Source organism: Nitrobacter vulgaris (genome assembly GCF_031453995.1).
Lineage (GTDB): Bacteria > Pseudomonadota > Alphaproteobacteria > Rhizobiales > Xanthobacteraceae > Nitrobacter > Nitrobacter vulgaris.
In genome coordinates this window covers 1-47,840 of record NZ_JAVDPZ010000031.1, presented here as the reverse complement: position 1 = coordinate 47,840, position 47,840 = coordinate 1, and the positions used below count along the sequence as shown (strand labels likewise).

Genomic DNA, 47,840 nt, shown 5'->3' with positions numbered 1-47,840 from the left:
TTCGGCTGGATGATCCGCTGGCGCAGGCTCGTGCGCGATTACGAACGTCGCATCGATGTCTCAACCGCCATGATCCATGTCGCCATGGCCGGTGTTCTCATCCGCAGAAACGCTCATCCCTGATTTTCCAAACAGGCTCTTAGCGATCGGCAAACCAAGACCCGCGCCTTGTTCTGCGGATTTGATCGAATTCGATCCCTGTCCGAACGAGGCAAGCACAATCGGGATTTCGTCTTCCGCGATCCCGGAGCCGTTGTCCTTGACACTGAGGTATTGCCCGCCTGAAGCAGTCCATCCGACCTTCAGCAATATCTCTCCGCCTTGTGGCGTGAACTTGATTGAATTCGACAACAGATTGAGCACGATCTGGCGCGTGGCGCGCTCGTCACCCCAGATGCGAGGCATATCTTGTTCGAACACGTCGTAGATTGTGATGCCGCGGTTTGAGGCCCGTAACTTCAACAGATGGTGACATTCGGTCACGACATGGACCAGAGATACGGCCTCTTCGTTGAGTTCATAACGGCCGGCCTCGATCCGCGATAGATCAAGAATCTCATTGATCAAATTCAGGAGGTGAACGCCGGAGTTATGAATGTCGGCCGAATAGGTCTTGTAAACTGCAACCGCGTGCTCGCCGAAAATTTCACTCTTCATGACCTCGGAAAATCCGAGAATGGCATTCAAGGGCGTCCGCAATTCGTGACTCATTTGAGCCAGAAACCGTGATTTTGCGACGTTGGCCGATTCCGCGCGATGCCGCGCTTCGTCCGAAATAGCCTTCGCCTGCTCAAGTTCGCCGATTAGGGCGTCCTTCTCCGCCCGCGCTTCGAGCGTCGCCAGCGTCGTGGAATGCAAACGATGCGCGAGCAGGGCGAAGAAGCCCTCCGCAGTCAGCGCCAGAATGGCAAGGATGTAGTTGTTGAAGCTGCCGGCAGTTGCGAACTTCAGCGCGATTGCCGAGGTTACGGGGGCGGTTGCGGCAAGGGCGGCAATCGGCAGACTGGCCGAGAGCATACTCGATACCGCCACGACCAGCAGCATCAGAAACATCATCAGGGTATTTGTGACCTGATCCGAGCCGGCAGGATGCACCAGAATCGTCGTCCAACACAGGCCGTATAGGAGATCGAGCAAAATGAAACGCGCGCGCCATTTGCGTGTGCTATTGGCCGATGATGGTGTCTTGAGATAATTCTTGCAGTTGTAGATGATGACTGCGTGGAGGCAGAGCATTCCGAACGTCCACGCCGCGGCGGCGGTGGGCGCTATCCAGAAGCCGAAGAGCACGCCAGTTGCAACCAAGAGCAGCATCACGACAAACGATGCCGACAGTCGTGTTTGCGCATATTGCCGGAGCAGTTCGTGATCGAACGCCGGCCGTGTTCCGCTGGTTGAAGTCAGGCGGTCGCGCGCTTCGCGGACGCGCTGCGTGGTGGCGCGGCGATGACGTGCGGACGGTACAATCGCGGGAGCGACCGGAAGCTGGACGACTTCAGGTTTATCGGCGGGAGTACTCATCAACCAGACACAAATCCTGTACGCGGCCGCGCGAGTCGTTACTGATCCATTTCTCGCGCCAAATCCTTAAAGGCGGCCTTAAAAAGCAGGATAATCCGGTTAACGGGACGTTAATTGCTTTCGACGGCGATCGACCGGGGCAGGGGGAGCGTCGTGAATCGGACAGCCGTTAACGTTCGAGTCGCGCCAGAAGGCTGGACGTGTCCCAGCGGCGGCCGCCCATCTTTTCGACTTCCGAGTAAAAGGCGTCCACAAGGCTTGTGACTGGCAGGCTTGCGCCGTTGCGACGGGCCTCGGAGATGCAGATCGAAAGGTCCTTGCGCATCCATTCGACGGCGAAGCCGAAATCGAACCTGCCTTCATTCATCGTCTTGGAACGGTTCTCCATCTGCCAGGATTGCGCAGCGCCCTTCGAGATCACGTCGACAACTGCATTGACGTCAAGTCCTGCCTTTTTGGCGAAGTGGATACCTTCCGACAATCCCTCCACGAGGCCGGCAATGCAGATCTGATTGACCATCTTGGTCAATTGACCGGCCCCCGCTGGGCCGAGCCGTTTGCACATCCTGGCATAGGCCGCGATGATCGGTTCGGCGCGAGTATAAGCGTCCTCTTCTCCGCCGCACATCACGGTAAGAAAGCCGTTTTCGGCGCCGGCCTGGCCCCCGGAGACCGGGGCGTCCACAAAGCCGAAACCGCGCCTGGTTGCTTCGGCATCAAGCTCGCGCGCCACCTGAGCGGAGGCCGTCGTATGATCGACGAAGATTGATCCTGGCTTCATTCCGGCAAAGGCACCGCCTGCGCCGATTGTGATCGCACGCAGGTCGTCGTCGTTGCCGACGCACGCCATTACGAAATCCTGACCTCCGGCGGCCGCTTCCGGCGTCGCTGCGGTTTTCCCGCCAAATTTCTCGGCCCATGCCTTGGCTTTGGTCGGTGTGCGATTGAACACGATCACCTCGTGGCCGCCCTTTGCGACGAGATGTCCTGCCATGGGGAACCCCATGACGCCGAGACCGAGAAATGCGACTTTAGCCATGACCGAGCCTTGTTCAAATCCTGAGGTTTCACTGAATTAAATTAAGAGTGATGAGCGCGTCGCGATGAACGAGTTGCGAAATCTCGCCATCATCAGCATAGCTCTTGAGATCGCAGCGGCAAAGGTCGGAAAGCCTGAAGGAGTTCGGAGGCGACGGGTATTGTGACGAACGAATTCCAACGCGATTCAAAACGCGTTAGAGTGGAATAGGACATCATTTCCGGGCCGGACAAGGGAGCGCGCGCATGAGCGTTGGGATGCTCGATCATTTCAATATCCGGACCCGCAAACTTGCCGAGACGGTACGGTTTTACGAGGAGATTCTCGGTCTGACGAACGGGGATCGACCAGATTTCGCGTTTCCGGGCGCGTGGCTCTACAGCGAGGGCAAGCCTGTGGTTCACCTCGTCGACATTGCGCCGACCTCCGAACCCCAAAAGCCGGATTCCGGTGTTGTCCATCATATCGCCTTCGCAAGCCGCGATTTCGGGGCCATGAAACAGCGCCTTCAGTCGAAAGGGTTCACGTTCAGGTCTCGCGAAGTCCCCGGCGGAGCCATTTGGCAGATTTTCGTCAGCGACCCGAACGGCGTGTTGATCGAACTCAACTATGACGCTGTGGCTGAACGGGTCTGACTTTTCCGGCCTTGACGGGATGAGGCGGGCTGCGGCCGTTCGTTCGGCCAAGGTTTGCCTTCTCGATTAGCCACGGTACAGGCGTTGACCCGGCTGCGGCGGGTAGCCATGTAGACCCTGTTTTCGAAGCAGAGAGCGCCTACTCAGGAGAGACGACTTGAATGTAACACCACAGCAAGTTCTCGACCGGCTGGCCGGTGTGCTCTCTCCCCGTGGCGTGGCGCTGACCGTCGCCGATGTGCTGTCGGAGATCGCTGTCAACGGCGACAAGGTATTTTTCTCTATCAACGTCGAGGCGCCGGAAATCAAGGTCTGGGAGGAGGTTCGCGCCAACGCCGAAGCGGCCGTGCGCGCGATTCCGGGAGTATCGGTCGCGATGGTGGCTTTGACAGCCGAACGCAAGCCGGACAGCACGACGCCAAGTTTGTCGTCGCGGCCGGTGCAAGGGATTCCGCACGTGTCGACACGTCGGTCAACACAAAATTCGGCATCAGCTTCACCGATGGCGCGACAGGCGGATATTCCCGGAGTCGCCGCCATTATTGCCGTTGCTTCCGGCAAGGGCGGTGTCGGCAAGTCGACCACCGCGCTTAATCTCGCGCTGGGCCTACGGGATCTCGGTTTGCGTGTCGGTCTGCTCGATGCCGATATCTACGGGCCATCAATTCCAAGATTGACCGGTATTCGTGAAAAGCCGCAATTGACAGACGACAAGAAGATTGTGCCCATCGGGCGGTTTGGCCTTGCCGTCATGTCGGTCGGCTTTCTGATCGAGGAAGAAAGTGCGATGATCTGGCGCGGTCCGATGGTGGCCTCGGCGATCAGGCAAATGCTCCGCGATGTGGCTTGGGGCCAGCTCGACGTTCTGGTCGTGGACATGCCGCCCGGAACCGGCGATGCTCAGCTGACGCTGGCTCAGAATGTGCCGCTCAAGGGCGCCGTCATCATTTCGACACCGCAGGATTTGTCACTGATCGACGCACGGCGCGGACTTGCCATGTTCAGAAAAGTCAACGTGCCGGTTTTCGGCATTATCGAAAACATGAGTTTCTTTCAGTGTCCACATTGCGGGGGGCGAAGCGATATCTTTGGCCATGGGGGCGCGCGACACGAGGCGGAACGGCTGGGAGTACCGTTCCTTGGCGAAATCCCGCTTCATATGTCGATTCGCGAGACTTCCGATTCCGGTTATCCGGTAGTCGAGAGCCAGTCTGAGGGTCCCCATGCGGCGATCTATCGTGCCATCGCCGAAACTATTCGTGACCGGCTCCACGACGCGGTCGCCGTAGCCCGGTGATCCGATTCTAAGATTTGCATTTCCGTCACGGCTGGAGGCTTGCAAATTTCAGAATCAAAGTACCACTAGCTACAGTTTCAAGTTTCGAGTTTGAGATTCGCTTGCGGGTTTCGCTGCAACGCGATCAGCGAGGGTCAAATTCGTGTCTTCGCTGGAATCTCAAGAACTATCGTCAAAGGGATATCTAATGAAACGTCGTGATTTTTTGAAAGGTTCGGCCGCGGGTGCCGCTGTCTCGGCCGTTGCCTCACCGGCGATTGCGCAATCGGCGCCTGAGATCAAGTGGCGTATGACGTCGAGCTTCCCCAAATCGCTCGACACGATCTATGGCACTGCCGAGGTCTTTACCAAGCAAGTTGCGGAAATGACCGACAACAAATTCCAGATCCAGGTTTTCCCGGCCGAGGAGGTCGCCCCTGGATTGCAGGCGCTCGATGCGACGGCCAACAAGACGGTCGAGATGAGTCACACCGTTTCGTATTATTATGTCGGAAAGGATCCCACCTTCGCGGTTTTCGCGTCGGTCCCGTTCGGGCTCAATGGGCGCCAGCAGAATTCCTGGCTGGTTCAGGGCGGCGGCAATGAGCTTGCAAATGAATTCTTCAAGAAGTTCGGCGTCATCGGGTTTCCTTGCGGCAACACCGGTACGCAGATGGGCGGTTGGTTCCGCAAGGAGATCAAGACCGTGGCTGATTTGTCTGGCCTGAAGATGCGGATCGGCGGCATTGCCGGTCAGGTGTTGCAGAAGGTCGGTGTGGTACCGCAGCAGCTTGCCGGGGGTAACGTTTATCCCTCGCTTGAGAAGGGTGCGATCGACGCGGCCGAATGGGTTGGCCCCTACGATGATGAAAAGCTGGGTTTTCAGAAAGTCGCCAAATATTATTACTATCCGGGTTTCTGGGAAGGTGGACCGACAATCCATGCGTTCTGCAATCTCGAGAAGTGGAACACGTTGCCAAAGACCTATCAGGCGATATTGATGAACGCGGCGGCGACGGCCAACACCTGGATGGCTACTCGCTATGACATGCAAAATCCTGCCGCCCTTAAGCGGCTCGTTGCAGGTGGCGCCCAACTTCGGCCGTTCAGTAATGATGTTCTCGACGCCTGCCTGAAAGCCACGAACGAATTGTGGGACGAGATTTCAGCGAACAACCCGGACTTCAAGAAGGCGATCGACGCGATGCAAGCTTATCGATCGGACCAGTATTTGTGGTGGCAGGTGGCCGAGTATACCTATGACACCTTCATGATCCGATCGCGGACGCGCGGCTGATCACATTCCAACATCGATCGTTGTTTCGCGTCCTATTTCGCGCGAAGGCGAGGTGTCCTTTGTCCGATATCCAGGCTCGCTTGTAATCGCTTGAGCGAGTGGAGTTCGCTACAACGCTTTCGAGCGAAGTGGATACCGGTTCGCGTGAAGAGAACGCGTCAAAACAACAATTCAGAGCTTCGCTTCTGATTTCATCAGAAGCGATAAGACTCTAGGAACGAATCCTGAAGTTGCATCTATTGTCGGTTTGTTGGTGCTGGACCCAAATCGAGCGGCGCTACATCGATAATCGGAACCTCGATCTTGATCTTGTTGAGATCGACGGCTGTCGCTTTGCCAAGCAGACTTGTCACGCTCGCGGGGACCGCGATCACAAGAACGACCATGATGATTTGCAATCCAATCCAGGGCACCGCACCCCAGTAGATGTCGGAGCTCTTTACCTCTCGTGGGGCGACGCCGCGCAGGTAGAATAGTGCAAAACCGAATGGTGGGTGAAGGAACGAGGTCTGCATATTGACGCAGATCATAACGCCGAACCAGATCAAGGCCGCGTCTGCACCGACGATAGGAGCGAGAAGTTTCTGGGCCACCGGAGCGATCATTGGCAGGATGATGAAGGCGATCTCGAAGAAATCGAGGAAAAACGCCAGGAAGAATATGAAGACGTTGATGAAGATGAGAAAGCCCCATACGCCGCCTGGCAGCGATGTCAGCAGGTGTTCCAGCCACTCGCCGCCGGATACCCCGAGAAACACCACCGAGAAACATGTCGAGCCGATCAAAATGAACGTCACCATGGTGGTGAGGCGCATCGTCGATTGATAACCCTGTTTGATGAGGTCACGCAGTCCCGGGATACGGACGGCTTCCAGACAAATCCACACGACTGCGAGATAGGTAACAGCGAACGCGATCTTGAAGACCAATCCCTCGGCCAAGAAAATTCCGACGAGCGTTCCGATGCCTCCGGTGGTCGCGCCGATGATCAGGAGTTTTCGGCCGGTACTGCTGAAATCTTTGTGGTGAATGGTCGCCAGCACGATAGCGCCGACAGCGCCCATCGCACCTGCTTCCGTCGGAGTCGCAAGGCCCAACATCATGGTGCCGAGCACGACGAAGATCAGGACGGCGGAGGGAATGATGCCCATCAGGCACTTGCGCCAAAGCGGCCAGCCGGCGAGCGTGCGGGATTCCTGTGGCACCGGGGGGACGTGATCGGGCTTGAAGAGGCCAAGCAGGAAAGTGTAGCCGGCGAACAGCATGATCTGAAACAGCGAAGGCCCCCACGCGCCGAGATACATGTCGCCGACCGATTTTCCGAGTTGATCGGCCAGGACGATCAGCACCAGGGAAGGCGGAACGAGTTGAGTGATGGTGCCGGATGCTGCCAGCACGCCCGTGATGTAGCGAATGTTGTAGCCATACCGCATCATCACGGGCATCGAGATGAGCGCCATGGCGATCACCTGAGCAGCGACCGTGCCGGTGATGGCGCCAAGGATGAACCCGACAAGTATGACCGAATAGCCAAGGCCACCGCGGATTGGTCCAAACAACTGGCCCATCGAGTCGAGCATGTCCTCCGCGAGGCCGCAGCGCTCAAGCACCGATCCCATGAACGTAAAAAAAGGAATCGCGAGCAGCAACTCGTTAGACAGCACGCTCCCGAACACGCGCCCTGGTATGGCCTGAAGGAAATTCAGATCGAAGAAGCCAAGATGGATCGCAAGGAATCCGAACGAGAGCCCCACCGCAGCCAATGTGAAGGCGACCGGAAAGCCGATCAACATCGCCAGAACCAGGCCGCCGAACATCATCGGCGGCATCATTTCCAGCGTGATCATTGAGTCGGTCTCTCGTACGTCGCATCGATCGTGACAACGCCGAGTAGCGCCGCGACCCGCTTAATCACTTCCGAGACACCTTGAAGCGCGAGCATGATGAATCCGAGGGGGACGACGAGCTTGATCGGCCAGCGGACGAGACCACCGGCATTTCCTGACATTTCGCCAATCGCATAAGACTGCATGAAGAAAGGCCAAGACAGGTAGCTGAGCAACAGGCAGGTCGGAATGAGAAGAAAAAGGGTTCCGATGAGATCAAGCCAGAGCTTGCCGCGCTCGGACAGGAACAGATAGAAGATCTCGACGCGGACGTGTTCGTTGCGTTTGAAGGTATAAGATGCACCGAACATTACGAGGATGGCGAACATGTACCACTGCAATTCGAGCCAGCTGTTCGAGCTGTAGTCGAAGGCATATCGGATCATCGCATTCCCGGCACTCACCAGCACGGCAAGCAGCACAAGGATATTGCATACGTACCCAACCTTTTCATTGAGCCGGTCGATGGCCGTGCTAAGCGCCAGTAACGGACGCATCAATTCCTCCTGGCGGCTGCCGACCGCGATCACTGAAGCCGGACTTCAGAAGGCATCTCTCCGAAGCCGCAACAGCGGTTGTTTGTGCCAGATTGTGGAATACGGCGGCCTGTCGGATGCTGGCTATGAAGGGCGTCGCACCATTCCAATGCTACGTTGCCGCAGTCAACCGGGCCGTTGATGGTTTTGGGGTGTGGCGGACCGCTGAGCGGTTATAGCGTTTTCGAGCGAAGTGGATACCGGCTCGCGTGAAGAAAACGCGTTAGATGAGAGACATGGAGCAGCTTCTGATTTCGTCAGAAGCGAAGGTTCCAGGAAATCACGACTTGGATAGAAGCCTTTGAAAATGTCATTGCGGGCATGGGGTTTCGGATCAAGCCCCACGCATAATGAATCACCGATACCGTCAAGGCAGGTCCGCCAACCTTCGCTTCGGGATGCGGCCAGACGGGCGAATGTCTAAATCGCTACCCGCCAGTTACGCTCATGTGACGGCTTACACTCGGACGGTTGTGACGGTCGATAATAAAATCGTGGCCTTTCGGCTTGAGGCCGATGGCGCGATCGATCGTTTCGTACAGCAGATCGTCGGTGGGTGATGCGCGGAGCGGCCGGCGCAAATCGGAGGCGTCTTCGTGTCCGAGGCAGGTATGCAGGGTGCCGGTGCAGGTGATACGGACGCGGTTGCAGGATTCGCAGAAATTGTGGGTCATCGGCGTGATGAAGCCAAGTTTGCCGCCGGTCTCACTGACTCGAACGTAGCGGGCGGGACCGCCTGTACTGTCATCGAGGTCCGTGAGGGTGTATTGACCTTCGAGCCGAGCGCGCAGCATGGATAGCGGCAGGTACTGATCGGCGCGGGATGCGCCGATATCGCCCATCGGCATGACTTCGATGAGAGTCAGCGCCATGTCTCGACTGTGCGCCCATTCCATCAGAGATGGAATTTCGTCCTCGTTCAGGTGTTTGAGCGCAACCGCATTGATCTTGACCGCGAGCCCCGCGGCTTGTGCAGCGTCAATGCCTGCCATGACTTTCTGGATGTCGCCCCAGCGCGTGATCTCACGAAATCTGGCAGGGTCAAGCGTATCGAGCGACACGTTGATCCGTCGCACGCCGCAATCCTTAAGCTCGTTCGCGAAACGGGCCAATTGCGATCCGTTTGTCGTGAGTGTCAGCTCCTTCAGCGCCCCTGTCCCGAGATGGCGAGACAAGGAGCGGATCAACGACATCACGTTACGGCGAACCAGCGGCTCCCCACCTGTCAGCCGCAGCTTGCGCACGCCCTTGGCGATGAAAGCCGAACACAGACGATCAAGCTCCTCCAGCGTGAGCAGATCCGCCTTGGGCAAAAAAGTCATATCCTCGGACATGCAATAAAAGCAGCGAAGGTCGCAGCGATCCGTGACCGACACGCGCAAATAGCTGATGTTTCGGCCGAACGGGTCGACCATTTTCCGGGAGCCCGAAGTCTCGGCGGGGGCAGAACAACCGGTCATTTCATTTGCCTTGTTGCAACGGCGTAGGAGGTATTTGTTTCTTTTCTAATGTAGGCGTGTTCTGGCCGGGGCACAATGTACCGGCTCTGCTGCGGTGCGCAAGAAATCCATTGAGATTAACGCACCAGTGCAGGCCGAGACGGCGCGTGATCCCTCGAGGCGGCGAACCGTCCCACCATCGCCGGCTGGACCGTGTGGCGGGGAAGATCGCCCGCTACGGCCTCAATCGCGATATATCTCAGACCAGCTCGACCGGACCGATTGATCAGCTGGTTACGTTCAGAGTCGCAGCTTGCAGTGCGGCGACTGCGTCCGGCAGCTCCCTCATGTGGCTGATAACACGGTCGGGTTTGAGTTCTGCGACCGGGACTTCGGTATAGCCGAATGTGACCCCGATAACGGGGATTCCAGCCCGGCGCGCCACCCCTATGTCGGGACCTGCGTCACCAACCATAATGGTGGTTTGGGGGTTGCCCCCCGCCTGCGCGATGGTTTGCCGCAAGATCGCGGGATCTGGTTTGGACACGCCGAAGGTGTCACCGCCACAGATTGCAGAAAACCGCGAACTCAACCCCAGTTGGTCCAGCAGCAGCTTGGCAAGCGCTTCCAGCTTGTTGGTGCAGACGGCGAAACAATGTCCTCGCGCCGACAACTCGTCGAGCGCCTCGATAAGTCCCTCAAACGGACGCGATGCGTCGGCGATATGCGCCGTATAGTAGTCGATGAAGTCGCCCATCATCCGCGTGACCTCATCGGGTGTCGCCGAGCGATCCTCATGCTCAAGGCCACGTTCGATCATGCGGCGAACCCCTGCGCCAATCATCGAGCGGGCTGTCGGCAACGACACGGTGCGCAGGCCCTCGCGGTCGAGGACGAAGTTGAGCGCGGCGGCGAGATCGGGCGCGGTATCAACCAGCGTCCCGTCGAGGTCGAACACGACCATGGGAGGAGGGGAAGATGTCATGATGGTGGATCGGTACCCGCCTCCCGTCGGACATGCAAGGGTGAAGTGCGGCTGGCCTCGGCTCTCGGAAGGCTACGAAAAACACCCGACGCCCTGTTCCTTCCGGCCAAACGCCGCTAGTAACCATCCTGGAAATGCCTCGCAGCGAGGGCGAGGCCGCGCAAGATCGAGGTCCTCATGACGTTGGATGCATTGAAAAGACAGGCTGCGGCGCGTGCCCTTGAATATGTCGAGGACGGCATGAGACTGGGTCTCGGAACGGGATCTACCGCCAAGCACTTTGTCGAGCTTTTGGGCGAGCGCGTGCGCGACGGGTTGAAAGTTGTGGGCGTGCCGACATCAGAGGTCACGCGAGCCGACGCGGAGCGGTGCGGCATTCCCTTGACCACCCTGGACGACCTCGACAGGCTCGATCTGACGGTCGATGGCGCCGACGAAATCGACCCCGATCTAAATCTGGTCAAGGGTGGCGGCGGGGCGCTTCTGCGCGAGAAAATCGTGGCTGCAGCGTCGGACCGCATGATCGTAATCGCGGATGAGACAAAGTGGGTGGCGCGGCTGGGCCGCTTTCCCCTGCCGATCGAAGTCATTCCGTTCGGGCTCGCCGCAACGCGACGTGCGATTACGGAGGTGTTTGCAAAAGCCGGCGTTTCGGGTGAACTGGTCATCAGAAAGGGACCGGATGGTCATGCTTTCGTCACTGATGGCGGCCACTGGATTTTTGATGCCCATCTTGGGCAAATACCCGATGCATCCTATCTGGCCGGACTGTTGAATCCGATACCTGGCGTCGTCGAACACGGCCTTTTCATTGGCCTGGCAGGCGTGGCGATGCTGGCGGGTGCGCAGGGAATTCGCATTGTCGAGCGGCGATAGCGCCGCAATAAGGAGAATTGAGATGAGGTGTCTTTCAAAGTTTCTGCCAGCAGCTTGTCTTGCCGTGGCGCTGGCGTTCCCAGCCCTTGCACAAGCTCAGCAAGCCAGCCAGCCGACGGCCGCCGCCGTCGCTTCGGCCAAGGAACTTCTGACGCTGAAGCACGCGGGGGCGATATACGCAAATGCCATTCCGGGCATGGTCGAGCGGACCAAGACCACGCTGCTTCAAGCCAACCTGAACTATCAGAAGGATCTCAACGAGGTTGCCCTGATCGTTGCAAAGTCGCTGGCGGGCCGTGAGAAGGAAATCGGCGACGGCATGGCAAAGATTTATGCCAGTCATTTCACGGAGCAGGAGTTGAAGGACCTTGTCACGTTCTACAAGTCTGCGCTGGGGCAAAAGCTGATCACAGAGGAGCCCAAGGCGATCGAAGCGAGCATGAAGTACATGAACGAATGGGCGCAGCAGTTCGCCGATGTCGTCAATGGCGAATTTCGTGCGGAAATGCGCAAGCGCGGCAAGGAAATCTGAGTTCGGCTAGCTCCTCAGCATGGCTGATTTCGACGTCGATCTGATCGTCATAGGCGGTGGGTCGGGCGGCGTTCGCGCCGCGCGCATCGCCGCCGGGTATGGCGCGCGCGTCGTGATTGCGGAAGAATACCGGATGGGCGGCACCTGCGTCATCCGGGGGTGCGTGCCGAAGAAGCTATTGGTCTACGGCTCTCATATCCGCCACGACATCGAGGATGCCGCCGGTTTTGGCTGGTCGATTTCGTCAGCAACGTTCGATTGGCCGACGCTGATCGCTAACAAGGACAAGGAGATCGCCCGGCTCGAGGCGGCTTACACGTCTACCCTCGAGAAGGCGGGCGTGCGGGTCGTCAAGACGAGGGCGGTCTTTGAGGATGCGCACACGCTCCGACTAACGACTGGTGAGACGATCCGTTCGAAGCATGTGTTGATCGCAACAGGGGGCGCGCCCAACCACGGACGTGCCATTCCCGGCATCGAGCACGTAATTTCTTCCAACGAGGTGTTTCATCTCGCGGAGCTACCGAAGCGAATTGCGATTCAGGGCGGCGGATATATCGCTCTCGAGTTCGCCTGCATCTTTGCCGGGTTCGGCAGCGATGTGACCCTGATCTATCGCGGCGATAATATCCTGCGCGGCTTCGACGATGACGTCCGCGCTCATGTCCGCGCCGAAATGGAAAAGAACGGCATCACGATCCTGACGGGTTGCGTCGTCGAAAGGGTCGATCGGCACGGCGACGAGTTCACGTCTCATTTATCGAACGAGTCGAGCATTGCCTCCGATCAGGTGCTGTTTGCGATCGGCCGGCATCCGAACGTTGCAAATCTCGGCCTCGAGAAGGCGGGCGTTGCCATCAACCCGGAGAACGGCGGCATTGCCGTTGACGGCTTTTCGCAAACGAACGTACCGCATATCCATGCGGTCGGCGATGTGACGCATCGCTTCAACCTGACGCCGGTTGCCATCCGGGAAGGGCACGCGTTTGCGGATACGGTGTTCGGGAACAAGCCCACGCGCGTGGATCATGCGGATGTTCCGACTGCGGTCTTTTCCCAGCCCGAGGTCGGCACGGTAGGTTTGACCGAGGCGCAGGCTCGCGCGCAGTTCACCCACGTCGATATATACAAGACGACCTTCCGTCCGATGAAAGCGACATTGTCTGGTCGCGATACCCATATCCTGATGAAGCTTGTCGTGGATGCGACGACGGATCGCGTGCTGGGTTGCCACATCGTCGGCGATAGCGCGGCCGAGATGGTGCAGGTTCTCGGCATTGCGATCAAAATGAAGGCGACCAAGTCCGATTTCGACGCCACCATGGCGTTGCATCCCACCGCGGCCGAAGAACTCGTGACGATGCGGACGCCCACTGAACGCCATGTGCGTAAAAGCAGCGAGTGAACGTTCGGACCAAACCCCGTGGGTATTGAGGACTTTGATCCGGCGACATACCTGAAAGCAACTGTTGTCCGACGCCGATCAGGATCGGGGTCTTTCTCGATAAGTCGGAAGAAAGTATTCCTTTTATCACAACGCCTTGTGCGGCAAAACTTAATGCCAACTGGCGCGGCCCGGCCGGTGAGTGTATATACCGGTCTTCATTCCCGTTAAGTGACGGTTTTTGCTCAGGAGTTGACCTTATGTCCGAGCGCTGGGCACCCGATAGCTGGCGCACCAAGCCCGTGCAGCAGGTTCCGGTTTATCCGGACACGAAGGTATTGGGCGAAGTCGAGGCGCAGCTTGCTACGTTTCCGCCGCTGGTGTTTGCGGGTGAGGCGCGCAATCTGAAGAAAGCCTTGGCCCGAGTCGCAAACGGCGAGGCATTTTTACTGCAGGGCGGAGACTGCGCCGAGAGCTTCGCCGAGCACGGCGCCAACAACATCCGCGACTTCTTCCGTGTGCTGCTACAGATGGCGGTGGTTCTGACTTATGCCGGCGCGTTGCCGGTTGTGAAGGTCGGCCGGATTGCCGGCCAGTTTGCCAAGCCGCGCTCATCTCCGATGGAGAAGATCGACGGCGTCGAATTGCCGAGCTACCGCGGCGACATCGTGAACGACATTGCGTTCAGCGCACAGTCGCGAATACCCGATCCACATCGTCAGATCATGGCTTATCGGCAGTCGGCGGCGACGCTAAACCTGCTGCGTGCCTTCGCGACCGGGGGGGTTGCCAATCTTGGCAGCGTGCATCAGTGGATGCTTGGTTTTCTGAAGGACTCCCAGCAGTCGCGCCGCTACAAGGAATTGGCCGATCTTATTTTCGATGCGCTCAATTTCATGCGCGCCTGCGGGCTCAACCTTGAGAGCCACCCGGAACTGCGGTCGACCGACATCTATACCAGTCACGAAGCGCTGCTGCTCGGTTACGAGCAGGCCTTGACGCGGGTCGATTCCACGACCGGCGACTGGTACGCGACGTCGGGCCACATGATCTGGGTCGGCGATCGCACCCGCCAGCTTGATCATGGCCACATCGAGTATTTCCGCGGCATCAAGAATCCGATCGGGCTGAAGTGTGGCCCGTCGCTCAAGCCGGACGAACTTTTGAAGCTGATCGACGTGCTAAACCCTGAGAATGAACCGGGTCGCCTGACGCTCATCGGCCGCTTCGGCTCGGACAAGGTGGCCGATTATCTGCCGCAACTGATCCGCACGGTGAAGCGCGAGGGCCGTGCTGTCGTGTGGTCATGCGATCCGATGCACGGCAACACCATCACGTCGACGAGCGGCTACAAGACCCGTCCGTTCGACCGCATCCTGTCGGAGGTCAAGTCGTTCTTTAGTATTCATGCCGCGGAGGGCACGCACGCCGGCGGCGTTCATCTAGAGATGACCGGGCAGAACGTCACCGAGTGCATCGGTGGCGCGCGCGCGATCACGGACGAGGATCTTAACGACCGCTATCACACCGTCTGTGATCCGCGCCTGAACGCCGAGCAGTCGATCGACATGGCATTCCTCATTGCCGAGTTGCTGAGGCACGATCGGAACGGAAAGGTGAAACCTATTCCGGCGGTCTCTGGTTTCTGAGACGCCGGGCGGGTAACAAGCGTCCATGACCGAAACAACCTTCAAGATCACGCTCGGCCAATTGAATCCGACGATTGGAGACATTGCCGGCAATGCCGCCAAGGCTCGCGCGGCGCGTGCCCAGGCCAAGGCCGACGGGGCCGCGCTGGTGGCGCTTCCGGAGCTGTTCATTGCCGGCTATCCGCCCGAGGATCTGGTTCTGAGGCCAGCGTTCCAGGCTGCCTGCCGCGAGGCGATCGAAGGTCTCGCGCGGGAGACCTCCGACGGCGGCCCGGCCATGCTGATCGGTACGCCATGGGTCGATGGCGGCAAACTCTATAATGCGTATGCGCTGCTGGATGAGGGGCGGGTCGCGGCGATCCGCTTCAAGGTCAATCTGCCGAACTACGGCGTATTCGACGAAAAGCGCGTATTCGCGCGGGGGCCGGTCGGAGGACCCCTGAAAATTCGGGGCGTACGGATCGGCGTGCCGATTTGCGAAGATACCTGGGTCGAGGAATCCGCCGAGTACGAGAACGTCGTCGAGTGCCTGGCGGAGACCGGCGCGGAAATTCTTGTCGTTCCCAACGGCTCGCCCTATGCAAAAGGCAAGAGCGACATCAGGCTGTCGATCTCGGTCGCGCGCGTGACAGAGAGCGATCTGCCGCTGGTTTATCTCAATCAGGTCGGCGGTCAGGACGAACTGGTGTTCGACGGCGCTTCTTTTGTGTTGAATGCCGATCGCTCGTTGGCGGCCCAGCTTCCAGCCTTCGAAGAAAGCATTATCACCCTGCAATGGACCAGGTCCGCGGCAGGATGGCACTGCAACGGACCTGTCGCCCCCCAGATCGACGGTGACGAAGCGGACTATGCCGCGTGTGTGTTGGGCTTGCGCGACTACGTGCGGAAGAACGGATTTCCCGGCGTGCTGCTCGGCGTATCGGGCGGCATCGACTCGGCCTTATGCGCGGCCATCGCCGTCGATGCTCTTGGAGCGGAGTGCGTCCACGGTGTCATGCTGCCGTTCCGCTTTACCGAGCAGGTCTCGCTCGACGATGCTGCGACGCTCGCAAAGGCGCTCGGCATTCGCTACGACGTGCTGCCGATCGCGCCGGCAGTGAATGGTTTCGAGGAGATTCTCTCGGGCACGTTCGCGGGATTCCCCCGCGATATCACGGAGGAGAACCTGCAGTCTCGCGCCCGCGGCACGCTTCTGATGGCGATGTCCAACAAGCTGGGTGCGATGGTGGTGACCACCGGCAACAAATCGGAAATGTCGGTGGGTTATGCCACGCTGTACGGTGACATGAACGGCGGCTTCAATCCGATCAAGGATATCTACAAGACCGAGGTGTTCCGGCTGGCAAGCCTGCGCAACGCGTGGAAGCCGGACGGCGCGCTTGGTCCATCGGGCGAGGTGATCCCGCCCAGCATCATCGCGAGGCCGCCGACGGCCGAGTTGCGTGAGAACCAGCTAGATCAGGATTCGCTGCCGCCCTATGAGCTACTCGACGCGATTCTCGAGCGGCTGGTCGAGCGGGATGAGCCGCTGGCATCGATCGTCGCGGAAGGGTTCGACCGCGATGTGGTCGTGCGAGTCGACCGCTTGCTGACCGCCGCCGAATACAAGCGTCGCCAGGCGGCGCCGGGCGTCAAGGTCACGCGCCGAAATTTCGGCCGCGACCGGCGCTATCCGATCACCAACCGGTTTCGCGATTCCGGTAAACCATTGCCGGCACCGGATGAGAATCTCGTCTCGCGGTCCGGGACGGTTTCGGCGGAAGCCTTCGAGGGATGACGGCTGAAATCAGAGTATGACCCCGCCCCGAAGGGCCGCGCCAGCGCAAATGGGAAACTGCCATCCAATTTTCATCCAGCTCTAATGCGCGGGTATGAACGTTGGCCCCACCGACCGGATCGGCTTGTTCGAGGGTGTGGAGGCGGTCGGCGCAGTATCCGCGGGGCTGGTCTGGGGTGCATCGGCTTTCGCCGCTGAGTTTTTCTTTTGCGAACCTTTGTCTCCGGTCGGCTGTGAGATTTTCCGCGCGCCGTCTTCCGTGACGATGATGTCGCCCTGCTGGGCGGCCGTCGCCTTGTCGTCAAGTCCCTTCAACGCTTCCGCCCATGTCTGGCCCGCAGCCTTGCACGAGCACGACGGATTGAACTCCTGGCGGTATCGAAATGCGTTCGGCGACGACGAATAAGGCTGCCCGCTGGTAGAGACGGCCTGATTCATGTCCTCGCCGGGATTACGATACGCGTAGAGAGCAGCGTCTGCCGCAGGACAAAGATTCTTGCAGGTCCGCTCGTCGTCGGGAAACCGGCTCGGAGTGGTGGCGAACGAGATCGGAAAGTAAAAACCGTCGCACGAACGTACACAGACGGTCCGATAGGTTCCAGATTGCGCGCCCGAATCGACCGGCGGCAGGATCGTCTGATTGTCGGAGTGGTTGCCGAACAGGTCGTCGAAGAAGGAACCCTGGTTCCTCGCGGCTGCCGCATATTGCGGGCCGCAATTGTTCTGGGCCAGTGCAATCAGCACGGAGCGGCGCTGACTGTCGCGCTCGGGGCTGGCGCCGTTGCCGGCCCGCAGCCGCTCCAGGTTGGTGGTGATCTGCTGGAGGTTGGTCCGCATGCGCTGGATCTGGTGGGTGATCGGTCCGCATTGCGCCGACTGGGCGTTGAAGAGCTGAAAGAATCCTGAACTGTCGCAGCCCGTGCTCCTCGCTTGCGCAATGACGTGTTCGAGCTCGGCCTGTTGCCGGCCTGCTGCCTCCTCATAGCGCCGGATCTGTCCGGCTCGCGCAGGATCAGTGCCGCCGCGGTCGATGCTTGCGAGCTGCGCCTCGAGCCGCGGGCAAATCGGATTGACCCCTGGCGGAACGCCTTGCGCCAAGGTATCGGCGGCCGCGCCCGCAATGCCGACGGCGCAAGCCAATATTCTTATCGTGCGGGCAAAGGAAAGGTCAGGCATGATCCGCCATCAGAGCGATCCCGGAGCGATTCTGCAAATTTGCTCTACGAAGAGGAACTGTCTTCCGCACAACGAGCCCATCGCGATGATCTTTCCGCAACCAGCGAGCCTGATTGCGTTGCGACACGCTGATGGTGCAGGCTGGATGCGTTACTTAGATGGCCGTTCGCCAGCGTGGCCGTGTCTTATCCGCTTCTCGCGGCAGCGTCACGTCGTTTCCGGGGCGCGAGTGTGGCGGCCTTGGTGCGACACAGGCTTTTCCTGCTATGAATCGGCGCGTTAACGTTGACAGGTAATTGCGACGTACTCGTTGCAGCCGCTGTGCCGGCAGGAATTTGTGGACCCTCGAATCGAATCCGTCATCTCGTCAGGCCGGACGCGTCTGTAAGCGATGGCCTGTGCAAAATCGCGTGACCGGCAGTAGGAATGCGCGGCGTGGGCTCCGCAGCTTTCGCCTTGGGCAAGGCACTGGTCAACGCCATACCCGTCGGCGTGGTTGGCAATGATGAAGATGCGGCTGTCGGCGCATGCGGTGGCTGCAAAGAGAGCCACGCCTGCCAGAATGACGGGAAAAACCCGAACTGCGGGGAGAATATGCATAATGGGCCGGGAAAAGGAGAAGGTGATGGCGGAGTTCGCCACGGGGAATACGGGGCGATTTCGCGGCGAAATAAGGCGTTTATGGGGCGCAACTTGACGATGTACCCCGGCTGTTCCATGTTGACCGGAATGAACGGTTTCCTCGCCATTTGTGGCATTTGCCGCGAGATTACGGGCTAGCGATTCGCTGGCCGAGGCCGTCTTTTCTCACAATAGAGCACTGGACGCCCGGCGGTTTGGAGCGGGATTCTATGGAACTGCGTCTTTACGATACGCTGACTAAGGAAAAGCGTGTTTTCACGCCGATCGATCCGTCGAACGTGCGGATGTATGTCTGCGGTCCGACCGTCTACGACTTTGCCCATATCGGCAATGCGCGGCCGGTCATCGTATTCGATGTGCTGTTCCGGCTGCTGCGACACATCTACGGCACCGACCATGTCACCTACGTCCGCAACATCACCGACGTCGACGACAAGATCAACGACCGCGCGGGGCGGGATTTTCCGGGCCTGCCGCTGAACGAGGCGATCCGCGAGGTCACCGAAAAGACGGCCGCGCAGTTTCAGGCCGATGTCGCCGCGCTCGGCTGCCTGCCGCCGACGCATCAGCCGCGCGCCACCGAATTCGTGGCTCCGCGCGCCGACGGCAAGGCCGACATGGTGACGCTGATCAAGCAGCTGATCGCGCGCGGCCATGCTTATGAGGCCGGCGGCGAGGTGCTGTTCGACGTGCAGTCGATGCCGGACTACGGGCTGCTGTCAGGCCGCAGGCTGGATGAGCAGAAGGCCGGCGCGCGAGTCGCGGTGGACGTGCACAAGAAGAACCCGGCCGATTTCGTGCTGTGGAAACTGTCGTCGGATAACGAGCCGGGCTGGGACAGCCCGTGGGGCAGGGGACGGCCGGGCTGGCACATCGAATGCTCGGCGATGAGCGCGGCCTATCTCGGCGAGGTCTTCGATATCCACGGCGGCGGCCTCGACCTGATCTTTCCTCACCACGAAAACGAGATCGCACAATCGCGCTGCGCCCACGGCGCGCACGCGATGGCGAACTATTGGATGCACAACGGCTTCCTGCAGGTCGAAGGCGAGAAGATGTCGAAGAGTCTCGGCAACTTCGTGACGATCAATGAGCTTTTGACCACGGAGAAGTTTGGTGGACGGAAGTGGCCGGGTGAGGTGTTACGGCTGAATATGTTACGTACCCACTATCGCCAGCCGATCGATTGGACGACCAAGGCTTTGGAAGAAAGTGAAACTATTCTTCGTCGCATCTGCGGTAAAATAAAACAGTTTGATTATGTGCGTCGCGGAATGGCGGCGAAAGAACGATCGGGTCAACTGAATCTCTCACCGGAAATATTAGAGGCGCTCGTTGATGATCTGAATACTCCGTTGATGGTCTCGAGGGTTGGTGAACTCAAGTACGACGACGATTTTGATCAAGCGCTATTGTCCATTGGTATCGACGTATTTTCATACGCGCGTTGGCTGCGATCGCAGGAGCAGCAAGCAGGTTCGAACGTCGATGAATTAGTGGCCGCTCGCCTTGAGGCAAGAAAGCGAAAAGACTTCGCCGAATCCGATCGCATACGCGACGAACTCGCTGCGATGGGCGTTGTCCTGAAGGACGGTAAGGACGCCGACGGCAAGCCGGTGACGACATGGGAGATCGCGCGATGACCAAGCCGGAGACGCCATTTCCGAAACACTGGCGCTATTACATTTTCATCAAGTGGGCGGTGATTGTCGCGGCGGTCGTGCTGGTCGTCCGTCTGTTCGGAGTATTTTGACGCGATGGGACAGGCGCTTCCCAAACCTGCGCTGCGGCCGATGCTGCCCGCCGATGTTCCCGTGCTGGCGGCGATCTTTGTCGCCAGCGTGGAGGAGCTGACCGGCGATGACTACAGCGAGGCGCAGCAGATCGCCTGGGTTGCCGCTGCGGATAATGAGGACAAATTCGGCGCGCGGCTCGCGCGCGAACTGACGCTGGTGGCGACGCTTCAGAGTTCGCCGGTTGGCTTTGCGTCGCTCAAGGGCGCCGATCACATCGACATGCTCTATGTGCATCCGAGCGCGGCGAGGCATGGGGTCGCGACCGCGCTGTGCGATGCGCTCGAGAAGCTTGCCGGCGCGCGCGGCGCCACGGCGCTGACCGTGGAAGCCAGCGATACGGCGGAGCGATTCTTCGCCAAGCGCGGCTACGTCGCGATGCAACGCAATTCGGTGACGATCGGCGACGAGTGGCTGGCCAATACCACGATGAAGAAAACGCTGGCGGAGGGAGGGGCGGCATGAGCCGCGAACGCCTCTATCTGTTCGACACCACGTTGCGGGACGGCGCCCAGACCAACGGCGTCGATTTCACGTTGCAGGACAAGCAGGTGATCGCGAAGATGCTGGACGATCTCGGCATCGACTATGTCGAGGGCGGCTATCCCGGCGCCAATCCGACCGATACCGAGTTTTTTTCGCAGAAGCCAACGCTTCGTCACGCGCGTTTCACCGCTTTCGGCATGACACGCCGTCCTGGCCGATCGGCCTCCAACGATCCCGGGTTGGCCGCGCTGATCGCGGCCGAGGCGGATGCGATCTGCTTTGTCGCGAAATCGTCCGCCTATCAGGTCAGGGTCGCGCTCGGAACCACGAACGACGAAAATCTGGCGTCGATCCGCGACAGCGTGAAGGCAGCCAAGGCAGTTGGCCGCGAGGTCATGGTGGACTGCGAGCACTTTTTTGACGGCTACAGGGAAGACCCGGTGTTCGCGCTGGCCTGTGCCATGGCGGCTTACGAGTCCGGCGCGCGGTGGGTGGTGCTGTGCGACACCAATGGCGGCACCATGCCGAACGAGATCGAGGCGACGGTTCGCGAGGTGACGAGGCACGTCCCCGGCAGCCATCTCGGTATCCACGCCCATAATGACACCGAGCAGGCGGTCGCCAATTCCCTTGCCGCGGTGCGCGCAGGGGCGCGGCAGATTCAGGGCACCTTGAACGGCCTCGGCGAACGTTGCGGCAATGCCAATCTCTGTTCGTTGATACCGACGTTGAAGTTAAAGAAAGAATTCGCCGACCTCTTCGACATCGGGGTAACCGAGGATCGGCTTGCGGCTCTGACGCAGGCGTCGCGCACGCTCGACAATATGCTCAACCGCGGGCCGAACCGGCATGCGCCCTACGTCGGCGAAAGCGCGTTCGTTACCAAGACCGGCATTCATGCGTCTGCGATCCTCAAGGATCCTGCGACGTACGAGCATGTCCCGCCGGAATCGGTCGGCAACCGCCGCAAGGTGCTGGTATCGGATCAGGCCGGCCGTTCAAACGTGCTTGCCGAACTTGAGCGCGCCAACATCGCGTTCGACAGGAACGATCCGAAGCTCGGGCGGCTGATCCAGGAGATGAAGGAGCGCGAGGCGGCGGGCTACGCCTACGAATCCGCGAACGCGTCGTTCGACCTCTTGGCGCGGCGCACGCTCGGCCGCGTGCCGGAGTATTTCGACGTCGAGCAGTTCGATGTCAACGTCGAGCAGCGCTACAATTCCCACGGTCAGCGCATCACTGTTGCGATGGCGGTCGTGAAGGTCAGGGTCGACGGCCAGCCCCTGATTTCGGCTGCCGAAGGTAACGGTCCTGTCAACGCGCTCGATGTCGCCTTGCGCAAGGATCTCGGCAAATATCAGAAATACATCGAGGGGCTGAAGCTGATCGATTATCGCGTGCGTATCCTCAACGGGGGCACGGAAGCCGTGACGCGGGTACTGCTTGAGAGCGAGGACGAGGAGGGCGAGCGCTGGACCACGATCGGCGTGTCGCCCAATATCATCGATGCGTCGTTTCAGGCCCTGATGGATTCGGTTTTTTACAAGCTGGTGAAGTCCGGCGCGTCACCGTAAACGATCCCGTTGCCGTTTAGTTATAGCCGGTCGGCGACGTCGGCCGGCATGTGTTTCGAGTCCAGCGTGCCGCTCGCGGCGATGCGGAGTTTCGGCAGGATGTCCTCCACGCGGTCGGCCTGCAGGACATTCACTGCGAGCGTTGGTCGGATGAAGGCGGTATCCCTCATATGAGCGAGCAGAGCGAGCAGCGGCTCCCAGAAACCGTCGACATTTGCCAGCATGATCGGCTTGCTGTGTCGTCCGAGCTGCTGCCAGGTGAGCTGCTCAACCAGCTCCTCCAGCGTGCCGACCCCGCCTGGCAGAGCGACGAACGCGTCCGAGCGCTCGAACATCAGGCGCTTGCGTTCGTGCATATCGCGGGTGACGATCATCTCCTGCACGCGCGACAGCGCATGTTCACGTGCGGTCAGGAAATCCGGAATGATGCCGGTGACGATTCCGCCGTGATCGAGGGTCGCGGTCGCGATGGCGCCCATCAGGCCGACCGAGCCGCCGCCATAGACCAGCCCGACCTTGTTCCGGGCAAGAGCTCTACCAAAATCAACGGCAGCTTCGACGAAATTGGGATTTGTACCGGGACCTGAGCCGCAATAGACACAGACCGTTTTGATGGTGTTCATAGAATCGATGTGGCCCAGAACAATTGCAGCGTCAAGGCTCGGCTATTGCCGGCACGGGGTCAAGTGCCGGCGGGTGGCCTCCGTAGCGAAAAGAATTGCCGGGTAAGGGTGCATGCAGCATCCAAACGCTCTATATGACCTGGATATATGACCTCGACTAGACGATATTTGCGGCTGCGGACGCCATTTCCGGGTTCAGGCCTAAGCGATGCCTGAGGCGGCTTTCCATCAGGCAACCGTGCCGGCGAAACCTTCAGCGGACCCCACCCGGAACGCGACCCTCGGCAGGGCGCTCTTGCATCTGTGGCCCTATATGTGGCCCGGAGACCGCGCCGACCTGAAGATGCGCGTGGTATGGTCGTTGGCGCTGTTGCTTGCGGCAAAAGTCGCGACCCTGGTCGTTCCTTTCACGTTCAAATGGGCGGTCGATGCGTTGAACGGCGCAGGGAGTGCGCCCGTGCAGCCCGAAAACTGGGCGATGTGGCTGATCGTGTCGCCGCTCGCGATGACGCTGGCTTACGGCTCCGTCCGTGTGCTGATGGCGCTGCTAACCCAATGGCGCGACGGCATCTTTGCCAAGGTCGCGATGCACGCGGTGCGCAGGCTGGCTTATCGGACGTTCGTCCACATGCACGAGCTGTCGCTGCGGTTTCATCTCGAACGCAAGACCGGCGGGTTGACGCGCGTGCTCGAGCGGGGTCGCAACGGCATCGAAGAGATGGTGCGGCTCGTCATCCTTCAGCTTGTTCCGACGGCGGTCGAAGTCGGATTGCTCACGGGCGTACTGCTTTGGCAATTCGACTGGCGCTACGTTCTGGTGACGCTGGTGACTGTCATGGTCTACATGGCCTTCACCTACAAGGCGACGCAATGGCGTATCGAAATCCGCCGCCGGATGAACGACTCCGACTCCGATGCCAACACCAAGGCGATCGATTCGCTTTTGAACTACGAGACGGTAAAGTATTTCAGCGCCGAGACGCGTGAAGCAAAGCGCTATGACCGGTCGATGGAGCACTTCGAGACGGCAAGCGTGCAGACCTATACGTCGCTGGCGGTTCTGAACGCGGGGCAGGCGGTGATCTACACGGCCGGGCTGACGGCCGTCATGATTATGTGCGCGCTTGGCGTGCGCAATGGCACTCATACGGTGGGCGATTTCGTCATGGTCAATGCCATGATGATTCAGCTTTACCAGCCGCTCAACCTGATGGGTATGGTCTATCGCGAGATCAAGCAGGCGATCATCGATATCGAAAAGATGTTCGCTGTGCTGACCCGCCGTGCGGAGGTGCAGGATCGTACGGGTGCGCAACCGCTACGCATCGAGCGGGGGTCGGTGAGGTTTGAGGATGTGCGGTTTGCCTACGATCCGGACCGCCCGATTCTCAAGGGTTTGACGTTCGATGTACCTGCGGGAAAAACGGTGGCCATCGTAGGGCCTTCGGGAGCTGGAAAATCGACGCTGTCGCGGTTGCTGTTCCGCCTTTACGACGTTTCTGGCGGCCGTATCCTGATCGACGGTCAGGATATCCGCGACGTTACGCAGGAGTCCTTGCGCGCGGCGATCGGGATGGTGCCGCAGGACACCGTGCTGTTCAACGATACCATCCGCTACAACATCCGCTATGGCCGCTGGGACGCGTCGGACGAGGAGGTCGAGGCTGCCGCCAGAACGGCGCAAATCGACGACTTCATCAGGATGTCGCCTAAAGGCTATGAGACCGAGGTCGGCGAGCGCGGACTAAAATTGTCCGGCGGCGAGAAGCAGCGCGTGGCGATCGCGCGCACGGTGCTGAAGGCGCCCCCCATCCTCGTATTGGACGAGGCGACGTCGGCGCTCGATAGCCACACCGAGCACGAAATCCAGGAGGCTCTCGAACGAGTCTCGCGCAACCGGACTTCGCTGGTGATCGCGCACCGGCTCTCCACCATTGTGGGCGCCGACGAGATCATCGTGCTTGATCGGGGGCGAATTGCCGAGCGGGGAACCCATGTCGAGCTTCTAGCAGCGGAGGGTCTTTACGCGAGCATGTGGAATAGGCAACGTGAGGCCGAGGAGGCGCGGGAGAGGCTTGCGCTGATCGGCGAGGACGAGGGCACCCCGAATCGCGCCCCACCTCCTGTGGACGATCCCCTGGTGGCGCCAACCGCCGCGGCGGGGTAGAATAGGTCCAAGGTGACCCTCCCGAATCAGGCATCGGACCAAACGGTGCTGATCGAGGGTCGATCGTGTTTTCATAAGTCACCTTCACCTCAGGTTCATTCCATATCATTAGGTGCTCATGCCCATAGATCGACAGACTCTCCTATCCATCGCGAAATCCGTTCGCTCCAGCGCCAGATCCGTGCGAGCGCAGATTTCGCCAATTCATCCGAAGGGGTATCCCTTCGTCGGTGGCTTTGCATTGGCCACCATCATCTTGTTCTGGATCTGGAGCCCGCTGGGCTGGATCGGAACGCTGCTGACAATTTGGTGTGCGCTTTTCTTCCGCAATCCCGCCCGTGTGACGCCAATCCGAGAGGGCCTTGTCGTCTCGCCCGCGGACGGACGAATCTCGATGATCGCTTCGGTTGTACCGCCCGCCGAACTCGAGCTGGGCGAGATGCCGCTGCAGCGCATTTCGATTTTCATGAGCGTGTTCAATTGCCACGTTAATCGCAGTCCGGTCGCGGGGCGGATCGAACGGATTGCCTATCGCCCGGGCAAATTCATCAATGCCGAACTCGACAAAGCGAGTGAGGACAACGAGCGCAACGCACTCGTGATCTCAACGCCGAATAACGGGCCGGTGGGCGTGATCCAGATTGCGGGGCTGGTTGCGCGCCGTATCGTCTCTTTCGTGCATGAGGGACAGACGGTCGAAGCGGGCGAACGCTTCGGGCTGATCCGGTTCGGCTCGCGGCTGGACGTCTTTCTGCCGGAGGGGACGCAATTGTTGGTGTCCGAAGGCCAGACCGCGGTCGCCGGCGAGACGGTGTTGGCGGATTTCCAGCAAACAGACGGCAGTCGGACCTTTCGAACCAGTTGACCATTGAGTACCTTGCCGGGGTGCCTAGCGGATGGCAGCCCCGGCAAGGCCTTCCTATATGGGGGACGTGCACACGTCATACGACCCGAAATCATCCGAGATGCGCCGCCGCCGGTTTCGTCCGATCCCGGTACGGATGCTGGTGCCAAATTTCATCACGCTGCTTGCGATTTGCGCGGGACTAACGGCGATCCGGCTCTCGACCGAGGGACGGATGGAGCTTGCGGTCGCGGCCATCGTATTCGCGGCCGTGCTCGACGGGCTCGACGGACGGGTGGCTCGGATGATCAAGGGCCAGTCGAAGTTCGGCGCCGAACTCGACAGTCTCGCCGACTTCGTCAATTTCGGTGTAGCGCCCGGCCTGATCCTCTACTTCTGGCAGTTGCACGATCTCAGCAATGTTGGCTGGATCGCAGCGATGATATTTGCGATCAGCGGCGGCCTGCGGCTCGCCCGCTTCAATGCGACGATGAATGATCCGAACAAACCGGCCTTCGCTGCGAATTTCTTCACCGGCGTTCCTGCGCCGGCGGGTGCGATCGCGGTGCTTCTGCCGATCTATCTTTCGTTTCTCGGCATACCGCAGCCCCCCGCTGTATTAACGGCGTTTTACACGTTGCTAATAGCGATCCTCATGGTGTCGCGGCTGCCGGTCTTTTCCGGCAAGGCGGTCGGGATGCGCGTGCAGCCGGAGCTCGTGCTGCCGGTATTCGTGTCGGTGGTATTCTTCATCGCGCTCTTGATCAGTTACCCTTGGGTTGTCCTCTCCTTCGGCTCCATTATTTTTCTGTTGACCCTTCCGATCGGTTGGAAATCCTATCGTGATCAGGATCTCAAGGCGGCCGTGCAGGAAACGTTTCCCGATGCGCCGTTATCTGCGGGAGCAGCCTCGCCATCCGCCGAGGCTGGCTCGCCCACCATTCCGGTCCGGCAGCGCAAGCCAGACAACCGGTCTTCCCGTCCGCATTGAGAAACCCTGCAGAAAGCAGCCGGGCAGCCGGACCATTGTGCGCTTGAGCGGAAATATTCAGTGATCGTTGGTCGCCGGCGGCGACCGGGCAATCTATCCATCGAAGATGGGATGCGGGGGCTTTAGCGCGTTTTTCTTCACGCGAACCGGTGTCCATCCTCGGGTCAAGCCCCAGGACATGCTTCGCTCGAAAACACTATAGGTCCCCAGCGCTATTCCCCGACCGGCTGCGCGGCCACCGCACAAGACACCACGGCATCGTTGATCTCTTGTCTAGAGCTGCTGTGGTCCGACGTTAACACATTGGCAACAGTTACCTTTCCGGTAACGGGTCTTTAATGGCGCAAAAGCTAGGGTGTCCAGGCGTGACTCAGAACGGTTCGCGCCGCCGTCCAGGATGGTCGGTCGAGTACGCGTGGGGTTCATCATGGATATCATGACCGGTGCCGGACTTGCCTTCGGCATGCTCGTAGTCGCCATGATGATCTTCATGGGTGGCGATCTGCACATGTTCGTCAGCGAACATGCGATGATCATCATTTTCGGCGGTTCGATCGCTGCGACGATGATCCGCTTCCCGCTCGGTGCGATTCTGCACGGCCTGCCGCTCGGCGCCAAGTTCGCCTTCACCATGAGCAGGCTGTCGGCGCGCGACCTTGTCGATGAGCTGGCGCGGATTGCGGAGATCGCCCGCAAGCAGGGACCGGTAGGTCTGGAGAAAGTCGAGACCAACGAGCCGTTCCTCGCCAAGGGAATCCGCTTCGTCGCCGACGGCTACGACCTCGAATTCATCCGCGACAATCTCGAGCGCGACCGCGACAATTTTCTCATGCACCTCGATGAGGGAAGCAAGATCTACCGCGCAATCGGCGATTGCGCGCCGGCGTTCGGCATGATCGGCACTCTGATCGGCATGGTGCAGATGTTCGCCAACATGACCGATCCTTCCAAGCTGGGGCCGTTCATGGCGACCGCGCTGCTCGCGACGCTTTACGGCGCGCTCGTCGCCAACCTGTTCTGCCTGCCGATCGCGGACAAGCTCCACGGCAAGCTGCTGGACGAGGAAACCAATCGTACCTTGATCATAGACGGCATCCTGATGATCCGGGATTCGAAGAGCCCGGCGCTGGTGCGCGAAATGCTGCTGGCCTATTTGCCGGAAAAGCATCGCCACGAAGAAGGCGAGCCGGTTCCAGCCTAGGCGTTTTCAAGAATGGATACCGGTTCGCGTGAAGACAACGCGTCAGATCAAAAATCATAGAGCCACGCTTCTGATTCTTTCAGAAGCGGAAAGGCTCTAGTCGGGAAACCAGCGATGGCCAAAAAGAAGCGCGGCGATGCGCATGGCGGAGGGCACGGCTGGTTCGTCACGTTCGCGGATCTGATGGGCCTTATGATGAGCTTCTTTGTGATGCTTGTCGCATTCTCCACGATGGATAATCAAAAGCTCAAGATCGTCGCGGGCTCGATGCGCGATGCCTTCGGCTCCCAGACCCAGGTGCGATATTCCGGCATCATCGAATCGGATGGGCTGCCGACGCGGCCCAAGCTGAAGAACGCCGCGCGCGTCCCGCCGGAGGAAACCTCCACGACCCCGACCCCCGATGAACAGGAGCGTTCCAAGACTGCCGGCGCTCGCCTCAAGACGGATCGCGAGTTCGCGCTTGCGTCCGCGTCGCTGCGACAGGCGCTGCAGGATATGCCGGAACTGACAGAGCTCTCCAAACACATTATGTTCGAGGAAACCAAGGAAGGCCTCAACCTGGAAATCGTTGACCAGGATGGCCGGTCCATGTTCGCGGAGGGTTCAAAACAACCTTACGAGCGGACGCGGATGCTGATCAGTAAGCTTGCGGCTCCGCTCGCGGCGACGCCGTTTCGGATCTCAGTTACCGGCCATACGGCTGCGAACTTCATCGCAATGCGCAGCGATTATGACGGCTTTGACCTGTCGGCGGACCGCGCCAACGTTGTTCGTCAGATCCTTGAGCGGGAAGGGCTACCTCCGAGTCATATCTTCGCAGTATCGGGCAAGTCGGACAGCATGCCTTTGTTTCCGGACGATCCGTCACTGGCGGCAAATCGGCGCGTGACCATTACCTTGATGCGCGAGCCTCCTCCGTTGCCACCGAATTTGAAACCCTGATTTGCCGCGAGTATTATGTTACCGGACGAAGTTGTCGGCCGCCGGGCAGGTTGGTGGCGGACTGTCAATGTTATTCGATGATTGACGGACCGGTGCTTGTGCGCGATAGCCCGGATCAAAACCATCATCAGAGCGTTGGCACGATACCATGGCCGTTAGCGATCCAATTGCCGGAGCCAAAGGCGAAGCTCCGGCGAAGACGAGCGGCCTTTGGGCGTTAACGCTCGGAAGCATCGGCGTGGTCTTCGGCGATATCGGAACGTCGCCCTTGTACGCTTTCCGGGAGGCTGTCGATCACGCCGCGCAACAGGGCGTGGTGACACCTGCGATCGTGCTCGGTGTGCTGTCGCTGATCCTGTGGTCGCTCTTTATCGTCGTGACTGCGAAATACGTTCTCCTGCTGCTGCGTGCCGACAACAATGGGGAGGGCGGAACGCTGTCGCTGATGGCACTCGGGCAGCGAGCGCTGGGGCGGCGGAGTTTGCTTCTGCTGGCGCTCGGCGTGGTCGGCGCCTCAATGTTCATCGGCGATTCCATGATTACGCCGGCGATCTCGGTGTTGTCCGCTGTCGAAGGATTAAAACTCGCCGCGCCGGGACTTGAGGATTACGTCGTTCCACTGACAGTGGTGATTCTGATTATGCTGTTCGCGGTGCAGAGCCACGGCACCGCGCGGGTTGCTTCGGCGTTTGCTCCGGTGATGGCGCTGTGGTTCGTGACGATTGCAGTCCTCGGCGTTCTGCACATTCACGAGGATCCGAATGTGCTGTTGGCGGTGAATCCTTGGTACGCCATTCACTTCCTGCTTAATCATGGTGTGCTCGGCCTCGTCATCATGGGCCTGGTCTTTCTGTCGGTCACGGGCGGCGAGGCGTTGTACGCCGATCTCGGCCACTTCGGCCGCAAACCAATTCAGGTGGCCTGGTTCTGTCTGGTGTTGCCATCGCTGCTGCTGAACTATTTCGGACAGGGGGCGCTGGTCCTCGCCCATCCCGACGCCATCGACAACACCTTCTACCGTCTGGCACCCGCGCCGTTGATCCTGCCGCTTGTCATTCTGGCGACCGCCGCCACGGTGATCGCCAGTCAGGCAGTCATTACAGGCGCCTATTCGCTGATCCGTCAGGCGGTGCAGCTCGGCCTGCTGCCGCGCTTCGAGGTGCGCTACACATCCGAGGCCCATGCCGGTCAGATTTATCTGCCGCGCGTCAACATGCTGTTGCTGATCGGTGTGCTGATGTTGGTGCTGTTATTCCGCACCTCCAGTGGCCTCGCGTCCGCCTACGGGATCGCCGTATCCACCACGATGGTCGCTGACGGCATCATGGGCTTTGTCGTCGTCCGGAAGCTTTGGAATTGGCATGCAGCGACCGCGGTCGCATTGGTCGTCCCGCTTGTCATTGTCGACGTGATGTTTTTCAGCGCCAATCTGCTCAAGCTGTTTGATGGGGCATGGGTGCCGCTTTTGTTCGGCATCGCCATGGTGGTGCTGATATGGACATGGCGCCGCGGCGTGGCGATTCTCATCAAAAAAACCAGGCGTATTGAGGTGCCGCTTCAGGATCTCATTCAAAGCCTTGAAAAGCGGCCGCCGCACATCGTCAAGGGTACAGCGGTGTTTCTGACCAGCGATCCCAATTTCGTGCCCACTGCGCTTCTACACAATTTGAAGCACAACAAGGTTCTTCACGAACACAACGTCATCCTGACGATCGAAACCGCGCAAACGCCCCGCGTCGATCCCACCGAGCGCGTGCGCATGGAAAACATCAGCGAAAAGTTCTCGATCGTCACCCTCCGCTTCGGCTTCATGGAATCGCCGAATGTTCCGAAAGCTTTGGTGATCGCGCGCAAGCTTGGCTGGCAGTTCGATATCATGTCGACTTCGTTTTTTGTCTCGCGCCGGTCGCTGAAGGCTTCCGCGCACTCGGGAATGCCTGCCTGGCAGGATCGGCTATTCATCGCGCTGAGCCGGTCGGCCAACGATGCGATCGATTATTTCCAGATTCCGACCGGACGCGTTGTCGAGGTGGGAACGCAGGTCATCATTTAGACAAGTCATCATTTAGAGTCTGGCGGCGCTTGATTTTATGGGCGCAAGGGGCGACCTTGCGCGGCCGGAAAGCGGACGAGCGGCGGGCGAACGCCCAATGCAAAAGCGCAAGGGAGAGTGCGTTGGCGGATCAGAATTTTGTAGTTCACGATTTGTCGCCGGAAGAGGTATCGAAAGGCATTGCCGATGGCCGCTACCTGCTGGTCGACGTGCGCGAGCCGAACGAGGTCGCGGCGGAGGCCTTTCCGAACGCGGCCGTTGTCGCTCTGTCGGCCTTTGATCCTGCGGCGATTCCCGACCCGCAAGGCAAGCAGGTCGTGTTTGCCTGCCGCTCCGGCAAGCGCTCGGTGACTGCTTCGCTGGCGGCGCAGGAGGGAGGCCTTGCTTACGACAAGCATCTCGCTGGCGGGATTCTTGGATGGAAGGCGGCAGGATTGCCGACGCGGCTTGGCGGCTGAGAGTTGATGCTCTCGATGAACAAGGTCTTCGCCGACCTGCCGGTTACCATTTTCGAGACCATGTCGCAGCTTGCGCGTGATAACGATGCCATCAATCTCGGGCAGGGTTTCCCCGACGATCCGGGTCCGGAGGATATCCGGCGCGCGGCGGCAGACGCCGTTCTCGACGGCTACAATCAATATCCATCGATGATGGGAATTCCGGAGTTGCGGCAGGCGATTGCCGCTCACTACCACCATTGGCATGGCCTCTCGGTCGATTCGGCGACCGAGGTTATGGTTACCTCTGGCGGCACGGAAGCGTTGACCAGCGCCATTCTTGCCATGGTCGAGCCTGGCGACGAGGTCATCGTTTTCCAGCCGGTCTACGACTCCTATCTCCCGATCATCAGGCAGGCCGGCGGCATTCCGCGCCTGGTTCGTCTGGAGCCGCCGCACTGGCGGATCACGGAAGATGCGCTGCGCGGCGCTTTCACGCGCAAGACCAAGGCGGTGCTTTTCAACAATCCGCTCAATCCGGCCGCGGTGGTCTATCCGCGCGAGGATCTGGAGCTGCTGGCGCGGTTTTGCCAGGAGTTCGATGTGGTCGCGATCTGCGATGAAGTCTGGGAGCACGTCGTTTTCGATGGCCGCGAGCATCTTCCGCTGATCACCATTCCCGGTATGCGCGAACGCACCATCAAGATTGGCTCGGCCGGGAAGATATTTTCGCTCACCGGCTGGAAGATCGGCTTCGTCTGCGCCGCGCCGCCGCTGCTGCGGGTCACCGCGAAGGTGCATCAGTTTCTCACCTTCACGACGGCACCCAATCTTCAGGCTGCGGTTGCCTACGGCCTCACCAGGCCCGACGATTTCTTTTTCGAGATGCGCCGCGAGCTGATGCGACGCCGGGACCGTCTGACTCGTGGTCTTGAAGACATTGGATTTCCCGTACTGCCCTCACAGGGAACCTATTTTTTGACGGTGGACCTTGCGCCGCTCGGCCTCAATGAAACCGATCAGGCTTTCTGCAGGCGTATCGTGACGGACTATAAGGTCGCGGCGATCCCGGTTTCCGCGTTTTATGAACGGGATGCGATCACCTCGGTCGTGCGTTTCTGTTTCGCAAAGAAGGATGCCACGCTCGACAGCGCGCTGGAGCGCTTGTCCGACGCGATGCATGCTCTTTAGGACGATGCAAGCGATGATTCAAAATCGATACACATGGATTTCTGTTGTCGCCGCGTTCGCGCTGGGCCTGGGCGTGTTGTCGACACCGCGCGCCGATGCCGCCGCGCGAGTCGTCAATTTCTACAATTGGTCGAACTACATCGCGCCGGGTGTGCTCGAGGCCTTTACTAAGGAAACCGGAATCGAGGTGGTCTACGACACCTTCGACGCCAATGAGACGCTCGAAACGCGGCTCCTTGCCGGCAAGTCGGGATATGATGTCGTGGTGCCAACGGCATACTTCCTACAGCGTCAGATCGGCGCGAATACCTTTCGGAAATTGGACAAGTCGAAGCTGCCGAATCTGGCCTCCGCTTGGCCGGAGGTGGCGAAGAAGCTCGCAGTGTACGATCCCGACAATCGGTATGCCGCGAACTACATGTGGGGTACGACCGGCATCGGCTACAACGTCAAAGCGGTGCAGCGCATTCTTGGACCCGACGGCAAGATCGATAGTTGGAATATCATCTTCGATCCGAACAAGCTCGCAAAGTTCAAGGACTGCGGCATTCAGATGCTCGATTCCGCGGATGATATCTTGCCTGCGGCGCTCAACTTTCTGGGCCTCGATCCGAATTCGACAAAAAAGAACGATCTCGAACAGGCGGCGGCTCTCGTTAGTAAGATCAAGCCCTATGTCCGAAAATTTCATTCCTCGGAGTATTTGAACGGCCTTGCCACTGGCGAGATCTGCCTGGTCGTCGGTTGGTCCGGCGATATCAAGCAGGCCCGAAGCCGCGCGGCGGAGAGCCATAACGGTGTCGAGATCGGCTATGCGATTCCGAAAGAAGGCGCGCAGATGTTCTTCGACAATCTGGCCATTCCCATGGATGCCAAGAACGTCGCTGAAGCCTATGAATTGATCAATTATCTCTATCGGCCTGACGTCGCGGCGAAGAATTCCGACTTCCTGTCTTACGCCAATGGCAATTTGGCCAGCCAGAAGCTTATCGATCCGAAAATCTTCAATGATAAAACGATCTATCCGGACAAGGCCGTGATGAAACGGCTGTTCGTCATCACTTCGCGCGATCCTGCAACGCAACGTTCGATCAACAGACTCTGGACGCGCGCAAAGACAGGGTGGTAGCAGGACACTTTCTTGCGGCTAACCGGATTCCACCTAGCCGGAAAATGCTCTAGCGCCAGCGGCGGTGCAGCCACAGCCATTGATCGGGGTATTCGCGGATCCAGCCTTCGATCACCGAGGTGATGACCTGCATCGTTCCCTGCACGTCGATCTGCCCGTTTGCATCCCGCGCCGGTGTAATCTCGTCCGACAATTCGGCACGGAAGCGATGGCCCGGCAGGCGGATGATCCGCACGCCATGGATCGGGCATTCGATCTGCCGTAAGAGACGCGCCAGCGTGGGATTAGCCTTGGTCTTTCGCCCGAAGAACGTGACGTCGACGCCGTTGGTGAAATACTGGTCTACCAGCATGGCGACGTGCTGACCGTTTTGCAGCGCTTGCGCTAATTTGAACGGAGCCTCGCGACCTGCCGGGATCAGCGTCCCCATATTGACGGAACGCAATTGTTCGATTGCGCGATCGGCCGATGCGATGTTCGGCCGGCGATACAAAATTGCCGCATTGAGCCCATGCGCGACGGCGGCGACCGCAGGCAGCTCCCAGTTGCCGAGGTGGCTTGCGAAAATCAGCGCCGGCTTGCCGTCGTCGCGTAGTCGCTCAAATAGCTTTTTGCTCTTTGGCTCGATTTCGACGCGGCCGTTTCCAAGGCGGTCAGGATCAAGATCCCAGACGTGATCGAGATGAGCGAACTCCGCGCCGATCCGGCCAAGGTTGTCCCATACCCCGGTCAGAATCCTCTCGATTTCGTCTGATGACTTTTCGGGAAAGGCCGCGGTGAGGTTAGCGCGACCGATCTTCTGTTCGCGCAGAATCGGTCCGATCTTCTGCGTGATCCGGCCGAACAGATTTGCGGTTTTGATCGGATCGAAATAGCGCGTCGCTCGCAACAATCCGATCGTCAATGCGCCGATAGCGGCTCCACTCACGGGTTTGACCACGTCGCGTAGTCGGGCGCGGGTTCGAAGGAGGAGGGGGGGCATCAGAACTGGCCGTCACACCGGTTCGCGCGCCAGGATTAGCGACGCGTTCTGACCACCGAATCCGAACGAGTTCGACATCACGGTGGTAATGCGCGCATCGCGAGCTGTATTGGGAACGACATCGAACGGGATCGCCGGGTCCGGTACGTCATAGTTGATGGTCGGCGGTATGCGTTGGTGCTCGAGCGTCAGGAGCGAAAACACCGCCTCGACGGCCCCCGCCGCCGAGAGGGTATGACCGACCATGGATTTGTTTGACGATACCGGGATCTGCCTGGCGCGCTCGCCGAAAACGCTTGAGATGCCGAGATATTCCATCTTGTCGTTTTCGGGCGTGCCGGTGCCGTGTGCATTGATGTAATCGATCTGCTCGGTGGTCACGCCGGCGTCTGCCAGCGCGTTGCGAACGCATCCGATGATCGGTTTGCCGTCGGGGCTCGAGCGCGTGCGGTGGAAGGAATCGGCGAGCTCGCCGCATCCCGCCACGATGCCGAGGATTCTCGCGCCTCGGGCAGTCGCCGCCTCGAAGCTTTCGAGTACCAGCGCGCCCGCGCCCTCGGCCATCACGAAGCCGTCGCGGTTCTTGGAAAACGGCCTTACCGCGGCCTGCGGAGGATCGTTCTGGGTCGACAGCGCCGACAGCAGCGAGAAGCGGATCAGCGCTTCGGGATTGACCGAGCCATCGGTCGCGACGCACAGCGCTGCCTCGGCCTCGCCGCGGCGGATCGCTTCGACCCCGAGTTGAATTGCAGTTGCTCCCGATGCGCAAGCCGTCGAGAGCGAGATGGGCGAGCCCTTGGTGCCGAAGGTGTCGGCGAGATGATCGGCAACGGAGCCGAACAGGAAGCGGCGGTGATACCGCTTGAACGCGCCGCCGCCGCTGACCCGCAGTATTTGATCGTAGTCGATCTCGGTATCCGAGCCGATGAGGCGGCCGAGTTCGTGACGCTGCGGCCATTCGAGTTCGACCGGGGCGACCGCGAGAAACAGCGGGCCCGGAAAATCGCCGGCGCTGCCGATATCAGCCTGGGCGATGGCTTCTTCGGTCGCGATATCCGCAAGCCGTTCCGAGAGATCGGTCGACGTGAACGGCTCGACCGGGACGAAATCGATGGTCCCCGCCATCGTGGTTCTCAGGCCGTCGGTCGGAAAACGTGTGATTGTCCTGATGCCGGATTCACCCGCGCAAAGTCTGGCCCAGTTGTCGGTTTTGCCGGAGCCGAGAGACGTCACGACGCCCATACCCGTGACGACGACGACGGGCCTGCCGGATTTGTCGCGCATTGCGGTCATGGTTTCCCCGTCGAATCCTTAAGTCGGCTCAGCTGATCGCCTCGACCAGCGCCATGCCTTCGCCGCGCCAGTGTCCGGCTCCGATCCGAGAGATCGGTCGACGTGAACGGCTCGACCGGGACGAAATCGATGGTCCCCGCCATCGTGGTTCTCAGGCCGTCGGTCGGAAAACGTGTGATTGTCCTGATGCCGGATTCACCCGCGCAAAGTCTGGCCCAGTTGTCGGTTTTGCCGGAGCCGAGAGACGTCACGACGCCCATACCCGTGACGACGACGACGGGCCTGCCGGATTTGTCGCGCATTGCGGTCATGGTTTCCCCGTCGAATCCTTAAGTCGGCTCAGCTGATCGCCTCGACCAGCGCCATGCCTTCGCCGCGCCAGTGTCCGGCTCCGATCACGACAATCTGGGTCGGCGGCCTGGACATATCAATCTCCTCGCCCGATGGATGGGCAGGTGCGAACAACGCGCCGCGCGACAGCGATAGCGCGGCGATGGCGAGACCCAGCGGAAACTGCGCTTCCATGGTGTGACCGAACATTGTTCCGGTCGCGCGGACCGGGATGTCCGGATGAGCACGGAGGAACGCACGCTCTTCCGAGGTGACCGGCTCGGCGCCGGTGGCGCCCGTGATGATCGCGGTGGCATTCGTGCGGCCGCCAAGTTTCGACCACAGCGATTCCAACGTTGATGCGGTGTCGCCGGAGCTTTTGCGCCGTGAATGATCGGCGACGACATTGGTTAGGCGCGCAAACGGCTTGGCGCCGCGGGCCTCGGCATGGGGGCGGGATTCAATCACCAGAAAAGCGCCGCCTGATCCGAGCGCGAAACCGCTGTTGTGCTCGCGCGCCCATACCGGCGCGTATTCGTTTTTCAGGTTGAAGTCGCCGAACTCGTAGAGGAGCAGCATATCCTTGCGCTCGCCGTTATGGGCGGCGCCGACCAGAACGATGTCGCTTTGACCGGCTGCAATTCGTGCGAGCGCGATGCGCACCGCATCGACGCCGGCAGCCTCTTCGCCCATAAATGTGCGCGACGAGCCGGTAACGCCGTGCACGATGGCGATGTTGCCGGCGAGAAGGTTGGACAACTGCGCCAGGAAGAGTGTCGGCCGGAGGTCGCTCATCAGCCGTTCATTGAGATAGCCGGGCGCGAAGTTGCCCTTCGTTTCCGCGTTCAAAATTCCGGCGTCGACGACAAGGTCACGCTCGCCGCCGCCTGCGGCGACGATCATGTCCATCCGCGCCAGTATATCCGTGTTGCCTTTGACGCCGGCGGAATCGAGCGCCAGTCCCGCCGCGTACGTTCCGATGCGCTGCCAGGCTTCCATCTGGCGCTGGTCACCCTTTTTCGGAATCTGAGTATCGAAATTGACCGGAGCCAGCGGATGAACGACGTAGGGTGCGAAGCTCTTCTCGTCGGCATTGATACGCCGATGACTCAACGCCTCCCAATGAGCATCAAGGCCTTCGCCGAGCGAGGTGGCGAGTCCGATGCCGGTTATCCAGGTTTCGATCGGTGCTGAAGGCGGTGCTGTCTCAGCCATGAGCAAACATCTGTTGCGGAAACCCGATGCGTTTGGCCATGGTCTCCATGTAGCCACGCAAGTCGTCATTGGGAAAAGGCACCTGACGGAACGTCAGCGTCGCATTGCATTTCGGCTTTCCGCCGACGCTGACTTTCGCACTGGTGATGGTGAAACCGGAGCCTTCGTGAATGACGGCGGCCTCGATCGTCAACAATTCGCCAGGTGTAACGAACGTCCTCATCTTGGCTTCCTTAACCGCGGCCAGAAAGGGCATTCGCTCGAATTTGGTCAGCGCGATCAACAGCCAGCCGGAGGCTTGCGCCATCGACTCGATCAGAAGCACGCCGGGCATCAGAGGGTGTCCCGGAAAATGTCCCTCGAAGATGGTGCTTTCCCGGGGAACCTGCGCTTCGACGGTTATCGATCGCTCTTCCGTCCTTAGGTCGGTGATGCGATCGATCAAATGGAAATATTCGAGGTGCATGACCGCGTGATTACGCGCCCTTGGCGGCGACCAACTCGTCGATGCGCGCGCTGAGGTTTTTCAGGACGAAGTATTGTTCGGTAGTCGCCTTACCGTCGTTGACTTCCTGGGTCCATTTCTCCAACGGGAGCTTGATTCCGAAAGCCTTGTCGATCGCAAAAGCAATATCGAGGAAGTCCAGGCTGTCGATCCCCAAATCATCAATGGCATGGCTCTCGGGCGTAATCGTATCGCGTGGGATGTCGCAGGTTTCCGCAATAATGGTGGCGACCCGATCGAATGTGGAAGACATCGCTAAGCCTTTGATACATTGAAGAGTAGGTACGCCACATAGGCGTACGACGCCGACGCCGTCCCCGCAAGGTCCGGTCCTTCGTGCCGAGCCCATATATCGGAGCGCTGTCCCGAGTTCAATGGTGGCGGGCATTGGATGAAGCCGTATTCCATAGCCGAATCAGTATGTTTTCTATCGTTGCCGTGTCTACGGTGGGGGTGTTGAGATGTGTGCACAACCCCGGAGCCCCATCTGGGCGCAATCCTGAATGTTGCGCAGATCGGCGATGTTCTTGGCCAACCACAGTCCGATGGCGATCAAGGCAATCGTGAAAGCCATTGCGGCCGCGTTTGCCAGCATCCGCTGGCTGAAGTCGTCGGGTTGGTCGCGAGAAGGTCGACGCGGCGACGCATCGTCAGCCTTGTCTGGCGAGCGGGCATCTGCGGCATTCCCCGCCGGGGGGCGGTGCCTCGGCAATCCCGCACGCCCACGCGGCCGGAACTGGAGCACCACGTGCTCTTCCTCCGACACCTTGGGCCGCTGTTTTCTCATCGGTGCTTGGTCCACAAGCTCCTATACATTTATCACGTCGCGCCCGATCCTGACACAGAAAGTCGTCTTGGCCGCGGCTGAAAATCAAGGAACCAGACGCTCCCGCTGTCGCGTTGTAGCCGCTGGCTGCTCCTGTTTGGGCAACCTCCCATCAGAAAAAGCCCGTCGTTCGGGTGCATGTTGGTGACGGCGTCGCGAAGAGGCGGCGATGTCGCTACACGTTCTATCGCAACGGCCTTTTCAGTAACGAGAAGCGGTCGGGATCGAGGCTAAGAGACGGCTGCAGCATCGGCGCGTCCAGCGGGCGTAACGCGGGTCGTTCCATGGGCGCCATGGGGGCGGGATCATGGGGCGCATCGCGATGCGAGGTCGCGCCGCGCCAGCGCTCCAGAACGGCATCCACGAACTGCATATCCTGGCCGCGACTGGCCGACGGCACCGTCGAGATCTTGGCTTCGCTGCGGGGCAACTGGTGCGCCGGGACTTCTTTGAAGCGCAGCCGGGTGGGAAGCGCGACGCCTTCGCCGAAAGCCAGCACCTCGCGGGTTCCGAGCGACGGCACGAACGAGAGCAGGTTAGCAGCCGCATCCGAGACCGCCGAACGCAAGAGCGACTGGTCGCGGTCGTTGGCAAGACGCATCGTGAATAGCGTGTTGCACTGGGAAATGATGGTGGCGTCGAGTTCGGCCGGGCGCTGCGTGACCAGACCAAGATAAACGCCGTATTTGCGGCCTTCCTTGGCGATACGGGAGATCGCCTTGCGCGTGGGGCCGAAGCCGATACTTCGGTCGGCCGACGCATAGCGGTGCGCTTCCTCGCAAACGAACAGCAGCGGCGAGACGCCGTCGCTCCATAGACCGAAGTCAAACGCCATGCGGCAGAGAACCGACACCACGGAGTCGACAACCTCGGCGGGAAAGCCGGCAAGCTGCATGATCGTCATTTGCTTGCCGTTGGCAGGCAGACGGAACAGCAGGCTGACAACCTCGGCCATGGTGTCGCCGCCGACGTTGGCGTTATCGAACATGAAGGCGTAGCGGGGATCGTTGCGCACGGTTTCGATGCGTGAGATCAGCTTGTGGTAGACGATACGCGACGAGCGGTTTTCCAGTCTGCCCATGCGCTCGTCGATCAGCGACATCATGTCGACCAGTCGATAAGGCACCGGCGTGTCGGCCGTGAAGCCGACGCTCTTGGGATCGATACGTTTGAGGCTGGCACGATCTGCGTGCTGATATTGCGTATAGATTCCCTTCGCAATCGGGATCACCTCCGCAAGGACATCGAGCTCCTCCGGCACGCCGGGTCGGCCTCCAAACAGAACGTCGACGATTTCCTCGAAGTTGAACAGCCAGAACGGCAATTTCAGATTGCGCGGGTTCAGCACGAGGGCGTGATCGCCGAAACAGCGGCCGTACTCATTGTGTACGTCGAGCAGGAAGATGCGGAGATCGGGGCGCGATCTCACGATCTCGTTGATGAGCAGCGAAACGCCGCTCGACTTGCCGACGCCGGTCGAGCCAAGTACGGCGAAGTGCTTGCTGAGCATTTCTTCGACGTCGACAAAGGCTTTGACGGATTGATCTTGCTGCAACGTACCGACATCGATCTGATCCGCTCCGTTGGGCGCGTAAATGGTCCGGAGCTCCTGATTGGTGATCAGGTCCGCTAGATCATCGATCGCCGGATAGTTGGTGACGCCGCGCTGGAAACGCGGGCGGGGACCGGAGCTGTCAAGGATTTCGCCAAGCAGATCGACCGAGGCGCTTGCCATGAACTCATCAGAGGGCAGATTCTCGCAGGAGACCTCCGTAATCATCGCAACGATCGTGGAGGTCATGCTGCGCAGGCTGACGAACCGGCCGACGGTCGCGCGGGTCGCTGCCGGCGACATGCGGCCGGTCCTCAAAATACCCACGCGCGCCTGTGATCCCCGTACGGAAATGACACGTCCGAAGGAGCTTGCGGTAGTCGAATGAAGCATTTTTCTGATCACATTTCTTGTGTCGTGTGCTGCTGCAGCTTCAATGCTCGCACGGGTTATTGCAAAAATCTGTTAAGCCGAAGGTATCGATCACGTCCCTAGATCTGCCATGCGCGGCGACTGTCTCAATTGGGCGCAACCTGTTTTTCTTCTTGCTGTTTTTATTGCAAAATTCGGCAGTGAGGGCGGCAGGCGGCGCCCTGGGGCTTAAAGATTCGTTTACCTGAAGGCGGTGCCGATAGAATTCCAGGGAGCGCGGGCACATCCTAGCCGCGCGGATCGATCTGTGCCGCTCGGAGCCATCGCGCCCCGACGAACGCGATTCAATCCTGGTTGGGGTAACTGGCTGGGGAACTAGGATTCGAACCTAGACAAACAGAGTCAGAGTCTGTTGTGCTACCGTTACACCATTCCCCAATTAAGCGATTGTTTTAACTTTCTTTTTTCGGAAAGTTTTGCAATGTCGCTCAAAAGTTTTGTAAGCCCGGCTATTTGCTCGCGTGATATAGCCGCCTCAATGTTCGTGGTCTAGCCCATAGGGCGGAAAGAGACGCCACTCTTACCACAGCACGAGAGGGGTAGGGACACCCTTAAGATGGGCTCTCTATTTACGATTAATTACAGCCGTTTCTGACCGTCAGCAGCGACCTTCATCTGATCGCGGAAGTGTATGTAGTGCTCGACGTTCTGCCGTGACATGCCGATGTCGTTGGCGATCTGGTCGACCTCGTAGCCTTGCTCGGCGCGCGCCAGATGCCGGTGCTACGCAGGCCGTGAATCGTCGGAGGGGCGTCGTCGTCGGGGTCAGGCGTGTATGGCGGACCCTTCGGCGAGTATAGGTAGAGATCATCCCGAAAGCGCTCGATCGGCTTTAGCCAGCGCGTGTTCGTGAATCCTCGCGAGGACGGTCGAGCCGATCGGGGCGCACCGCCATTTCATCGACTCGCAAATGTCACGATTTCGGGGCCATCATGTCGACATCGTATTGCAGGTATGCCGATTTTGCACTGCACAGGAATTCGAACTCCTGTTATGCGTTTGCCGGCTTTAGCGGAAAGGCGACGAGATCCCAGCTCTTCTTCTAGAGGCTATCACGTGCCTGTGATCGCCCGCCTTCGGACTGGTAACAGACAGTCAAGGTTAGCTGGTAAAATAAAGGCCGCTATGGAGCGCACATGCTAATTACGAATGACAACAATTTTCCGAAGAGACTGAACAACAGCCCGGCCGGTTGGGCTATGGCATGCGCGGTCGTCGTACTGATGGCCAGCCTCGTGTATCTCACGAACGGGCGCAGCGGCCATGCGATGCCTCAGTGGCAAGAGCAGCATGCCGCGGTTCACTTTCAGCTGCACAGATGAGCTTGAGCCGCACGGCCCTTTCGGGCGCTGACGGCTCTCTTTCTCTACCAAACTCTTTGCGGCAGCATATCGCTCGTTCCCGGCTTGGCGTATTTGATATTCTCGCCGCCGCCCTTCGCTAACGCATCACGCGTCACACGCCTGCACCTAGCGGCTGGAGCTTGACTGTCTGACAGACATCAAGACAGACGCGTACAGGGAAATTATGCATCCACCGCTCCGGAGAAATCCGCGGGCGGTTTTTTGTTGGGACAACATAGTGAACGCTGATTTATCGAAACTCGATCACCCAAATAACACCGCGCAAGGGGATGGGGTCTGCCGATCTTTGGTCAAGCTTTGGCGGGATAGAGTGTTTATTTTCGTCCAAAGGGTAACTTGATGTCAAAGCGCGTAACCAAGGCTAAACCTTGCAGAGATCGAGAAAAGCTCGGAATCTTACGGGTCAAGGATCATCGTAAAATCGAAGAACGTCTTCTCAGATTGCTTGATCGATACGGGGCATCGCCAGAGACGGATAAGCGTTGGCTGGATATTGGACGATCCTGCATTGAACAGGGGTTCATGGCGATAAACCGGGCTGTTTTCGAGCAAAAGCGAACTGAGTTACCGGAAGACTGAGCGGCCGATCTTAAGACTAGGAATGTGGGGTCTCGATCCGGCAAGGCCAACTCTCGGCAAGTGGGCGGCCCGGAGCCGGAATGGATTTCGGTCGGCCGGCACGGGGTTGCGGCCATGGCCCGCGCGCTATTCGGCCGCTTCCTTGATCGAGTTGTGGCTCGACAGGTTACGACCGCCACGGCTCCAGCGGGACAGCCAGTTGGAGAACTGGTCAAGATAGAGATAGACGACCGGCGTGGTGAAAAGCGTCAACGCCTGACTGACCAGAAGCCCGCCGACCATCGCATAACCGAGCGGCTGACGAATCTCCGATCCAGCTCCGGTGCCCAACATCAGCGGCACGCCGCCGAGCATCGCGGCCATGGTCGTCATCATGATGGGCCGGAAGCGGAGCAGGGCGGCCTTGCGGATGGACTCTTCCGGTGACAAATGCTCCTCGCGCTCGGCCGCGATCGCGAAGTCAACCATCATGATGCCGTTTTTCTTGACGATGCCGATCAGCAGGATGATCCCGATCAGTGCGATCAGGCTGAAGTCGTAGCCGAACAGCATCAGCGTCGCGAGCGCGCCGACACCCGCCGACGGCAGCGTCGACAGGATCGTGATCGGATGGATGTAGCTTTCGTAGAGAATGCCAAGGATCAAATATACGACGATGAGCGCGGCCAGGATGAGCAGCGGAACGGTGCCGAGCGACTGCTGAAACGCCTGCGCGGTGCCCTGGAAGCTGCCGTTGAGGGTGGCGGGCGTACCGAGTTCTTGCATTGCATTCTGTATCGCGTCGGTTGCTTGTCCCAGCGCCACGCCTTGCGCGAGGTTGAAGCTGATGGTGATGGCGGGGAACTGGCCCTGATGGCTGATCGACAGTGGCCGCACTGGCACCGTCGTCCACTTGGCGAAAACCGCCAGCGGGACCTGTTCGCCGGTGAGCGGCGACTTGACGTAGATCTTGTCCAGCGTGTCGACCTTGCCCTGCAAGTCGGGAAGGATTTCGAGAATCACGCGATAGGTGTTGAGCTGCGTGAAGTATTGCGCGACCTGCCGCTGTCCGAAGGCGTCGTAGAGCGTATCGTCGATGAGCTGCGGCGTGACGCCGTAGCGGGACGCCGCGTCGCGGTCGATTGTGAGCGTTAGCGTGGTGCCGTTGGTCTGTTGGTCGGTGGCGACATCGCGCAGCTGCGGCAGCGTCTGCAGCTTCTTCAGAACCTTCGGCGCCCAGGTATTCAGCTCGTCGAGATCGGCGTCCTGAAGCGTATATTCGAATTGGGTGCGGGTCGCGCGGCCGCCGAGCCGGACGTCCTGCGAGGCCTGAAGAAACTGTCGCGCGCCTTCCACCTGCTCGAGCTTCGGCCGTAGCCGCTCGATCACTTGCTGCGCCGACGCATCGCGCTCCTCCCGCGGCTTCAGCGTGACGTACATGCGGCCGTTGTTGAGTGCGCTGCCGCCGCCGCCGATGAACATGGCGATGCTGTGCACGGCCGGATCGGCCAACACGATCCCGCCGAGCTCCTCCTGCTTTTTCTTCATTTCCGCGAACGAGATGTCCTGCGCGGCCTCGGAGGTGCCGAGGATCATGCCGTTGTCCTGCTGCGGGAAAAACCCCTTCGGGATGATCACGAACAGGTAGATCGAGAGGCCGAGCGTCACGAAGAACACGAGAAGCGTGGTGCGTCGCCAGCGCAGCACGAGATCGAGACCGCGGCGATAGGCGTTGAGCAGCGCATCGAAACCGCGCTCGCTGAGTTGGTAGAGCCGACCGTGCTTCACGCTGTCATGACTGCGCAGGAAACGCGACGCCATCATTGGGGTCAGCGTCAGCGATACGACGAGCGACACGAAAATCGCCATTGCCAGCGTCACCGCGAACTCACGGAACAGCCGCCCGATGATGCCGCCCATCAGCAGCAGCGGAATCAGCACGGCAATCAGCGAAATGCTGATCGACATGATGGTGAAGCCGATCTCGCCCGCGCCTTTCAACGCCGCCGCCATCGGCTTTTCGCCCTGTTCGATATAGCGGCTGATGTTTTCCAGCACGACGATAGCGTCGTCGACGACAAAGCCGACCGAGATCGTCAGCGCCATCAGCGACAGGTTGTCGAGCGAATAGCCAAATGGCCACATCAGGGCGCATGCGCCGAGCAGCGCCAGCGGAACGGTGACGCTCGGGATGATGGTCGCCCAGAAGTTGCGCAAGAAAAGGAAGATCACCATGATGACGAGGCAGATGGTGATGAGCAGGGTGATCTGAACGTCTTCGATTGCGGCGCGAATGGTGGTGGTGCGGTCGCTGATGATCTTGATCTTGATCGCAGGCGGGATCGCCGCGATCAGTCTGGGCAACTCCGCTTTGATCCTGTCGACGGTGTCGATGACGTTGGCGCCCGGTTGTTTGAAAATGATGAGGAATACGCCGCGCTTGCCGTTCGCCCACGCCGCCTGCTTGTTGTCCTCGGGGCCTGTCACCGCCCGGCCGATGTCGCGCACGCGCAGCGGCGCTCCATTGCGATAGGCGATGATCACGTCGTTCCAATCCTTCGACGCGGTCAGCTGATCGTTGGCATAGATGGTGTAGCTGCGCGTTCCGCCGTCGATGCTGCCTTTGGGGGCGTTGACAGTCGTCAGGGTGATCTGGCTGCGGATATCCTCGAGCGACAGGCCCTTGGCCACGAGCTTCGCCGGATCGATCTGGATACGGATCGCCGGTTTCTGCTGGCCGCCAACGAAGACCTGCGCGACGCCGGAAATCTGGCTGATCTGCTGCGCCATCTGGGCGTCTGTGTCGTCGCTCACCGTCGTCAGGGGCAGGGTGTCGGATGTTGCCGACAGCAACATGATGGGCGAGTCGGCGGGATTGACCTTGCGGTAGGTCGGCGGACTCGGAAGGTTCTTCGGCAACTGGCCGCTGGCGGCGTTGATTGCGCCCTGAATGTCGTTGGCCGCGCCGTCGATGTTGCGGTTGAGATCGAACTGGATTGTGATCGACGTCGACCCGATCGAACTGGTCGATGTCATCTGCGCGATGCCGGGAATCTGCGCCATTTGCCGCTCGAGCGGCTGCGCCACCGACGACGCCATGGTTTCGGGGCTTGCGCCGGGCAGGTTCGCCTGGACCTGGATCGTGGGGAAATCGACCTGCGGCAACGGCGCGACCGGAAGCAGCGGGAAGGCTACCAGACCGACAAACAGAATGCCCGCCATCAGCAACGATGTTCCGATGGGATAGCGAATAAACAGCGCAGAAATGCTGTCGTTCATCCTAGTCGCCCGATGACTCGGAGCTCGCGATTGTCGCCGTCACGACCGATCCTGGTTGAACCCGATACTGTCCGGCGACAATAACACGCTCTCCTGGAGCGAGCCCTTTTTTGATGATGGTTTCGCCATCGATCGACTTGCCAACCTTGATCTTGCGAAACTCAGCTTTGTTGTCTTCCTTGACCACGTAAGCATAAAGTCCGTCGGTTCCATGCTTGACCGCGTCATCGGGAGCCACGACGGCATCCTTCGTCGTGGACACTAGCAGACGGGTCGAGACCGATTGCCCAGGCCACAGGATATGATCCTTGTTCTCGAAAACCGCCTTGAGGCGGATAGTCCCGCTCGCGGTGTCGACCTGATTGTTAATTAGCGTCAGCGTTCCCTCGGAAAGCATCCTCTTGCCGTCGGGTGAGTACGCGACCGTCTTCGGCGAACCGGCCGCGATGGCATCCTTGATTTGCGGCAGTTGATCTTCCGGCGCGGTAAAAATCACGGCGATCGGCTCGATCTGCGCGATGGTGACGATGCCGGTCTGGGTTGAGGCATTGACGATGTTGCCCCGATCGACAAGACGGAAACCGGTGACGCCCGCAATCGGCGCACGGATGCCGGTGTAGTCAAGTTGGGTCTGTGCATTGGCAATCGCGGCTTCGTCCGCAGCGATCTGTGCGTTGAGCTGCTGCACCACCGAACGCTGAGTGTCGGTCTGCTTCCGCGTCGCGAATTCGCCGAGCTTGGTATAGCGCTGCAGGTCGAGTTCGGCGTTGGCCAGATTGGCTTCATCTTGCGCTTTCTTGGCCTTGGCCTGGTCGAGCGCGGCCCGGTACGGCCGCGGATCGACCAGGGCGAGCAGGTCGTTCTTTTCGACCAGCTCGCCCTCCTTGAAGGCGATCCGGTCGATCTGACCATCGACACGCGTGCGGACCACGACGGTGTTGAATCCCTGCACGGTTCCAAGTCCGGTCAGATAGATCGGGAAATCACCTTTGCGTACGGTTGCGATCCTGACCGGAACCGGCGGAACCTGTGCAGCGTTTCTGGTAGGCTCGTTGTGCTTTCCCGTACCGTGGTGCCACAGCGCGTAGCCGCCCATCACAGCGATCACCGCGACGAGGGACGTCCAACCGACAATTCGCGACCGGGACATGATGCTCGCGCCTTGGAAATTAGAGGCTTTCAAAAAATACTCGCGCCGCCGTGGTATATCCGTGCGTATTGCGTGTAAACACACCATCCCTTGAAGTTCTAAGCAATCTGAAAGCTTTGGACGCTGTCGACCCACGCGGGGCGCGCCGATCTTGAAGGCGGTGGCGCCCGTGTTCCGTCTTTTTTCTGATAGCGGAGCATGGTAGGAGTGCCCGTACACGCAGCCTGTTTTTCGATCTGGACGGCGCTACAGAGCCTTGTCGAACGCTTT

38 protein-coding genes, 1 tRNA gene and 3 pseudogenes are annotated in these 47,840 nt (G+C 59.7%); 22 read left to right on the top strand and 20 right to left on the bottom strand.

From position 1 onward, the window contains the following. Positions 1-123 (top strand): annotated as a pseudogene (locus tag GGQ85_RS16310) (IS5/IS1182 family transposase); the annotation flags it as partial. Here GGQ85_RS16310 and GGQ85_RS16305 read toward each other — a convergent pair. Further along, positions 118-1,521 (bottom strand): annotated as a pseudogene (locus GGQ85_RS16305) (sensor histidine kinase); the annotation flags it as partial. The pseudogenes GGQ85_RS16310 and GGQ85_RS16305 overlap by 6 nt on opposite strands. Before the next feature lie 169 nt (positions 1,522-1,690). Continuing rightward, complete coding sequence (locus GGQ85_RS16300) at positions 1,691-2,560, bottom strand: NAD(P)-dependent oxidoreductase (RefSeq protein WP_309775389.1); 870 nt, start codon at positions 2,558-2,560, stop codon at positions 1,691-1,693. Between the two features lie 245 nt (positions 2,561-2,805). On the opposite strand from GGQ85_RS16300, the gene GGQ85_RS16295 reads away from it, so the two are divergent. The 3 genes from GGQ85_RS16295 to GGQ85_RS16285 all read left to right on the top strand — a co-directional run bounded on the left by GGQ85_RS16295 (position 2,806) and on the right by GGQ85_RS16285 (position 5,768). After that, complete coding sequence (locus GGQ85_RS16295; RefSeq protein WP_309775388.1) at positions 2,806-3,195, top strand: VOC family protein; 390 nt, start codon at positions 2,806-2,808, stop codon at positions 3,193-3,195. 157 nt (positions 3,196-3,352) lie between these two features. Beyond that, positions 3,353-4,492, top strand: coding sequence for an Mrp/NBP35 family ATP-binding protein (locus GGQ85_RS16290; RefSeq protein WP_309775387.1), 1,140 nt, complete (start codon positions 3,353-3,355; stop codon positions 4,490-4,492). A gap of 187 nt (positions 4,493-4,679) precedes the next feature. Continuing rightward, positions 4,680-5,768 (top strand): TRAP transporter substrate-binding protein, encoded by a 1,089-nt coding sequence (locus tag GGQ85_RS16285; protein WP_079446261.1) that lies wholly within the window; start codon positions 4,680-4,682, stop codon positions 5,766-5,768. Between the two features lie 236 nt (positions 5,769-6,004). On the opposite strand, the gene GGQ85_RS16280 is transcribed toward GGQ85_RS16285, so the two are convergent. The 4 genes from GGQ85_RS16280 to GGQ85_RS16265 all read right to left on the bottom strand — a co-directional run bounded on the left by GGQ85_RS16280 (position 6,005) and on the right by GGQ85_RS16265 (position 10,614). After that, positions 6,005-7,615, bottom strand: a complete 1,611-nt coding sequence (locus tag GGQ85_RS16280; RefSeq protein WP_309775386.1) for a TRAP transporter large permease — start codon at positions 7,613-7,615, stop codon at positions 6,005-6,007. Beyond that, positions 7,612-8,151 (bottom strand): TRAP transporter small permease subunit, encoded by a 540-nt coding sequence (locus tag GGQ85_RS16275; protein WP_309775385.1) that lies wholly within the window; start codon positions 8,149-8,151, stop codon positions 7,612-7,614. Before GGQ85_RS16275 ends, GGQ85_RS16280 begins: the two co-directional genes overlap by 4 nt. Positions 8,152-8,618: 467 nt before the next feature. Next, positions 8,619-9,650 (bottom strand): GTP 3',8-cyclase MoaA, encoded by a 1,032-nt coding sequence (gene moaA, locus GGQ85_RS16270; RefSeq protein ID WP_079446264.1) that lies wholly within the window; start codon positions 9,648-9,650, stop codon positions 8,619-8,621. A 265-nt stretch (positions 9,651-9,915) separates the two neighbouring features. Then, on the bottom strand, positions 9,916-10,614 hold the full coding sequence (locus GGQ85_RS16265) for an HAD family hydrolase (protein WP_309775384.1): 699 nt from the start codon (positions 10,612-10,614) through the stop codon (positions 9,916-9,918). Positions 10,615-10,791: 177 nt separating this feature from the next. Here GGQ85_RS16265 and rpiA point away from each other — a divergent pair, with 177 nt between their 5' ends. The 5 genes from rpiA to GGQ85_RS16240 all read left to right on the top strand — a co-directional run bounded on the left by rpiA (position 10,792) and on the right by GGQ85_RS16240 (position 16,832). Further along, positions 10,792-11,490: a ribose-5-phosphate isomerase RpiA gene (gene rpiA / locus GGQ85_RS16260; RefSeq protein ID WP_079446266.1), complete on the top strand. Its 699-nt coding sequence runs from the start codon at positions 10,792-10,794 to the stop codon at positions 11,488-11,490. Between the two features lie 22 nt (positions 11,491-11,512). After that, complete coding sequence (locus tag GGQ85_RS16255; RefSeq protein WP_079446267.1) at positions 11,513-12,022, top strand: DUF2059 domain-containing protein; 510 nt, start codon at positions 11,513-11,515, stop codon at positions 12,020-12,022. 19 nt (positions 12,023-12,041) lie between these two features. After that, positions 12,042-13,427, top strand: coding sequence for a glutathione-disulfide reductase (gor, locus tag GGQ85_RS16250; protein WP_309775383.1), 1,386 nt, complete (start codon positions 12,042-12,044; stop codon positions 13,425-13,427). Between the two features lie 239 nt (positions 13,428-13,666). Further along, positions 13,667-15,055 (top strand): class II 3-deoxy-7-phosphoheptulonate synthase, encoded by a 1,389-nt coding sequence (locus GGQ85_RS16245; protein WP_309775382.1) that lies wholly within the window; start codon positions 13,667-13,669, stop codon positions 15,053-15,055. A gap of 25 nt (positions 15,056-15,080) precedes the next feature. Then, positions 15,081-16,832: an NAD+ synthase gene (locus tag GGQ85_RS16240; protein ID WP_309775381.1), complete on the top strand. Its 1,752-nt coding sequence runs from the start codon at positions 15,081-15,083 to the stop codon at positions 16,830-16,832. A gap of 81 nt (positions 16,833-16,913) precedes the next feature. On the opposite strand, the gene GGQ85_RS16235 is transcribed toward GGQ85_RS16240, so the two are convergent. After that, entirely contained in the window at positions 16,914-18,008 is a 1,095-nt protein-coding gene (locus GGQ85_RS16235) for a DUF2865 domain-containing protein (RefSeq protein WP_309775380.1), read from the bottom strand. Between the two features lie 279 nt (positions 18,009-18,287). After that, a complete protein-coding gene (locus GGQ85_RS16230; RefSeq protein ID WP_309775390.1) occupies positions 18,288-18,560 on the bottom strand; it encodes a hypothetical protein in 273 nt (90 codons plus the stop codon). On the opposite strand from GGQ85_RS16230, the gene GGQ85_RS16225 reads away from it, so the two are divergent. From GGQ85_RS16225 to cimA, 4 genes are all read left to right on the top strand, one after another. Then, on the top strand, positions 18,465-18,788 hold the full coding sequence (locus GGQ85_RS16225) for a hypothetical protein (protein WP_309775391.1): 324 nt from the start codon (positions 18,465-18,467) through the stop codon (positions 18,786-18,788). The genes GGQ85_RS16230 and GGQ85_RS16225 overlap by 96 nt on opposite strands. Before the next feature lie 71 nt (positions 18,789-18,859). Beyond that, positions 18,860-20,293, top strand: coding sequence for a cysteine--tRNA ligase (cysS, locus tag GGQ85_RS16220; protein ID WP_309775379.1), 1,434 nt, complete (start codon positions 18,860-18,862; stop codon positions 20,291-20,293). Positions 20,294-20,407: 114 nt separating this feature from the next. Next, a complete protein-coding gene (locus GGQ85_RS16215) occupies positions 20,408-20,908 on the top strand; it encodes a GNAT family N-acetyltransferase (RefSeq protein WP_309775378.1) in 501 nt (166 codons plus the stop codon). After that, on the top strand, positions 20,905-22,503 hold the full coding sequence (cimA, locus tag GGQ85_RS16210; RefSeq protein WP_309775377.1) for a citramalate synthase: 1,599 nt from the start codon (positions 20,905-20,907) through the stop codon (positions 22,501-22,503). Before GGQ85_RS16215 ends, cimA begins: the two co-directional genes overlap by 4 nt. Before the next feature lie 20 nt (positions 22,504-22,523). Here the strand turns inward: cimA and GGQ85_RS16205 are convergent, their stop codons facing one another. Further along, positions 22,524-23,126, bottom strand: a complete 603-nt coding sequence (locus tag GGQ85_RS16205; RefSeq protein ID WP_079446275.1) for an LOG family protein — start codon at positions 23,124-23,126, stop codon at positions 22,524-22,526. A gap of 208 nt (positions 23,127-23,334) precedes the next feature. Between GGQ85_RS16205 and GGQ85_RS16200 the strand changes: the two genes are divergently transcribed. The 9 genes from GGQ85_RS16200 to GGQ85_RS16160 all read left to right on the top strand — a co-directional run bounded on the left by GGQ85_RS16200 (position 23,335) and on the right by GGQ85_RS16160 (position 34,084). Beyond that, positions 23,335-25,293, top strand: a complete 1,959-nt coding sequence (locus tag GGQ85_RS16200; protein WP_079446276.1) for an ABCB family ABC transporter ATP-binding protein/permease — start codon at positions 23,335-23,337, stop codon at positions 25,291-25,293. Between the two features lie 118 nt (positions 25,294-25,411). Then, positions 25,412-26,158 carry a phosphatidylserine decarboxylase gene (locus GGQ85_RS16195; protein WP_079446277.1) on the top strand — a complete coding sequence of 249 codons (747 nt, stop codon included), beginning with the start codon at positions 25,412-25,414 and terminating at the stop codon, positions 26,156-26,158. Positions 26,159-26,216: 58 nt separating this feature from the next. Continuing rightward, a complete protein-coding gene (gene pssA, locus GGQ85_RS16190; protein ID WP_244553442.1) occupies positions 26,217-27,128 on the top strand; it encodes a CDP-diacylglycerol--serine O-phosphatidyltransferase in 912 nt (303 codons plus the stop codon). 427 nt (positions 27,129-27,555) lie between these two features. Beyond that, positions 27,556-28,329 (top strand): motility protein A, encoded by a 774-nt coding sequence (locus GGQ85_RS16185; protein ID WP_079446278.1) that lies wholly within the window; start codon positions 27,556-27,558, stop codon positions 28,327-28,329. 114 nt (positions 28,330-28,443) lie between these two features. Then, positions 28,444-29,274, top strand: coding sequence for a flagellar motor protein MotB (locus tag GGQ85_RS16180; protein ID WP_309775376.1), 831 nt, complete (start codon positions 28,444-28,446; stop codon positions 29,272-29,274). Between the two features lie 148 nt (positions 29,275-29,422). Further along, positions 29,423-31,327 carry a potassium transporter Kup gene (locus GGQ85_RS16175; RefSeq protein WP_079446280.1) on the top strand — a complete coding sequence of 635 codons (1,905 nt, stop codon included), beginning with the start codon at positions 29,423-29,425 and terminating at the stop codon, positions 31,325-31,327. 122 nt (positions 31,328-31,449) lie between these two features. Continuing rightward, positions 31,450-31,785 (top strand): rhodanese-like domain-containing protein, encoded by a 336-nt coding sequence (locus tag GGQ85_RS16170; protein ID WP_309775375.1) that lies wholly within the window; start codon positions 31,450-31,452, stop codon positions 31,783-31,785. A 6-nt stretch (positions 31,786-31,791) separates the two neighbouring features. After that, positions 31,792-32,955, top strand: a complete 1,164-nt coding sequence (locus tag GGQ85_RS16165; protein ID WP_309775374.1) for an aminotransferase — start codon at positions 31,792-31,794, stop codon at positions 32,953-32,955. Between the two features lie 13 nt (positions 32,956-32,968). Beyond that, entirely contained in the window at positions 32,969-34,084 is a 1,116-nt protein-coding gene (locus GGQ85_RS16160) for a polyamine ABC transporter substrate-binding protein (RefSeq protein ID WP_087881130.1), read from the top strand. Between the two features lie 49 nt (positions 34,085-34,133). Here the strand turns inward: GGQ85_RS16160 and GGQ85_RS16155 are convergent, their stop codons facing one another. From GGQ85_RS16155 to GGQ85_RS16105, 11 genes and pseudogenes are all read right to left on the bottom strand, one after another. Continuing rightward, positions 34,134-35,066, bottom strand: coding sequence for a lipid A biosynthesis lauroyl acyltransferase (locus GGQ85_RS16155; RefSeq protein ID WP_309775373.1), 933 nt, complete (start codon positions 35,064-35,066; stop codon positions 34,134-34,136). 12 nt (positions 35,067-35,078) lie between these two features. Then, entirely contained in the window at positions 35,079-36,359 is a 1,281-nt protein-coding gene (locus GGQ85_RS16150) for a beta-ketoacyl-ACP synthase (RefSeq protein WP_309775372.1), read from the bottom strand. Between the two features lie 65 nt (positions 36,360-36,424). Further along, positions 36,425-36,670 (bottom strand): annotated as a pseudogene (locus GGQ85_RS16145) (beta-ketoacyl synthase N-terminal-like domain-containing protein); the annotation flags it as partial. 28 nt (positions 36,671-36,698) lie between these two features. After that, positions 36,699-37,904: a beta-ketoacyl-ACP synthase gene (locus GGQ85_RS16140; RefSeq protein WP_309775371.1), complete on the bottom strand. Its 1,206-nt coding sequence runs from the start codon at positions 37,902-37,904 to the stop codon at positions 36,699-36,701. After that, positions 37,897-38,370: a 3-hydroxyacyl-ACP dehydratase FabZ family protein gene (locus GGQ85_RS16135; protein ID WP_079446285.1), complete on the bottom strand. Its 474-nt coding sequence runs from the start codon at positions 38,368-38,370 to the stop codon at positions 37,897-37,899. The genes GGQ85_RS16140 and GGQ85_RS16135 overlap by 8 nt, the downstream gene beginning before the upstream one ends. 10 nt (positions 38,371-38,380) lie before the next feature. Then, positions 38,381-38,662: an acyl carrier protein gene (locus tag GGQ85_RS16130; RefSeq protein WP_011510017.1), complete on the bottom strand. Its 282-nt coding sequence runs from the start codon at positions 38,660-38,662 to the stop codon at positions 38,381-38,383. A 189-nt stretch (positions 38,663-38,851) separates the two neighbouring features. Beyond that, entirely contained in the window at positions 38,852-39,196 is a 345-nt protein-coding gene (locus GGQ85_RS16125; RefSeq protein WP_309775370.1) for a hypothetical protein, read from the bottom strand. A 223-nt stretch (positions 39,197-39,419) separates the two neighbouring features. Next, entirely contained in the window at positions 39,420-41,180 is a 1,761-nt protein-coding gene (locus tag GGQ85_RS16120) for an ATP-binding protein (protein WP_079446305.1), read from the bottom strand. 343 nt (positions 41,181-41,523) lie between these two features. After that, a tRNA-Gln gene (locus tag GGQ85_RS16115) sits at positions 41,524-41,597 on the bottom strand. Positions 41,598-43,288: 1,691 nt separating this feature from the next. Further along, on the bottom strand, positions 43,289-46,420 hold the full coding sequence (locus GGQ85_RS16110; RefSeq protein ID WP_309775369.1) for a multidrug efflux RND transporter permease subunit: 3,132 nt from the start codon (positions 46,418-46,420) through the stop codon (positions 43,289-43,291). A gap of 1 nt (position 46,421) precedes the next feature. Then, positions 46,422-47,570 carry an efflux RND transporter periplasmic adaptor subunit gene (locus GGQ85_RS16105; protein WP_309775368.1) on the bottom strand — a complete coding sequence of 383 codons (1,149 nt, stop codon included), beginning with the start codon at positions 47,568-47,570 and terminating at the stop codon, positions 46,422-46,424. Positions 47,571-47,840: the final 270 nt, after the last annotated feature.

Coding starts and splice junctions, on each gene's coding strand:
- GGQ85_RS16300 (WP_309775389.1), bottom strand. CDS start 2,560: ATGGCTAAAGTCGCATTTCTCGGTCTCGGCGTCATGGGGTTCCCCATG.
- GGQ85_RS16200 (WP_079446276.1), top strand. CDS start 23,335: ATGCCTGAGGCGGCTTTCCATCAGGCAACCGTGCCGGCGAAACCTTCA.
- GGQ85_RS16160 (WP_087881130.1), top strand. CDS start 32,969: ATGATTCAAAATCGATACACATGGATTTCTGTTGTCGCCGCGTTCGCG.
- GGQ85_RS16245 (WP_309775382.1), top strand. CDS start 13,667: ATGTCCGAGCGCTGGGCACCCGATAGCTGGCGCACCAAGCCCGTGCAG.
- cysS (WP_309775379.1), top strand. CDS start 18,860: ATGGAACTGCGTCTTTACGATACGCTGACTAAGGAAAAGCGTGTTTTC.
- moaA (WP_079446264.1), bottom strand. CDS start 9,650: ATGACCGGTTGTTCTGCCCCCGCCGAGACTTCGGGCTCCCGGAAAATG.
- GGQ85_RS16280 (WP_309775386.1), bottom strand. CDS start 7,615: ATGATCACGCTGGAAATGATGCCGCCGATGATGTTCGGCGGCCTGGTT.
- GGQ85_RS16255 (WP_079446267.1), top strand. CDS start 11,513: ATGAGGTGTCTTTCAAAGTTTCTGCCAGCAGCTTGTCTTGCCGTGGCG.
- GGQ85_RS16175 (WP_079446280.1), top strand. CDS start 29,423: ATGGCCGTTAGCGATCCAATTGCCGGAGCCAAAGGCGAAGCTCCGGCG.
- GGQ85_RS16235 (WP_309775380.1), bottom strand. CDS start 18,008: ATGCCTGACCTTTCCTTTGCCCGCACGATAAGAATATTGGCTTGCGCC.
- GGQ85_RS16295 (WP_309775388.1), top strand. CDS start 2,806: ATGAGCGTTGGGATGCTCGATCATTTCAATATCCGGACCCGCAAACTT.
- GGQ85_RS16275 (WP_309775385.1), bottom strand. CDS start 8,151: ATGCGTCCGTTACTGGCGCTTAGCACGGCCATCGACCGGCTCAATGAA.
- GGQ85_RS16120 (WP_079446305.1), bottom strand. CDS start 41,180: ATGCTTCATTCGACTACCGCAAGCTCCTTCGGACGTGTCATTTCCGTA.
- GGQ85_RS16140 (WP_309775371.1), bottom strand. CDS start 37,904: ATGGCTGAGACAGCACCGCCTTCAGCACCGATCGAAACCTGGATAACC.
- GGQ85_RS16165 (WP_309775374.1), top strand. CDS start 31,792: ATGCTCTCGATGAACAAGGTCTTCGCCGACCTGCCGGTTACCATTTTC.
- GGQ85_RS16135 (WP_079446285.1), bottom strand. CDS start 38,370: ATGCACCTCGAATATTTCCATTTGATCGATCGCATCACCGACCTAAGG.
- cimA (WP_309775377.1), top strand. CDS start 20,905: ATGAGCCGCGAACGCCTCTATCTGTTCGACACCACGTTGCGGGACGGC.
- GGQ85_RS16285 (WP_079446261.1), top strand. CDS start 4,680: ATGAAACGTCGTGATTTTTTGAAAGGTTCGGCCGCGGGTGCCGCTGTC.
- GGQ85_RS16155 (WP_309775373.1), bottom strand. CDS start 35,066: ATGCCCCCCCTCCTCCTTCGAACCCGCGCCCGACTACGCGACGTGGTC.
- GGQ85_RS16205 (WP_079446275.1), bottom strand. CDS start 23,126: ATGAACACCATCAAAACGGTCTGTGTCTATTGCGGCTCAGGTCCCGGT.
- GGQ85_RS16215 (WP_309775378.1), top strand. CDS start 20,408: ATGGGACAGGCGCTTCCCAAACCTGCGCTGCGGCCGATGCTGCCCGCC.
- GGQ85_RS16150 (WP_309775372.1), bottom strand. CDS start 36,359: ATGACCGCAATGCGCGACAAATCCGGCAGGCCCGTCGTCGTCGTCACG.
- GGQ85_RS16110 (WP_309775369.1), bottom strand. CDS start 46,420: ATGAACGACAGCATTTCTGCGCTGTTTATTCGCTATCCCATCGGAACA.
- GGQ85_RS16240 (WP_309775381.1), top strand. CDS start 15,081: ATGACCGAAACAACCTTCAAGATCACGCTCGGCCAATTGAATCCGACG.
- GGQ85_RS16130 (WP_011510017.1), bottom strand. CDS start 38,662: ATGTCTTCCACATTCGATCGGGTCGCCACCATTATTGCGGAAACCTGC.
- GGQ85_RS16180 (WP_309775376.1), top strand. CDS start 28,444: ATGGCCAAAAAGAAGCGCGGCGATGCGCATGGCGGAGGGCACGGCTGG.
- GGQ85_RS16265 (WP_309775384.1), bottom strand. CDS start 10,614: ATGACATCTTCCCCTCCTCCCATGGTCGTGTTCGACCTCGACGGGACG.
- GGQ85_RS16185 (WP_079446278.1), top strand. CDS start 27,556: ATGGATATCATGACCGGTGCCGGACTTGCCTTCGGCATGCTCGTAGTC.
- GGQ85_RS16125 (WP_309775370.1), bottom strand. CDS start 39,196: ATGAGAAAACAGCGGCCCAAGGTGTCGGAGGAAGAGCACGTGGTGCTC.
- GGQ85_RS16195 (WP_079446277.1), top strand. CDS start 25,412: ATGCCCATAGATCGACAGACTCTCCTATCCATCGCGAAATCCGTTCGC.
- pssA (WP_244553442.1), top strand. CDS start 26,217: ATGGGGGACGTGCACACGTCATACGACCCGAAATCATCCGAGATGCGC.
- gor (WP_309775383.1), top strand. CDS start 12,042: ATGGCTGATTTCGACGTCGATCTGATCGTCATAGGCGGTGGGTCGGGC.
- GGQ85_RS16105 (WP_309775368.1), bottom strand. CDS start 47,570: ATGTCCCGGTCGCGAATTGTCGGTTGGACGTCCCTCGTCGCGGTGATC.
- rpiA (WP_079446266.1), top strand. CDS start 10,792: ATGACGTTGGATGCATTGAAAAGACAGGCTGCGGCGCGTGCCCTTGAA.